At 67.3% G+C, this 54,614-nt stretch carries 56 protein-coding genes and 1 pseudogene (1 of these 57 running past the window's edge); 38 read left to right on the top strand and 19 right to left on the bottom strand.

Annotation, left to right across the window (positions count from 1 at the left end; translation table 11 throughout):
* The 8 genes from rplB to AVMA1855_RS22220 all read left to right on the top strand — a co-directional run.
* Positions 1-496: the 3' portion of a 50S ribosomal protein L2 gene (rplB, locus tag AVMA1855_RS22255; protein ID WP_092745109.1), read on the top strand. It extends 329 nt beyond the left edge of the window; only the last 496 of its 825 coding nucleotides appear in the window; its start codon lies off the left edge, out of view; it ends in the stop codon at positions 494-496.
* Between the two features lie 10 nt (positions 497-506).
* Positions 507-785 carry a 30S ribosomal protein S19 gene (gene rpsS, locus AVMA1855_RS22250; protein WP_272565826.1) on the top strand — a complete coding sequence of 93 codons (279 nt, stop codon included), beginning with the start codon at positions 507-509 and terminating at the stop codon, positions 783-785.
* Between the two features lie 9 nt (positions 786-794).
* On the top strand, positions 795-1,127 hold the full coding sequence (rplV, locus tag AVMA1855_RS22245; RefSeq protein WP_005796970.1) for a 50S ribosomal protein L22: 333 nt from the start codon (positions 795-797) through the stop codon (positions 1,125-1,127).
* Between the two features lie 16 nt (positions 1,128-1,143).
* Positions 1,144-2,028 carry a 30S ribosomal protein S3 gene (gene rpsC, locus AVMA1855_RS22240; protein WP_272565825.1) on the top strand — a complete coding sequence of 295 codons (885 nt, stop codon included), beginning with the start codon at positions 1,144-1,146 and terminating at the stop codon, positions 2,026-2,028.
* Positions 2,029-2,030: 2 nt separating this feature from the next.
* A complete protein-coding gene (rplP, locus tag AVMA1855_RS22235) occupies positions 2,031-2,447 on the top strand; it encodes a 50S ribosomal protein L16 (RefSeq protein WP_056662458.1) in 417 nt (138 codons plus the stop codon).
* Positions 2,448-2,463: 16 nt separating this feature from the next.
* Positions 2,464-2,661 carry a 50S ribosomal protein L29 gene (gene rpmC / locus AVMA1855_RS22230; RefSeq protein WP_272549639.1) on the top strand — a complete coding sequence of 66 codons (198 nt, stop codon included), beginning with the start codon at positions 2,464-2,466 and terminating at the stop codon, positions 2,659-2,661.
* 9 nt (positions 2,662-2,670) lie between these two features.
* Positions 2,671-2,940, top strand: a complete 270-nt coding sequence (gene rpsQ, locus AVMA1855_RS22225) for a 30S ribosomal protein S17 (RefSeq protein WP_092745113.1) — start codon at positions 2,671-2,673, stop codon at positions 2,938-2,940.
* Positions 2,941-3,071: 131 nt separating this feature from the next.
* The gene (locus AVMA1855_RS22220; RefSeq protein WP_272565822.1) at positions 3,072-3,578 is read left to right on the top strand and encodes a peroxiredoxin; all 507 of its coding nucleotides are present in this window, start codon (positions 3,072-3,074) and stop codon (positions 3,576-3,578) included.
* Between the two features lie 209 nt (positions 3,579-3,787).
* On the opposite strand, the gene AVMA1855_RS22215 is transcribed toward AVMA1855_RS22220, so the two are convergent.
* Complete coding sequence (locus AVMA1855_RS22215) at positions 3,788-4,279, bottom strand: GNAT family N-acetyltransferase (RefSeq protein WP_284427340.1); 492 nt, start codon at positions 4,277-4,279, stop codon at positions 3,788-3,790.
* A gap of 93 nt (positions 4,280-4,372) precedes the next feature.
* Positions 4,373-4,876: a TlpA disulfide reductase family protein gene (locus tag AVMA1855_RS22210; protein ID WP_272565820.1), complete on the bottom strand. Its 504-nt coding sequence runs from the start codon at positions 4,874-4,876 to the stop codon at positions 4,373-4,375.
* Between the two features lie 249 nt (positions 4,877-5,125).
* Between AVMA1855_RS22210 and AVMA1855_RS22205 the strand changes: the two genes are divergently transcribed.
* The 4 genes from AVMA1855_RS22205 to ptsP all read left to right on the top strand — a co-directional run bounded on the left by AVMA1855_RS22205 (position 5,126) and on the right by ptsP (position 8,295).
* Positions 5,126-5,671, top strand: coding sequence for a hypothetical protein (locus AVMA1855_RS22205; RefSeq protein ID WP_284427339.1), 546 nt, complete (start codon positions 5,126-5,128; stop codon positions 5,669-5,671).
* Positions 5,672-5,768: 97 nt separating this feature from the next.
* Positions 5,769-6,224: a PTS sugar transporter subunit IIA gene (locus AVMA1855_RS22200; RefSeq protein ID WP_272565817.1), complete on the top strand. Its 456-nt coding sequence runs from the start codon at positions 5,769-5,771 to the stop codon at positions 6,222-6,224.
* Positions 6,193-6,462, top strand: coding sequence for an HPr family phosphocarrier protein (locus tag AVMA1855_RS22195; protein ID WP_272549631.1), 270 nt, complete (start codon positions 6,193-6,195; stop codon positions 6,460-6,462). The genes AVMA1855_RS22200 and AVMA1855_RS22195 overlap by 32 nt, the downstream gene beginning before the upstream one ends.
* Positions 6,463-6,540: 78 nt before the next feature.
* Positions 6,541-8,295 (top strand): phosphoenolpyruvate--protein phosphotransferase, encoded by a 1,755-nt coding sequence (gene ptsP / locus AVMA1855_RS22190; protein WP_284427338.1) that lies wholly within the window; start codon positions 6,541-6,543, stop codon positions 8,293-8,295.
* A gap of 98 nt (positions 8,296-8,393) precedes the next feature.
* Here ptsP and AVMA1855_RS22185 read toward each other — a convergent pair whose 3' ends face one another.
* The gene (locus AVMA1855_RS22185; protein WP_284427337.1) at positions 8,394-9,203 is read right to left on the bottom strand and encodes a TorF family putative porin; all 810 of its coding nucleotides are present in this window, start codon (positions 9,201-9,203) and stop codon (positions 8,394-8,396) included.
* A 312-nt stretch (positions 9,204-9,515) separates the two neighbouring features.
* Here AVMA1855_RS22185 and kdpF point away from each other — a divergent pair, with 312 nt between their 5' ends.
* The 7 genes from kdpF to AVMA1855_RS22150 all read left to right on the top strand — a co-directional run bounded on the left by kdpF (position 9,516) and on the right by AVMA1855_RS22150 (position 18,975).
* A complete protein-coding gene (kdpF, locus tag AVMA1855_RS22180; RefSeq protein ID WP_272565812.1) occupies positions 9,516-9,614 on the top strand; it encodes a K(+)-transporting ATPase subunit F in 99 nt (32 codons plus the stop codon).
* Between the two features lies 1 nt (position 9,615).
* Complete coding sequence (gene kdpA, locus AVMA1855_RS22175; RefSeq protein WP_284427336.1) at positions 9,616-11,430, top strand: potassium-transporting ATPase subunit KdpA; 1,815 nt, start codon at positions 9,616-9,618, stop codon at positions 11,428-11,430.
* Between the two features lies 1 nt (position 11,431).
* Positions 11,432-13,528, top strand: a complete 2,097-nt coding sequence (gene kdpB, locus AVMA1855_RS22170; RefSeq protein WP_284427335.1) for a potassium-transporting ATPase subunit KdpB — start codon at positions 11,432-11,434, stop codon at positions 13,526-13,528.
* Positions 13,529-13,549: 21 nt separating this feature from the next.
* A complete protein-coding gene (kdpC, locus tag AVMA1855_RS22165) occupies positions 13,550-14,122 on the top strand; it encodes a potassium-transporting ATPase subunit KdpC (RefSeq protein ID WP_272565807.1) in 573 nt (190 codons plus the stop codon).
* 68 nt (positions 14,123-14,190) lie between these two features.
* Complete coding sequence (locus tag AVMA1855_RS22160; protein WP_284427334.1) at positions 14,191-16,953, top strand: DUF4118 domain-containing protein; 2,763 nt, start codon at positions 14,191-14,193, stop codon at positions 16,951-16,953.
* Entirely contained in the window at positions 16,950-17,660 is a 711-nt protein-coding gene (gene kdpE / locus AVMA1855_RS22155) for a two-component system response regulator KdpE (RefSeq protein WP_284413283.1), read from the top strand. The genes AVMA1855_RS22160 and kdpE overlap by 4 nt, the downstream gene beginning before the upstream one ends.
* A gap of 163 nt (positions 17,661-17,823) precedes the next feature.
* Positions 17,824-18,975, top strand: a complete 1,152-nt coding sequence (locus tag AVMA1855_RS22150) for a pectate lyase family protein (protein WP_284427333.1) — start codon at positions 17,824-17,826, stop codon at positions 18,973-18,975.
* A gap of 49 nt (positions 18,976-19,024) precedes the next feature.
* Here the strand turns inward: AVMA1855_RS22150 and AVMA1855_RS22145 are convergent, their stop codons facing one another.
* From AVMA1855_RS22145 to AVMA1855_RS22125, 5 genes are all read right to left on the bottom strand, one after another.
* On the bottom strand, positions 19,025-22,198 hold the full coding sequence (locus AVMA1855_RS22145) for a CusA/CzcA family heavy metal efflux RND transporter (protein ID WP_284427332.1): 3,174 nt from the start codon (positions 22,196-22,198) through the stop codon (positions 19,025-19,027).
* A gap of 9 nt (positions 22,199-22,207) precedes the next feature.
* Positions 22,208-23,782, bottom strand: coding sequence for an efflux RND transporter periplasmic adaptor subunit (locus AVMA1855_RS22140; protein ID WP_284427331.1), 1,575 nt, complete (start codon positions 23,780-23,782; stop codon positions 22,208-22,210).
* A gap of 9 nt (positions 23,783-23,791) precedes the next feature.
* Positions 23,792-25,093, bottom strand: coding sequence for a TolC family protein (locus AVMA1855_RS22135; protein WP_284427330.1), 1,302 nt, complete (start codon positions 25,091-25,093; stop codon positions 23,792-23,794).
* 105 nt (positions 25,094-25,198) lie between these two features.
* Entirely contained in the window at positions 25,199-25,564 is a 366-nt protein-coding gene (czcI, locus tag AVMA1855_RS22130) for a cation efflux protein, CzcI family (RefSeq protein WP_284413292.1), read from the bottom strand.
* A gap of 114 nt (positions 25,565-25,678) precedes the next feature.
* Complete coding sequence (locus AVMA1855_RS22125; protein WP_284406685.1) at positions 25,679-26,008, bottom strand: DUF4148 domain-containing protein; 330 nt, start codon at positions 26,006-26,008, stop codon at positions 25,679-25,681.
* 165 nt (positions 26,009-26,173) lie between these two features.
* On the opposite strand from AVMA1855_RS22125, the gene AVMA1855_RS22120 reads away from it, so the two are divergent.
* Positions 26,174-26,851 carry a heavy metal response regulator transcription factor gene (locus AVMA1855_RS22120; protein ID WP_284406684.1) on the top strand — a complete coding sequence of 226 codons (678 nt, stop codon included), beginning with the start codon at positions 26,174-26,176 and terminating at the stop codon, positions 26,849-26,851.
* Positions 26,848-28,185 carry a heavy metal sensor histidine kinase gene (locus AVMA1855_RS22115; protein ID WP_284427328.1) on the top strand — a complete coding sequence of 446 codons (1,338 nt, stop codon included), beginning with the start codon at positions 26,848-26,850 and terminating at the stop codon, positions 28,183-28,185. The genes AVMA1855_RS22120 and AVMA1855_RS22115 overlap by 4 nt, the downstream gene beginning before the upstream one ends.
* Before the next feature lie 45 nt (positions 28,186-28,230).
* Here the strand turns inward: AVMA1855_RS22115 and lipA are convergent, their stop codons facing one another.
* Genes lipA through AVMA1855_RS22100 form a run of 3 tightly spaced genes read right to left on the bottom strand, consistent with a single transcriptional unit; the run spans position 28,231 to position 30,246 of the window.
* The gene (gene lipA / locus AVMA1855_RS22110; RefSeq protein ID WP_284427327.1) at positions 28,231-29,211 is read right to left on the bottom strand and encodes a lipoyl synthase; all 981 of its coding nucleotides are present in this window, start codon (positions 29,209-29,211) and stop codon (positions 28,231-28,233) included.
* Between the two features lie 13 nt (positions 29,212-29,224).
* Complete coding sequence (gene lipB / locus AVMA1855_RS22105) at positions 29,225-29,926, bottom strand: lipoyl(octanoyl) transferase LipB (protein WP_284394471.1); 702 nt, start codon at positions 29,924-29,926, stop codon at positions 29,225-29,227.
* 5 nt (positions 29,927-29,931) lie between these two features.
* Positions 29,932-30,246 carry a YbeD family protein gene (locus AVMA1855_RS22100; protein ID WP_284427326.1) on the bottom strand — a complete coding sequence of 105 codons (315 nt, stop codon included), beginning with the start codon at positions 30,244-30,246 and terminating at the stop codon, positions 29,932-29,934.
* 236 nt (positions 30,247-30,482) lie between these two features.
* On the opposite strand from AVMA1855_RS22100, the gene AVMA1855_RS22095 reads away from it, so the two are divergent.
* From AVMA1855_RS22095 to pdeM, 14 genes and pseudogenes are all read left to right on the top strand, one after another.
* On the top strand, positions 30,483-30,950 hold the full coding sequence (locus AVMA1855_RS22095; protein WP_272565781.1) for an ATP synthase subunit I: 468 nt from the start codon (positions 30,483-30,485) through the stop codon (positions 30,948-30,950).
* A 21-nt stretch (positions 30,951-30,971) separates the two neighbouring features.
* The gene (gene atpB / locus AVMA1855_RS22090) at positions 30,972-31,850 is read left to right on the top strand and encodes a F0F1 ATP synthase subunit A (RefSeq protein ID WP_092745138.1); all 879 of its coding nucleotides are present in this window, start codon (positions 30,972-30,974) and stop codon (positions 31,848-31,850) included.
* Between the two features lie 51 nt (positions 31,851-31,901).
* Complete coding sequence (atpE, locus tag AVMA1855_RS22085; RefSeq protein WP_092745139.1) at positions 31,902-32,150, top strand: F0F1 ATP synthase subunit C; 249 nt, start codon at positions 31,902-31,904, stop codon at positions 32,148-32,150.
* A 34-nt stretch (positions 32,151-32,184) separates the two neighbouring features.
* Complete coding sequence (locus AVMA1855_RS22080) at positions 32,185-32,655, top strand: F0F1 ATP synthase subunit B (protein ID WP_272565779.1); 471 nt, start codon at positions 32,185-32,187, stop codon at positions 32,653-32,655.
* A gap of 11 nt (positions 32,656-32,666) precedes the next feature.
* Positions 32,667-33,209, top strand: a complete 543-nt coding sequence (locus AVMA1855_RS22075; protein WP_272565778.1) for a F0F1 ATP synthase subunit delta — start codon at positions 32,667-32,669, stop codon at positions 33,207-33,209.
* Positions 33,210-33,252: 43 nt separating this feature from the next.
* On the top strand, positions 33,253-34,806 hold the full coding sequence (gene atpA, locus AVMA1855_RS22070; RefSeq protein ID WP_272565775.1) for a F0F1 ATP synthase subunit alpha: 1,554 nt from the start codon (positions 33,253-33,255) through the stop codon (positions 34,804-34,806).
* Between the two features lie 18 nt (positions 34,807-34,824).
* On the top strand, positions 34,825-35,691 hold the full coding sequence (atpG, locus tag AVMA1855_RS22065) for a F0F1 ATP synthase subunit gamma (protein WP_272549600.1): 867 nt from the start codon (positions 34,825-34,827) through the stop codon (positions 35,689-35,691).
* Between the two features lie 36 nt (positions 35,692-35,727).
* On the top strand, positions 35,728-37,134 hold the full coding sequence (gene atpD, locus AVMA1855_RS22060) for a F0F1 ATP synthase subunit beta (RefSeq protein ID WP_272565773.1): 1,407 nt from the start codon (positions 35,728-35,730) through the stop codon (positions 37,132-37,134).
* Positions 37,135-37,255: 121 nt separating this feature from the next.
* Positions 37,256-37,672 (top strand): F0F1 ATP synthase subunit epsilon, encoded by a 417-nt coding sequence (locus AVMA1855_RS22055; protein WP_092745245.1) that lies wholly within the window; start codon positions 37,256-37,258, stop codon positions 37,670-37,672.
* Positions 37,673-37,977: 305 nt separating this feature from the next.
* A pseudogene (locus AVMA1855_RS22050) lies at positions 37,978-39,021 on the top strand (ligase-associated DNA damage response exonuclease); the annotation flags it as partial.
* 377 nt (positions 39,022-39,398) lie between these two features.
* On the top strand, positions 39,399-41,108 hold the full coding sequence (locus tag AVMA1855_RS22045; protein WP_284427325.1) for an ATP-dependent DNA ligase: 1,710 nt from the start codon (positions 39,399-39,401) through the stop codon (positions 41,106-41,108).
* A 17-nt stretch (positions 41,109-41,125) separates the two neighbouring features.
* Entirely contained in the window at positions 41,126-41,512 is a 387-nt protein-coding gene (locus tag AVMA1855_RS22040; RefSeq protein WP_284427324.1) for a hypothetical protein, read from the top strand.
* Positions 41,509-44,544: a ligase-associated DNA damage response DEXH box helicase gene (locus tag AVMA1855_RS22035; protein WP_284427323.1), complete on the top strand. Its 3,036-nt coding sequence runs from the start codon at positions 41,509-41,511 to the stop codon at positions 44,542-44,544. Before AVMA1855_RS22040 ends, AVMA1855_RS22035 begins: the two co-directional genes overlap by 4 nt.
* A gap of 14 nt (positions 44,545-44,558) precedes the next feature.
* A complete protein-coding gene (pdeM, locus tag AVMA1855_RS22030) occupies positions 44,559-45,263 on the top strand; it encodes a ligase-associated DNA damage response endonuclease PdeM (RefSeq protein ID WP_284427322.1) in 705 nt (234 codons plus the stop codon).
* 28 nt (positions 45,264-45,291) lie between these two features.
* Here the strand turns inward: pdeM and AVMA1855_RS22025 are convergent, their stop codons facing one another.
* From AVMA1855_RS22025 to AVMA1855_RS22000, 6 genes are all read right to left on the bottom strand, one after another.
* Complete coding sequence (locus AVMA1855_RS22025; protein WP_284427321.1) at positions 45,292-46,569, bottom strand: NEL-type E3 ubiquitin ligase domain-containing protein; 1,278 nt, start codon at positions 46,567-46,569, stop codon at positions 45,292-45,294.
* Between the two features lie 507 nt (positions 46,570-47,076).
* Positions 47,077-48,750, bottom strand: a complete 1,674-nt coding sequence (locus AVMA1855_RS22020) for an NEL-type E3 ubiquitin ligase domain-containing protein (protein ID WP_284427320.1) — start codon at positions 48,748-48,750, stop codon at positions 47,077-47,079.
* Positions 48,751-48,856: 106 nt separating this feature from the next.
* Positions 48,857-49,069, bottom strand: a complete 213-nt coding sequence (locus AVMA1855_RS22015) for a hypothetical protein (RefSeq protein WP_284427319.1) — start codon at positions 49,067-49,069, stop codon at positions 48,857-48,859.
* A 209-nt stretch (positions 49,070-49,278) separates the two neighbouring features.
* The gene (locus AVMA1855_RS22010) at positions 49,279-49,860 is read right to left on the bottom strand and encodes a TPM domain-containing protein (RefSeq protein ID WP_284413312.1); all 582 of its coding nucleotides are present in this window, start codon (positions 49,858-49,860) and stop codon (positions 49,279-49,281) included.
* 2 nt (positions 49,861-49,862) lie between these two features.
* A complete protein-coding gene (locus AVMA1855_RS22005; RefSeq protein ID WP_284394441.1) occupies positions 49,863-50,810 on the bottom strand; it encodes a TPM domain-containing protein in 948 nt (315 codons plus the stop codon).
* A gap of 22 nt (positions 50,811-50,832) precedes the next feature.
* Complete coding sequence (locus AVMA1855_RS22000; protein ID WP_272565758.1) at positions 50,833-51,432, bottom strand: LemA family protein; 600 nt, start codon at positions 51,430-51,432, stop codon at positions 50,833-50,835.
* Positions 51,433-51,625: 193 nt separating this feature from the next.
* Here AVMA1855_RS22000 and AVMA1855_RS21995 point away from each other — a divergent pair, with 193 nt between their 5' ends.
* From AVMA1855_RS21995 to AVMA1855_RS21985, 3 genes are all read left to right on the top strand, one after another.
* Complete coding sequence (locus tag AVMA1855_RS21995) at positions 51,626-52,075, top strand: YybH family protein (RefSeq protein ID WP_272565757.1); 450 nt, start codon at positions 51,626-51,628, stop codon at positions 52,073-52,075.
* An 80-nt stretch (positions 52,076-52,155) separates the two neighbouring features.
* Positions 52,156-53,232 carry a YheT family hydrolase gene (locus AVMA1855_RS21990; RefSeq protein WP_284427318.1) on the top strand — a complete coding sequence of 359 codons (1,077 nt, stop codon included), beginning with the start codon at positions 52,156-52,158 and terminating at the stop codon, positions 53,230-53,232.
* Positions 53,225-53,749, top strand: coding sequence for a DUF2946 family protein (locus tag AVMA1855_RS21985; protein ID WP_284406672.1), 525 nt, complete (start codon positions 53,225-53,227; stop codon positions 53,747-53,749). Before AVMA1855_RS21990 ends, AVMA1855_RS21985 begins: the two co-directional genes overlap by 8 nt.
* A 151-nt stretch (positions 53,750-53,900) precedes the next feature.
* Here AVMA1855_RS21985 and AVMA1855_RS21980 read toward each other — a convergent pair whose 3' ends face one another.
* Both AVMA1855_RS21980 and AVMA1855_RS21975 read right to left on the bottom strand, forming a co-directional pair.
* Positions 53,901-54,263 carry a hypothetical protein gene (locus AVMA1855_RS21980; protein ID WP_284427317.1) on the bottom strand — a complete coding sequence of 121 codons (363 nt, stop codon included), beginning with the start codon at positions 54,261-54,263 and terminating at the stop codon, positions 53,901-53,903.
* 4 nt (positions 54,264-54,267) lie between these two features.
* Positions 54,268-54,614, bottom strand: a 347-nt coding sequence (locus AVMA1855_RS21975) for a DUF6402 family protein (protein ID WP_284427316.1), incomplete at its 5' end; no start/stop codon positions are given.

Below are 54,614 nucleotides of genomic sequence, written 5' to 3'. Positions count from 1 at the left end.
GGAAGTCGGCAGCACGCTCCTGAGCGGCTCCGAAGCCCCGATCCGCGCAGGCAACACGCTGCCGATCCGTAACATCCCCGTGGGTTCGACCATCCACTGCATCGAGCTCAAGCCCGGTGCCGGTGCACAGATCGCACGCTCGGCAGGTGCTTCCGCAACGCTGCTGGCCCGTGAAGGTACGTACGCCCAGGTGCGCATGCGCTCTGGCGAAGTGCGCAAGATCCACATCGAGTGCCGTGCAACCATCGGCGAAGTCGCCAACGAAGAGCACAGCCTGCGCCAACTCGGCAAGGCCGGTGTGAAGCGCTGGATGGGTATTCGCCCAACGGTTCGTGGCGTGGCCATGAACCCGGTGGATCACCCTCACGGTGGTGGCGAAGGCCGCACCGGCGAAGGCCGCCATGCAGTCGATCCTTGGGGCAATCTGACCAAGGGTTATCGCACCCGCAACAACAAGCGCACACAAGTGATGATTGTGTCGCGTCGCAAGAAGTAAGGGATAACAAATGACTCGCTCTCTCAAAAAGGGTCCGTTTGTTGACCACCACTTGATGGCAAAGGTCGAAAAGGCCATTGCGACCAAGGACAAGAAACCAGTCAAGACCTGGTCGCGTCGCTCCATGGTTCTGCCCGATTTCATCGGTCTGACCATTGCCGTGCACAACGGCAAGCAGCACGTACCGGTGTATGTCACCGACCAGATGGTGGGCCACAAGCTGGGCGAATTCGCCCTGACGCGCACCTTCAAGGGTCACCCCGCGGACAAGAAAGTCCAGAAGAAGTAAGGAACGACCATGTCTGAAACACGTGCAGTCCTCCGGGGCGTCCGTCTGTCGGTCGACAAGGGCCGTCTGGTCGCTGATCTGATCCGCGGCAAGAAGGTCGACCAGGCTCTGAACATCCTGACGTTCACGCAGAAAAAAGCTGCAGGAATCGTCAAGAAGGTGCTGGAGTCCGCCATCGCCAACGCTGAGCACAACGACGGCGCCGACATCGACGAACTGAAGGTCAAGACCATCTACGTCGAACAAGGCACCACGCTCAAGCGTTTCACCGCGCGCGCCAAAGGCCGCGGCAATCGCATCAGCAAGCCCACGTGCCATGTGTACGTGACGGTTGGCAACTGAAGGCCCGAGGAAGACTATGGGACAGAAAATCCATCCTACCGGCTTCCGCCTGGCGGTCAGCCGCAACTGGGCCAGCCGTTGGTACGCGAGCAACCGTGACTTCGCCGGCATGCTGGCCGAAGACATCAAGGTGCGCGAATACCTGAAGGCCAAGCTGAAGAACGCTGCCGTCTCGCGCATCCTGATCGAGCGCCCCGCCAAGAATGCCCGCATCACCATCTACTCGGCACGTCCGGGCGTGGTGATCGGCAAGAAGGGCGAAGACATCGAGAACCTGAAGAAGGAACTCGCTACGCGTCTGGGCGTGCCGGTCGCAGTGAACATCGAAGAAGTGCGCAAGCCCGAAATCGATGCCAAGCTGATCGCCGACAGCATCACGCAACAGCTGGAAAAGCGGATCATGTTCCGCCGCGCCATGAAGCGCGCCATGCAAAACGCCATGCGTCTGGGTGCCCAGGGCATCAAGATCATGTCGTCCGGCCGTCTGAACGGGATTGAAATCGCCCGTTGCGAGTGGTACCGCGAAGGTCGCGTGCCGCTTCACACCCTGCGCGCCGACATCGACTACGGCACGTCCGAAGCCAAGACCACCTACGGCGTCATCGGCGTCAAGGTCTGGGTTTACAAGGGCGATACGCTGGGCCGCAACGATCTGCCCGCAGTGGAAACACCGCGTCCAGAAGAAGAGCGTCGTCCCCGTGGCCCGCGTCGCGATGGCCGCCCAGGTGGCGATCGTCCGGGTGCAGGCCGTGGTGGTCCACGCCGTCCAGCCGGTGCCAATGCGGCACCTGCAGACGGTAGCGACAAGCCCGCCGGTGCCGGTGGCGCCGATAACACCGCCGTTAAGCGCGTTCGCAAGGTTGACGCGCCCGCTACAGCAGCGGACGGCAAAGGAGAATAAAGATGCTGCAACCCGCTCGCCGCAAGTACCGCAAAGAGCAGAAGGGCCGTAACACCGGCGTTGCCACCCGTGGCAATTCGGTGGCCTTCGGTGACTTCGGCCTGAAGTGCACGGACCGTGGCCGTCTGACGGCCCGCCAGATCGAGGCCGCACGCCGTGCGATCTCCCGTCACGTGAAACGTGGCGGCCGTATCTGGATCCGCGTGTTCCCCGACAAGCCGATCTCTACCAAGCCCGCCGAAGTTCGGATGGGTAACGGTAAGGGCAACCCCGAGTATTACGTGGCTGAAATTCAGCCCGGCAAGGTGGTGTTCGAGATCGTCGGTGTGCCCGAAGAACTGGCCCGTGAAGCGTTCCGCCTGGCTGCTGCCAAGCTGCCGCTGCGCACCACGTTCGTGGCCCGTCAAATTGGCGCTTAAATTCAGGAGAATCGAAATGACGAAAGCTGCTGAACTGCGCCAAAAAGACGTCGCTGGCATCGAAACCGAAATCAAGTCCTTGCAAAAGGCCCACTTCGGTCTGCGCATGCAGAAGGCCACGCAACAACTGGCAAACACCAATACGCTGCGTATCACCCGTCGGGATATCGCTCGTGCCAAGACCATTCTTGCTGAAAAGCAAGCCGCCAAGTAAGGAGCCCACATGACGGAAGCTAAAAAATCCCTCAAGCGCACCTTGATTGGCAAGGTGGTCAGCGACAAGCGTACGAAGACCGTGACCGTGCTGGTCGAGCGCCGTGTGAAGCACGAGCTCTACGGCAAGATCGTGGCGAAATCCAGCAAGTACCACGCCCATGACGAAAAGGGCGAGTACAAGTTGGGTGACACCATCGAGATCACGGAAAGCCGTCCGATCTCCAAGACCAAGAACTGGGTTGCCACCCGTCTGGTCCAGAAGGCCGCACTGGTCTGATTGGCAGATCCTTACAAGCCTACGGGCTTGTTGGCTGCAAAGCCGCTCAAAACGACCCACAATGCTGGGTCGTTTTGTTTTTTGGGGCCCGCGTTCTGCAGGTCCCTCATTCCACACCCTAGGAGCCCAGCATGATCAAAGTCGGTGAAACCCTGCCTGCCATCACCTTGATGGAATATTCCGAAGTCGAAGGCGACGGTTGCAGCCTCGGTCCCAACCCTGTCGCAGTGGACCAGGCCACCACCGGCAAGACCATCGCGCTGTTTGCCGTGCCAGGTGCCTTCACGCCAACCTGTTCCGCCAAGCATGTTCCCGGGTATGTGGAGCAGGCCGAGGCCTTCAAGGCCGCGGGTGTGGACGAGATCTGGTGCCTGAGCGTGAATGACGCGTTCGTGATGGGCGCCTGGGCGCGCGATCAGAAGACCCAGGGCAAGGTGCGCATGCTGGCCGACGGCGATGCCGCTTTTGCCAAGGCCACGGGCCTGACGCTGGATCTGAACGGCAAGGGACTGGGCCTGCGCAGCAATCGGTATTCGATGCTGGTGAAAGATGGCAAGGTGGCATCGCTGAACATCGAGGCGCCCGGCAAGTTCGAAGTGAGCGACGCGGCAACGCTGTTGGCACAGGCCAAGGGCTGAACACAAAAGGTGCCGTTGGTTCGGGGACGGGAGAGGAAATTGCCCGTTCCGTGTCCAGCGCGATGCGGTTTGTTCGGTGAACTCATCGCATGGCGCTGGTGATGGCAGGACGGTCCCCGGAGTCGATACGGACCGTTGTTCCAAGCACCACGTTCGGCATGGCGGCGAAGGTGCCGGGATGCTCCGCCCCTTCACGCGCTCGCTGTGCCTTAATCGATATCCGCCTTGAGGTAGTGCGACCCTGCAATGGGGTTGTGATAGTAGGGCGGGATTTCTTCGAAGCCCAGGTCGGCATACAGCGCACGAGCCGATTCCATGCCATCGAGCGTGTCGAGCAGCACGCAGGCATATCCCGCTTGCCGCGCCGCATCGAGAATGGCCTCTGCCAGTTGCCGGCCGAGGCCGAAGCTGCGGAATGCCTTGCGTACATACAGGCGCTTCATTTCGCTGGCGTTGGGGTAATCGGCGTTGTCCATGGGGCGCAGCGCACAGCAGCCCGCGATGGCACCGTCCACTTCAGCCAGCAGGATCTGGCCGCGCGGCGGTGCATAGTCCGCCGGCAGGGTGGCCAGTTCGGCCTCGAAGTTCTGGAAATACAGGTCGATGCCCAAGCTGTCGGCATATTCCCGGAAGATGTCGCGCACAGCGTCCATCTCGGCAGGAAGGGTCGGCGTCAGCAGGGCCACGGAAGGCTGGTCCACAGGCGGTTGCTAGGAACGAAGGAGTTGCCAGTGTAGCGGGCTCTGTCCGGCCCATTCAACCGGCGGTTGGCCGCCCAAGCCGTGGAACGGGGGTCAGGTCTCTGCCAGCAGGCGCTCGATGAGCCGATGGAGTTCTGGGAAGTCGGGAGCCCCGACATAGGTCTTGACGATCTCGCCGCGCTTGTTGACGATGAAGGTGGACGGGGTGAGCTTGACGTCACCCCAGGCCTGGGCCACCGCGCCAGTGTTGTCGATGGCAACCTTGAACGGCAGTTGGCGGGTTTCGGCGAAATTCACCACATAGCTCGGTGGGTCGTAGCTCATGGCGACGGCCAAGGTGTCGAAGCCCTGTGCCCGGTACTTCTGGTAGGTTGCCACGACCTCGGGCATCTCGGCCACGCAGGTGACGCAACTGGTGGCCCAGAAGTTGACCAGGGTGACTTGGCCGTGCAAATCGGCGGTGGTCTTCTTGGAGCCATCCAGCAGAACGAAGGTCGACTGCGGTGCCTGGGACGTGCCGGCGCCCAGGAACACGAAGGCGCCGATGCCTGCGAATGCCGCCACTGCCGCGGCGCCCAACCAATGCTTGATGCCCATTGCGCTCTTTCCACCTGTGCCTGCACGGTGCGTGCAGTTGTCTGTCGACATTTTGCCGGACGGCCCGGATCTTCGGGGTGATGGAGCGCAAGGCCCTGCAAAAGTTCGCTGATCCTGCGAAGCCAAAGCCCCGGTGCAACTTGGAGGGGTCACCGCCCCGCCCACGGCAGGGGGCTGCCGAGCGCTCGGATTTCCAAAGGCACGAACAAGCCACGACTGGCCCATGGCGGCTCTCCGGATAATGCACGGATGCATCGCTCCATCGCTATCGTCACCGCACTGACCCTGTGCTTGGCCGGCTGCAGCCCCGCGCTGAACTGGCGCAGCGTGCCACTCGAAAGCGCCGGCCTCACGGTGCTGCTGCCTTGCAAGCCGGATCACGCGACACGTTCGGTGGATCTGGGTGGGCGGCCTGCGGATCTGGCCATGGTGGGCTGCGAGGCCGATGGCGCGACGTTTGCCGTTTCGCACATGGTGGTCGAAGACCCCTCGCAGGCGGGCGCTGTCCTCGCGCAGTGGCGGGCGGCGGTGCTGGCACGCATGCAGGCGCCGGCGGCAGGGGATGCCGAGGCGGGTGCTGTTGCCTTCGTGCCGGCCGGTGCCTTGGCCCTGCCGCAGTCGGTGCGGCTGCAAGCCCAGGGGCGGCGCGGCGACGGCGATACAGTGACCGCGCAAACCGTCTGGTTTGCCCGCATGGAAGGGCGGCAGGCGCGCTTGTACCACGCGGTGGTCTATACGGCCGCCCCGCGCATGGCGGTCGCGGACACGTTCTTTGCCGGACTGGCGCTGCCATGATCGGGGTCGCCTCTCCTTACCCAGGCCTTGCGCGCGGGCTGCGAATGCCCATCGAGGGCTGCACGCGGCGCCATAATGCGGTTCACTCCATTGCCCCATGAGCAGCACGCGCATCCTCATCATCGCCCACTCTCCGCTGGCCCATGCGCTGCGCGAGTGCGCTCTCCATGTGTTTCCCGACTGTGGCGAGGAGGTGCTCGCGTTCGACGTGCATCCCCACACGCCGCCCGAAGAGACCCTGGCCACCGCACGCATCCTGCTGGCCTCGCACGAAGGCGATTCGCCCACGCTGGTGCTGACCGATGTGTTCGGCGCCACACCGTGCAATGTCGCGCAGCGCCTGGTGGATGGCGAGCATTCACGGCTGGTCACCGGCGTGAATCTGCCCATGCTGCTGCGCACCGTGAGCTACCGGCACGAACCGCTGGAGGCGCTCGTTTCTCGTGCGGTGGTCGGCGGTACCCAGGGCGTGATGCAGGTGGCGATCTCGGCCCCGCAGAACCAGATACGACGTTCCCACCATGATCAAGACGACCATCACCATCAGCAATAAGCTGGGCCTGCACGCCCGGGCGTCCGCCAAGCTCACGAAGCTGGCAGGCAGTTTTCCGTGCGATGTCTGGCTGGCCAAGGGCGAGCGGCGCATCAATGCCAAAAGCATCATGGGCGTCATGATGCTGGCCGCCGGGCTGGGCTCGACGGTCGAGTTGGAGACCAACGGCGCGCAGGAGCAGGAAGCCATGGATGCGCTTCGGGCCTTGATCGACGGCAAGTTCGGCGAAGGGGAGTGATGTGCGGGCCGCGCTGATCGCCTGCCGCGCCGCCTGCCAGCCTGCGCGCGCCGCGGGCAGGCCAGGAGCGCCAGCGCCATGACGTTCGCCGTCCACGGTCTGGCGGTCGCCCGCGGCATCGCCATCGGGCGCGCCGTGCTGGTGGCGTCGAGCCGCGTGGACGTGGCGCACTATTTCATCGACGCGGACCAGGTCGGCGCGGAGATCGTGCGCGTGCGCAACGGCCGCAACGCCGTGGTGGAGGAGCTGCAGCGCCTGCAGGCCGAGATGCCGCACGATGCGCCCCCCGAACTGGCGGCGCTGCTCGACGTGCACATGATGCTGCTGCAGGACGAGGCGCTGGTGAGCGGCGTCAAGCATTGGATCACCGACCGCCTCTACAACGCCGAATGGGCACTGACCACCCAGCTGGAGGTCATCGCGCGCCAGTTCGACGAGATGGAGGACGAGTACCTGCGCGAGCGCAAGGCCGATCTGGAGCAGGTGGTGGAACGCGTCCTGCGCCACATGAAAGGCGTGGCCAGTCCGGTGGCGCCGCCGCCCAGCAGCCCGCGCCGCAGCAACCAGCAGGACCTGCTGCTGGACGACACGGTGGACGTGCCCCTCGTGCTGGTGGCCCACGACCTGTCGCCGGCCGACATGCTGCAGTTCAAGAAGAGCGTGTTCGCCGGTTTCGTGACGGACGTGGGCGGCAAGACCTCGCACACGGCCATCGTGGCGCGCAGCATGGACATCCCCGCGGTGGTGGGCGCGCGCGCCGCCAGCCAGCTGGTGCGGCAGGACGACTGGGTCATCATCGACGGCGATGCCGGCGTGATGATCGTGGACCCGTCGCCCATCATCCTGGCCGAATACGGTTTCCGCCAGCGCCAGACCACGCTGGAGCGCGAGCGCCTGTCGCGCCTGCGCCATACGCCGGCCGTCACGCTGGATGGGCAGAAGATCGAGCTGCTGGCCAACATCGAGCAGCCTGCCGACGCGGCCGCTGCGCTGCGCGGCGGCGCTGCGGGCGTAGGCCTGTTCCGCAGCGAATTCATGTTCATGGGACGCAACGGCAACCTGCCGGGCGAGGAGGAGCAGTACCAGGCCTACCGCGAGGCGGTACAGGGCATGAACGGCATGCCCGTCACGCTGCGCACCATCGACGTGGGGGCAGACAAGCCGCTCGACAAAGGCTACAAGGACAGCTACCTGAACCCCGCGCTCGGCCTGCGTGCCATCCGCTGGAGCCTGGCCGATCCGGCCATGTTCCGCACGCAGCTGCGCGCCGTGCTGCGTGCGGCCGTGCATGGCCCGGTGAACCTGCTGTTCCCGATGCTCGCGCACGTGAGCGAGATCCAGCAGACCCTCGCCCAGGTGGAAATGGCCCGCGCCGAGCTGGAGGCGCGCGGCGTGCCGCATGGGCCGGTGCAACTGGGGGCGATGATCGAGGTGCCGGCCGCCGCGCTCATGGTGCGCAGCTTCCTGAAGTATTTCGACTTCCTGTCGATCGGCACCAACGACCTGATCCAGTACACCCTGGCCATCGACCGCGCCGACGAGGCCGTGGCCCACCTCTACGACCCCTTGCACCCCGCCGTGCTGCAGCTGGTGGCCCAGGTGATTGCCGAGGGCGAGCGCCAGGGCAAGAGCGTGTGCGTGTGCGGCGAGACGGCGGGTGACGTCTCCATGACGCGGCTGCTGCTGGGCCTGGGCCTGCGCAGCTTTTCCATGCACCCGGCGCAGATCCTCGCGGTCAAGCAGGAGGTGCTGCGCGCCGACACCCGCAAGCTCGGGCCGTGGGCGCAGGGCGTGCTTGCCTCGGACGACCCGGCCGCGCTGCTGGCCGAATAATTTGCTATAAATTTAATAGCTAAAGAGGCAATGAATCTCCTGGCGTCGGGCCTGTTTGACCAGATGCCGCTGCGCCAGCCTTGCCGGCGGCGCTTCCGTCAGAAAACCTGGGCCAGCGTGACGATGAGGCGCCCTTTGTTGGGCGAGTAGCGCGCGGCATCCGCTGCCGGGCCAGTAGCGGCCGCATAGGCGGCCTGCCGGTTGGCCCCCTGCAATGCCCCAGTGAGCGAGAGCCCGCCGCCGAAGTCGTAGGCCGCACCGACCTGGTAATCGACGTAGCTGGGCCATCCCAGGCGGCGGATGTCTCCGGCCATTCGCGTATAGCCGATGGCGGCCTTCAAGCTGAGCTGCGGGCCCAGTGCGCGGCTGTACGCCAGGTTCACATAGCCCGTGTTGCGCCCCGACAGGCCCGAGCCCGCCCGGGCGCCCGCATAGCCGAAATAGTCGTCCGACACCGTGTGCGAGTACTTGAGCGTGAACGTGCCGAAGGCTTCGTCGGCATGGGTGGCGCTGGCATACAGCTCGGTGGTGTTGCCGCTGCGGTTGCCGGGGTAGAGGTAGGCAAGGGCGCCCACGTCGAGATCGGTGGCACCGGTCTTCCATTTGTAGCCGCCGTAGAGGTCGCTCTCCAGGTGGTTGCCGCGCAGCCAGTTCACGCTGGCGTTCCAGTTGCCGATGTACCAGCCACTGTCGCCGAAGGCGTAGTCGACGCCGCCCTGCACCGCCGGCTTGAAGGCGCCGGTCTTGGCGAACTGGTTCGAACGGAGCATGTCCTGGTCCTGCCCGCGGAACTTGTAGTTCGAGGTGAGGGCGAGGTTGCCTGTGAACTGGGCGTGGGCCAGCAGCGGCAGGGCCGCGCACAGGGCAGCGGCCAGGGGAAGGGCTCTGAAAACGGGGAAAGGGGTCATGGCTTCACGCGGTCGTTGGAAAAGCGCAAAGCGTAGGCAGGCACCCGTAAAAACGGTGTCAAAAGCATGGCACCGCCCATCAAGAATCGGTAACGGCACCCCGCCGCCGTGCATTTTTACGGCACGTTTACGCCCCATGCCCCAGTCTGTGCACCCTTTTTACGGGCACCTTCCGAGAATCGATTCCATCGTTTTGATGCAGGAGTCAGAGATGGACATCGTGTGGATTGCAGCGCTCGTGGCGCTGTGGGTGGCCATGGCGGAGGCCGTGGTGCTGCTGGGCCGGTTCGACGGCCCCAAGGGGGCATCGCGGTGATCGCGCTCGACGTGCTCTACGGCTTCGGCGCCATCGTGGCCGTCGTCCTGTTCGCGTACCTGGTGTTCGCGCTCATCTGCGCCGAGGAGTTCTGACATGGACGCGTCCGCCTGGGGCCTGCTGGCCCTGTTCCTCCTCGTGCTCCTCGTGCTGGCCTGGCCCCTGGGCCGATGGCTGGCCGCGATCTGCGATGGCCGGCTGCCGCAGTGGATGCACCGCGCCGAGTCACCGCTGTACCGCGTGGCCGGCGTGCGGCCCGAAGAGAGCATGCACTGGCGCCACTACGCGCTGGCCTTGCTGGCGTTCAATGCCATCGGTGCCGTGGTCGTGTACGGCCTGCAGCGCCTGCAGGCCTGGCTGCCGCTCAACCCGCAGGGCATGGCCGCCGTGTCGCCCGACTCGGCTTTCAACACCGCGGTGAGCTTCGTCTCCAACACCAACTGGCAGGGCTATGCGGGCGAGGGCACCATGGGCTATCTGACGCAGATGCTGGGGCTGTCGGTACAGAACTTCCTGTCGGCGGCCACGGGCATCGCCGTGGCGTTCGCATTGGCCCGGGGCTTTGCCGCGCGCCGCACCGACGGCCAGGGGCTGGTGGGCAACTTCTGGGCCGACATGGTGCGTATCAACGCCTGGGTGCTGGTGCCGGTGTCTCTGGTGATCGCCGTGTTTCTGGTGGGGCAGGGCGTGATCCAGAACTTCTCGCCGTCCCGGGATGTCGCCACGCTGGAGGCCACGGCCTACCAGAACCCGAAGCTGACGGCCGACGGGCAGCCCGTGAAAGACGCGGCCGGCAACCCGGTGACGGAGAGCGCGAGCACCGCCACGCAAACGCTGGCCATGGGGCCGGTGGCGTCGCAGGAGGCCATCAAGATGCTGGGCACCAATGGCGGGGGCTTCTTCAATGCCAATTCGGCCCATCCGTACGAGAACCCCACGCCGCTGGCCAACTTCGTGCAGATGCTCGCGATCTTCCTGATCCCCGCCGCGTTGTGCTTCACGTTCGGCCGGGTGGTGGGCGATCCGCGCCAGGGCCTGGCGATCCTGGCGGCCATGACGTTGATGTTCGCCGTGGCGGTGGCCGTGGTCATTCCCGCCGAGCAGGCCGGCAACCCGCGCATCGCCGCGCTGGGGGTGGACCAGGCGGTGACTGCACTGCAGTCCGGCGGCAACATGGAGGGCAAGGAGGTGCGCTTCGGCATCACCGCATCGGCACTCTTCGCCGCCGTGACGACGGCCGCCTCGTGCGGCGCGGTGAACGCGATGCACGACTCGTTCACCCCGCTGGGTGGGCTGGTGCCGATGGTGCTGATGCAGCTGGGCGAAGTGGTCTTCGGCGGCGTGGGCACGGGCCTGTACGGCATGCTGGTGTTCGCCATCCTCGCAGTGTTCATGGCGGGGCTGATGATCGGCCGCACGCCGGAGTACCTGGGCAAGAAGATCGAAGTGCGCGAGATGAAGCTCACCTCGGTGGCCATCCTGGTCACGCCCATCCTGGTGCTGGTGGGTGCAGCGGTGGCGGTGATAGCAGAGTCCGGCAAGGCGGGCATCGCCAATCCGGGTGCGCATGGTTTCTCCGAAATCCTCTATGCCCTCACCTCGGCGGGCAACAACAACGGCAGCGCCTTCGCGGGCCTGTCGGCCAACACGCCGTTCTACAACGTGCTGCTGGGGCTGGCCATGTGGTTCGGGCGCTTCGGCGTGATCGTGCCGGTGCTGGCCATCGCGGGCTCGCTCGCGGCCAAGAAGCGGCTGCCCGCCACCGCCGGCACGCTGCCCACGCACGGGCCGCTGTTCGTGGCCCTGCTGATCGCCACCGTGCTGCTGGTGGGCTTGCTCAATTACGTTCCGTCCCTGGCGCTGGGCCCCGTCGTGGAACACCTGATGCTGTGGACCCCAGTGAGGCCCTGACATGACAACCCCCAAGACATCCCTTTCCCTTTCGCTGTTTGATGCGGCGCTGGTCAAGCCCGCGCTGTGGCAGTCGTTCGCCAAGCTCGATCCCCGCGTGCAGTGGCGCAATCCGGTGATGTTCATCGTGTTCATCGGCAGCCTGTTCACCACGCTGCTCTGGCTGCATGCACTCACGGTGCCCCAGGACACGGGCATGCGCCCGGCCTTCGTGCTGGCGATCGCCGTCTGGCTGTGGTTCACCGTGCTGTTCGCCAACTTCGCTGAGGCGCTGGCGGAGGGCCGCAGCAAGGCGCAGGCCGCATCGCTGCGCGGCCTGCGCAAGGACACCTGGGCCAAGAAGCTCGCCGAGCCGCGCCATGGCGCGACCTTCCTGCCCGAGCAGGCCACCAACCTGCGCCGCGGCGACGTGGTGCAGGTGGATGCGGGCGACGTGATTCCGCTGGACGGCGAAGTGATCGAAGGCGTCGCATCGGTGGACGAGAGCGCCATCACCGGCGAATCCGCGCCGGTGGTGCGCGAGTCGGGCGGGGACTTCTCGGCCGTCACGGGCGGCACCCGGGTGCTGTCGGACTGGCTGGTGGTGCGCGTGACGGTGAACCCGGGCGAATCGTTCCTGGACCGCATGATCGGCATGGTCGAGGCCGCCAAGCGCCAGAAGACGCCCAACGAGGTGGCGCTGACCATCCTGCTGGTGGCGCTCACCATCGTGTTCCTCGTGGTCACCGTGACACTGCTGCCGTTCTCGATCTTCAGCGTGGGTGCATCGGGGGCGGGCACGGTCGTGTCGCTCACCGCGCTGGTGGCGCTGCTCGTGTGCCTGATTCCCACCACCATCGGCGGCCTGCTGTCGGCCGTGGGCGTGGCGGGCATGAGTCGCATGATGCAGGCCAACGTGATCGCCACCTCCGGACGCGCGGTGGAGGCCGCGGGCGACGTGGATGTGCTGCTGCTGGACAAGACCGGCACCATCACGCACGGCAACCGGCAGGCGAGTGCTTTCCTGCCGGCGCCCGGCGTGGCCAAGGAGCGCCTTGCGCGCGCCGCCATGCTCGCGTCCCTGGCCGATGAGACACCCGAGGGCCGCAGCATCGTCGAGCTGGCGCGCCGCGGCGGCCTGCCGGAAGAAGCCGCTGCGCCTGGCGTGCGCCTGGTGCCTTTCACGGCGCAGACGCGCATGAGCGGCGTGGACCTGCCCGCCACGGCCGGCGCGCCCGAGGTGGCGTTGCGCAAGGGCGCGGTGCAGGCCATGGTGCGCCACATCCAGGCGCTGGGCGGCAGCGTGCCGGCCGAAGTGGTGCGCGCGGCCGACGACGTGGCGCGGCGCGGCAGCACGCCCCTGGCGGTGGCCGAGGGCGCCCAGGTGCTGGGCATCGTCGAGCTCAAGGACATCGTCAAGACCGGCATCAAGGAGCGCTTCGCCGAACTGCGGCGCATGGGCATCAAGACGGTAATGATCACGGGCGACAACAAGCTGACCGCCGCTGCCATCGCCGCTGAGGCCGGGGTGGACGACTTCCTGGCCGAGGCCACGCCCGAGGACAAGCTGGCGCTGATCCGCCAGTACCAGGCCGAGGGCCGCCTGGTGGCCATGACCGGCGACGGCACCAACGATGCACCGGCACTGGCCCAGGCCGACGTGGCCGTGGCCATGGGCAGTGGTACGCAGGCCGCCAAGGAGGCCGGCAACATGGTGGACCTGGACTCCAACCCCACCAAGCTGCTGGAGGTGGTGGAGACCGGCAAGGCCCTGCTGATGACGCGCGGCTCGCTCACCACGTTCTCCATCGCCAACGACGTGGCCAAGTATTTCGCCATCATTCCGGCGATCTTCGTGTCCACCTATCCGCAGCTGGCCGCGCTCAACGTGATGCGGCTGGCGAGCCCCTCCTCGGCCATTTTGTCGGCGGTGGTGTTCAACGCGCTGGTGATCGTGTTCCTGATCCCGCTGGCGCTCAAGGGCGTGCGCTATCGCCCGGTGGGCGCCGCCGCGCTGCTGCGCCGCAACCTGGCGATCTATGGCCTGGGCGGGCTGGTGGTGCCGTTCATCGGCATCAAGCTCATCGACTGGGCGTTGGTGGCCGTGGGCCTCGTTTGAACTGTGCAAGGAAGCATCGACATGACCAAAATCCTCCGTCCCGCGCTGACCCTTTTCGTGCTGCTGAGCGTGATCACGGGCGTTGTCTATCCGCTCATCGTCACGGGTGTGGCGCAAGCCGCGTTTCCGCAGCAGGCCGCAGGCAGCCTGGTGCTGCGCGGCGGGCAGGCCGTGGGCTCGTCCCTGATCGGGCAGAACTTCACCGACCCGAAGCACTTCTGGGGCCGCCCCTCGGCCACCGCGCCCATGCCCTACAACGCCAGCGCGTCGGGCGGCTCCAACCTGGGCCCGCTGAACCCCGCCCTCACGGAAGCCGTCACCGCGCGCGTCCAGGCGCTGCGCGAGGCCGATCCTGGCAATGCCGCGCCCGTGCCGGTGGACCTGGTCACGGCCTCCGCCAGCGGGCTCGACCCGCACATCAGCCCCGCCGCCGCGCGCTACCAGGCCAGTCGCGTGGCCAAGGCGCGGGGCTGGCCGGTGGAGCGCGTGCAGGCCCTGATCGACGCGCACACCGATGCCCCGTTCCTGGGGCTCCTCGGCGATCCGGGCGTGAACGTGCTCGCCCTGAATCTCGCGCTCGATGCCGAGCGGTGAGACCCATGGCGCTTGCGCCGATCCCGGCGCAACGCCCGCCACAATAGGGCCCGCACGTTCCTTCGCCCATGCCTGACATCGCCCGCCCGGACCCCGACGCGCTCATCGCCCAGATGCGCGCGGAGGAAGAGCGCACCCAGCGCGGCAAGCTGCGCATCTACTTCGGTGCCAACGCGGGCGTGGGCAAGACCTGGTCGATGCTGAGTGCGGCGCAGCGCGAGCGCAAGGCGGGGCGCGACGTGCTCATCGGGGTGGTCGAGACCCATGGCCGCAGCGAGACCGCCGCGCTGGTCGAGGGCCTGCCCGTGCTGCCGCTGCGCAGCCTGGACTACCGGGGCCGCCAGCGCACCGAGTTCGACCTCGACGGTGCGCTGGCGCGCCAGCCGGCCGTGCTGCTCGTGGACGAACTGGCGCACTCCAATGCGCCCGGGTCCCGGCATGCCAAGCGGTGGCAGGACGTGCAGGAGCTGCTCGCCGCCGGGATCGAGGTGTGGACCGCGCTCAACGTTCAGCACCTGGAAAGCCTGAACGGCACTGTGGGCGCCATCACCGGCGTGCGCGTGCACGAGACCGTACCCGACACGGTGCTGGACGAGGCCGACGAGGTGGTGCTGGTCGATGCCACACCGGACGAACTGGCCGCGCGCCTGGCCGCCGGCAAGGTCTACCTGCCGCAGCAGGCCGAGCGGGCGGCGCAGAACTTCTTTCGCAAGGGCAACCTGATCGCGCTGCGCGAGATCGCGCTGCGGCGCACGGCCGAGCATGTCGAGGACGACGTGCGCGGCTGGCGCGTGGAGCAGTCCGGCGCGGGCGGCGACCGCGTGCCACCGGCCTGGAACACCTCCGGCGCCTTGCTGGCCTGCGTGGGGCCCGGCGAGGATGCCGCCCAGACGGTGCGCACCGCGGCGCGGCTGGCCGGCCAGCTCAATGTGCGCTGGCACGCCGCCTATGTGGAAACGCCGCGGCTGCAGCGGCTCGATGCCCGGCGCCGGGACCGCGTGCTGGCCGTCCTCCAGCTGGCGGAGGGCCTGGGCGCGGAAACCGCGGTGCTGACCGGTGGTGAGGTCGCTCCGGTGCTGGCGGAGCATGCGCACCGGCTCAACTGCGCCACGCTCGTTGTCGGTCGCCCGGCCCAGGCCGCCGGCTGGCGGCGCTGGTGGCCCGCACGGCCCGTGGCGCAGGTCCTGGCCGCTGCGGCCCCGGCCCTCGACATCGTGGAGGCCGGGCGCGCCGGCAGTTCGCGGCGCCTGGCGCAGGCGGACTGGGGGCGGGCCGGCACCGAAGCGCTCGACAGCGAGGAGCGCCAGCCGGCCCGCTGGCCGGGCTTCGTGTGGTCACTGGCCGTGAGCGTGGCCGTCACCCTGCTCACCCACCTGCTGTCCGGGGTGTTCGAGCTGGCCAACATCGTCATGCTGTACCTGCTCGGGGTGGTGGGCGTGGCCATGCGGTTCGGCCGGGCGCCGGCGGCCCTCGCGGCGCTGGTCAACGTGCTGGCGTTCGATTTCTTCTTCGTCTCGCCGCGCATGTCGTTCGCCGTGAGCGACGTGCAGTACCTCGTCACCTTCGGGGTCATGCTCATGGTGGGGCTGCTGGTGGGGCAGCTCACCGCGGGGCTGCGCTTCGCGGCGGGCGTGTCGGCGAGCCGCGAGCGGCGCGCGCAGTCGTTGTTCGACCTCACGCGCGAACTGTCCGCAGCGCTGCAGGTGGAGCAGATCACCGCCATCGGTGCTGCCGCGGTGCAAAAGCATTTCGGCGGGCGCGCGGCGGTGCTCGCGCTGGACGAGAGCGACCGCCTGGCCATGCCCGAGGGGCTGCCACCCGGATTCGACGCGAACGTGGCCGACTGGACGCTGCGCCAGGGCCAGAGCGCCGGCCTGGCCACGGCCACGCTGGCCGCACAGACCTGGCGCTATGTGCCGCTCAAGGCGCCCATGCGCGTGCGGGGCGTGCTGGCGCTGGAGCCTGCGCAGCCGCGCTGGCTGCTGATCCCCGAGCAGGCGCAGCAGCTCGATACGCTGGCCCGGCAGATCGCCATCGCCCTGGAGCGGGTGCACTACGTGGACGTGGCGCAGCGCGCGGTGGTGGACATGGAGTCGGAGCGCCTGCGCAATGCCCTGCTGGGCGCCATTTCGCACGACGTGCGCACCCCACTCACGGCGCTGATCGCGCTGGCGGAATCGCTGCCCGCGCAGTCGGCCGAAGGCCAGGCCGAGGCCGGCCGCGCCATCGTGGCGCAGGCCCATCAGCTGCACGCGCTGGTGAGCAACCTGCTCGACATGGCACGGCTGGAGAGCGGCATTGCCGGCGGCAGCGTGAACCTGCGGCGCGACTGGCAGTCGGTCGAGGAGGTGGTGGGCACCGCGATCCGGGCGGCACGCCCTGCGCTGGGGCGCTTGCCGGTGGTCACGCACCTGCCGGCGGACCTCCCTTTGGTGGAATTCGATGCCGTGCTCATCGAGCGGGTGCTGGTCAACCTGTTGGAAAACGCCGCCAAATACGGCGCCCCGCCCATCGAGGTGTCCGCCAGCACCACGCCCAGCACGCTGCGGCTGACCGTGCGCGACCATGGGCCGGGCCTGCCGGTCGCGCTGCGGGGGCAGGAGCACACGCTGTTCGAGAAATTCACCCGTGGCCAGTCGGAGTCGGCCACGCCCGGCGTGGGCCTGGGGCTGGCCATCTGCAAGGCGGTGGTGCAGGCGCACGGCGGCGACATCTCCGCCGCCAGCGCCGAGCGCGGCGGGGCGGAGTTCACCGTGACCCTGCCGCGGCGCGACGAGCCCCCGCTTCCCCTGGACGAACCCTTGGAGCCCGGTGCGCCGGAAACGCCATGACCCTGGCCTTGCGAACGGTGATCGTGATCGAGGACGAGCCGCAGATCCGCCGCTTCGTGCGCAGTGCGCTCGAAGCCGAGGGTTGGCTGGTGCATGAGGCGGCGACGCTGCGAGAGGGGCTGTCGGCCGCCGGCACGCGGCAGCCGGACCTGCTGGTGCTCGATCTGGGGCTGCCCGATGGCGATGGCGTGGGGCTGATCCGCGACGTGCGCAGCTGGTCGGCGGTGCCCATCATCGTGCTGTCGGCCCGCACCGACGAGGCCGACAAGATCGCGGCCCTGGATGCGGGCGCCGACGACTACCTCACCAAGCCGTTCGGCACCGGCGAGCTGCTGGCGCGTGTGCGCGCCAACCTGCGCCGCCCGCGCGCCGCCAGCGGCAACGGCCTTACCCCGGTGGCCGAGGAGCCCGTGTTCCGCTTCGGCGACATCGAGGTGGACCGGAACGCTCGGGTGGTGCGGCGCGGCCATGCCGAGGTGCACCTCACGCCCACCGAGTACCGCATGCTGTCCGTGCTGGTGGCCAATGCCGGCCGCGTGATCACGCAGCGGCAGCTGCTGCGCGAGGTGTGGGGCCCCATGCGTTCGGACCAGAACCACTACCTGCGCATCTACATGGGCCACCTGCGCCAGAAATTGGAGGCGGACCCGGCCCAGCCGCGCCATCTGCTGACCGAGACCGGTGTGGGGTATCGGCTCGCCGTGTGAGCCCCGCATCCACGGGCCGAGTTCGCCTGTCCGGCAGGTGCTTCGGGTGGGTGCGACGAAGACAGGGCTGCGCGTTGCCACAGTCACGGGGTGAATGGCCGTCCCCGCGCCAGAGGGGCCGGGGTTCGTGGCGCTCTGTTCTTCCGATCCAAAGGACTCCATCGTGATTCAACGCTCTCTCGCTGCACTCTTGATCGCCGCGCTGTCCGGCGCGGCGCATGCCGACAACACCACCGACACGGCACCGCCCGACGGCTGGGCCAGCCAGGGCGGCGGCACCACGGGCGGCGCGGGCGCCACGGCGAAGTACCTGAGCAAGGTCAGTTCGCCATCCCAGTTGAATGCCGCGCTCAGCGCGGGCGGTGCCCAACCGAAAATCATCGTGGTGTACGGCACCATCGACATGGCCGCCGCGGACAACGGAGGGCCTTTCACCAGCCGGGCCGATCAGGCTGCGCGCAACCTCATCACGATTCCGAGCAACACCACGTTGATCGGGGCCGGAAGCGATGCCCGGATCGTCAACGCCTCGATCCTGATGAAGCGGGTTTCCAACGTCATCCTGCGCAATCTGACCATCGTCGCTCCCTGCGATCTGTCGCCGGTCTGGAGCAGCAGCGAGGGGCGGTGGAACTCCGACTTCGATGCGGTCACGATCTACAGTTCGCAACGCATCTGGGTGGACCACAATCGGTTCACCGACGCGCCCGTCACCGACGATCAGGCACCCATCGAAAAGGGCCAGCCCCAGCAATGCCACGACGGTGCGCTGGACGTGATCCACGCGAGCGACTACGTGACGGTGTCCAACAACGTGTTCGACCGGCACGACAAAACCCACCTGGTGGGCGCCTCGGACAGCAGCACCGACGAGGAGGGCCATCTCACGGTGACCTTCCACCACAACCTCTACAGCCAGGTCGTGGAGCGCGCGCCCCGCGTGCGTTACGGCAGGGTCCACGTGTACAACAACTACTACACCGGCAGCAAATCGGACGCACCCTACAAGCACAACTACAGCCTGGGAGTGGGCTACAAGGCGCAGATCCTCTCGGAAAACAACGTGTCCGAGGTGCCCGGCGCGGCCACCTGCGCCGATGTGGTGAAGAACCCCGGTGCGGCTTCCAGGACGGGCACCATCCGCGATACCGGGTCGCTGCTCAACGGCGTTGCGCTCGGTCTCGCAGCCCAATGCGGCTTTGCTGCAGCGGGCTGGACGATTCCTTATGCGGGCGGATACACCCTGGACGCCGCCTCGAGCGTCAAGGCGAAAGTGCTGTCCAACGCAGGCCCCGGCAAGCTGACGGTGAACTGAGCGAGGCCCGCCGGCCCGCCCGCCCGCAGAGGCCGGCAGGCGGGCGTGCTCAGGCCGTAGACGGCAAGTGGGCGGCGGCTTGGGCATCCTCTTCTTCGCTGCGCCGGTGCACGATCCGGTACAGCAGCGGCAGCACCAGCAGCGTGAGCGCGGTCGAGGACAGGATGCCGCCGATGACCACCGTCGCCAGCGGCCGCTGCACCTCTGCTCCGGTGCCGGTGGCAATGGCCATGGGAACGAAGCCCAGCGAGGCCACCAGCGCCGTCATGAGCACGGGCCGCAATCGGGTGAGCGCCCCCTCACGGATGGCGGCGTCCAGCGGCATGCCGCCTTCGCGCAGGCCGCGGATGAAGGAGATCATCACCAGCCCGTTCAGCACGGCGACGCCCGACAGCGCGATGAATCCGACCGCGGCCGAGATCGAGATCGGGATGTCGCGCAGCCACAGCGCCACGATGCCGCCGGTGAGGGCGAACGGGATGCCGGTGAACACGACCAGCCCGTCCTTCACATTGCCGAACATGGCGAACAGCAGGGTGAAGACCAGCAGCAACGCGACCGGCACGACCACCTGAAGGCGCTGGGTGGCCGACTGCAGGTTTTCGTACTGGCCGCCCCAGGCGGTCCAGTAGCCCGCCGGGATCTGGACGGCTTGCATGGCCTGCTCCGCCTCGGCCACGAAGGAGCCCAGGTCCCGGCCCCGCACGTTGGCACTCACGACGATGCGGCGTTTTCCGTCCTCCCGGCTGACCTGGTTGGGGCCCGGTGCCAACTGCAGCGTGGCCACTTCGCTCAGCGGGATGAAGCGGACGCGGGCGTCCGCGGCGTCGCCGCCGCGAGGCAGTGCGACCGGCAGGCGCTGGATGGCCTCCAGGTCGGTCCGGATGTGCTCCGGCAGCCGCACGAGGATGCCGAAGCGCCGATCGCCTTCGAAAAGGGTGCCGGCCTCGCGCCCGCCCACGGCAATCGACACGGCCTCCTGGACATCGCCCACATTCAGTCCGTAGCGGGCGGTCTTGGCGCGGTCGATGTTCACCGTCAGCACCGGCAGGCCGCTCGTCTGCTCCACCTTGACCTCAGTGGCGCCATCGATGCGGTTGAGCACTTCTGCGACCTTCTGGGCGGTCTGGTCGAGCACGGCCATATCATCTCCGAAGATCTTCACCGCCACATCGCTGCGCACGCCGGAGATGAGTTCATTGAACCGCAACTGGATGGGCTGTGAGAACTCGTAGTTGTTGCCCGGCAGTTGCTCCACCTCGGCCTGGATGGCCGCAAGGAGCTGTTCGCGCGACCGGGCCGGTGCAGGCCAGGTGTCCTGCGGCTTGAGCATGATGTAGGCGTCCGAGATGTTGGGCGGCATCGGGTCCGACGCTATCTCGGCCGTTCCGGTGCGGGCAAAAACCCGCTCGATCTCGGGAAACTTCGCCTTCAGCGTGCTCTCCAGATGCTGCTGCATCGCCACCGACTGCGACAGGCTGGTGCCGGGAATGCGCAACGCCTGCATGGCGAAATCGCCCTCGCCCAGGCTGGGCGCGAACTCGGTGCCCAGGCGCGTTGCCAGCAGGCCGGACAGCAGCACGGCCGCGAGTGCCAGTGCGATGACCACGGGCTTGGCGCCCATGGCGCTGTCCAGCAGCGGCGCGTAGGCGCGGCGGGCCCAGCCCATGAGCCGGTTTTCCTTCTCGCCCACCGTCTTGCCGATGAACAGCGCCACGGCGGCAGGAATGAAGGTGACCGACAGCACCATCGCACCGACCAGCGCGATGACCACCGTGAACGCCATCGGATGGAACAGCTTTCCCTCCACCCCGGTGAGCGCGAAGATCGGCAGGTACACGATCATGATGATGAGCTGGCCGAACAGCAGCGGCCGCCGTGCTTCCTGCGACGCCGCGAATACTTCGTGAAAACGCTCCGCCCGCGTCAGCGGCCGGCCCTTGTGCTGCTGTGCGTGGGCCAGGCGCCGCACACAGTTCTCAACGATCACCACCGCGCCGTCGATGATGATGCCGAAGTCCAGCGCACCCAGGCTCATCAGGTTGGCACTGACCTTCTGGTTCACCATGCCGGTGAAGGTGAACAGCATCGACAGCGGTATGACCATGGCCGTGATCAACGCCGCGCGGATGTTCCCCAGGAAGAGGAACAGGATCACGATCACCAGCACCGCGCCCTCGAAGAGGTTCTTCTTCACGGTGGCGATGGCCTTGTCCACGAGCACCGTGCGGTCGTACACCGTCACCGCATGCACGCCGGCGGGCAGGGTCCGGTTGATCTCCTTCATCTTGCGGTCCACGGCCTGGGAGACCGTGCGGCTGTTCTCGCCGATGAGCATGAACACCGTGCCCAGAACGACCTCTCGGCCGTTGTCGGTGGCGGCGCCGGTGCGCAGTTCCTTGCCCAGCCCGACCTCGGCCACATCCCTGACGCGCAGCGGCACGCCGCCCGCGTTGCCGAGGATGACGTTGCGCAGGTCGTCCATCGACTGCACCTGCCCGGGAGCGCGGATCAGGTATTGCTCTCCGCGGCGCTCGATGTACCCGGCTCCCACGTTCGCGTTGTTGCGTTCGAGCGCGGTGACCAGGTCCCCCATCGTGAGGCCATGCGCCAGCAGCTTGTCGGGGCTGGGGGCGATCTGGTACTCCTTGGCATACCCGCCGATCGAGTTGATCTCGGTCACGCCGGGCACGTTGCGCAGCTGCGGCTTGATGATCCAGTCCTGGATCTCGCGCAGGTCCGTGGAGGTGTAGGGTTGCCCATCCGGCTTGCGGGCTCCGTCCTGGGCTTCCACCGTCCAGAGGTAGATTTCCCCCAGGCCTGTCGATATGGGGCCGATGACCGGGTGAACGCCCTCCGGCATCTGGCCGCGGGCCGACTGGATGCGCTCGTTCACGAGTTGCCGTGCGAAGTAGATGTCGGTGCCGTCCTGGAAGATCACGGTCACCTGCGACAGCCCGTAGCGCGACAGCGAGCGGGTCTGCTGCAGCCCGGGCAGCCCTGCCATGACGGTCTCCACGGGAAAGCTCACGCGCTGCTCCACTTCCAGGGGGGAGTAGCCGGGCGCCGCGGTGTTGATCTGCACCTGGACGTTGGTGATGTCCGGCACGGCATCGATGGGCAGCTTCTGGTAACTGTAGAGGCCCAGGGCCGCCATGCCGAGCACGGCCAGCATCACGAGCCAGCGTTGCGCGATGGAAAACTGAATGACACGTTCAAACATGGGCCACCTTCAGTGCGAGTGCGACGCCGAGCTCTTGCCCTGCTGGGATTTCACGACGAAGCTGCCTGCCGCGGCATAGGCCGTGCCGGCCGCCAACCCTTTGACGACCTCGACCCGCTGGCCATCCGTGCGACCCAGTTGAACCGCCTGGGCAATGAAGCCGCCCTCGGCCCGGACGAAGACCACGGTTTTGTCATCGACGGTCTGCACCGCATCGGTCCGCACGGTGACCGGCGGTGTTGCTTCGGACGACACCAGCTCGACCTCCACGAACAGTCCGGGCCGCCAGACCTTCTGCGGATTCGCCACCGCCACGCGGGCCGTGGCCATGCGCGTCTGCGCGCCGATCAGGGCGCCGACATAGGAGACCTCGCCCTCCGCCTTCGCATCGAACGCGGTGGAGCGCACGGTCACCCGCTCGCCCACCCGCACCAACGGCAAGTGTTGCGCGGCCACGCTGATTTCGGCCCACACGGTGGACAGGTCGGAGAGGGTGAAGACATTCGCGTCCTCCTTCACGGACTCGCCCAGCGACAGGTGCTTTTCGACCACCATGCCGTCGAAAGGTGCGCGCAGTTCATAGCGGCCCAGGGCCGATGCGGCAGGCGTGGCACCGATGGCAGAGAGCTTCTGCTGTGCATTGGCGACCGCGATCTGCGCTTCGCGCAGGGACTGCTGCGCCTGCAGGTAGTCCTGCTCCGGCGCGATTTTTTCCTCCCACAGCTTCTTCTCGCGCTCGTACGTGGTCCGGGCCAGTTCGGCCCGGCGCTGTGCGGTCTGCAGCTCGCTGCGCTGCTCTGACAGCGCCGGGCTCGACAGCACGGCCAGTACCTGCCCCTTGCGGACCTGTTGGCCGAGCTGGGCCGAGACGCTTTCCACCACGCCCGCCAGCCGCGGCACCACGTGGGCGGTGCGGTCCTCGTTGAATTTGATTTCACCCGGCAACTGCAGCGTGGCGCGGATGCGCGCGGGGCCCGCGGTGTCGATCGCAATGCCGGCGGCCTTGGCCTGCGCTTCTGTCAGGGGAATTTTTCCTTCTTCCTGGTGCAGCGTGAAGGTGTGTGCACGGCCGTCCTTCTGAACGGAGAGGGCGATCTCGAACACATGCGGCTCCTCGATGGCCTGCTCGCTCTTCAATCCCTCGCCATCGGCGGTGAACGACAGCGTTTCCCGTTCCCCTCCCGGTCGCGTCAGCGTGGCGGACAACTGGGCGGCATCCGCTTTCACCGGCTTGCCTTGCTCGGAAAGCCAGACTGCGAGATGCGGGGTGCCGCCGTCTTCCAACACTTTCGCCTCGAGGCTGAAGCCGTCTTCCGTGAATCGCTGGCCGCCATGCGGGCCCTTGGCCGCTTCCTCCTCTGCATGGGTGTCCCGGCTGGCGCTTTTCTCACCGGGGGAGCCATGGGACGCTTCCTCCGCGTGGGGCGCATGGCCATCTGCTTCGGCGTGGCTACCCTGGGAGGAGGCGGGGCTGCCCCGCAGGATCAGGGCGCCGGCGATCAGCGTGACCACCAGAATGGCGGCCACCACCCACCATTGGCGCTTGCCGGCTTTGCCGGTCGATGGGTTCAGTCGTTTGTTCATGGCGGACTTTCAGCGGGCAAATGAAATGGGGGAGGGCAGGTCGTCGCCGGCATGCCCCAGCAGCCGGTCCAGGTCGCTGGCGGCGCGGTGCGCGGCGGCCAGGGCGCGCAGCGTCTGCGTGCGCACCTGCAGCAGCGTGCGCTGTGCATCAAGGGCTTCCAGAAAACTGAACTTGCCCAGTTCGAACCCTTTGGTCGCGGCCTGGTAGGCGCTCTCTGCGCCGGGAAGGGCGTCGCGCTGCAGTGTTTCGGCCTCGAGACGCGATGCGTGGAGGGTCTCCAATGCCGCTGCCGCTTCGGAGGCCGTGCGCAGTTCGGTGGACAGCAGTTCGTCGCGCGCCTGCTCCTCGCGGTTCAACGCTTCGGCCAGGTTGCCCTGGTTGGTGTCGAAAATGGGCAGGGGAATGGACACGCCCACCACCCACTGGTTTCCGCCCACGTCGGGGCTTCGCTTGCTGCCCAGCGTCACTGCGATGTCAGGCACCCGCTTGGCCTGCTCCAGGGCCGTGAGCGCGCTGCGCCGATCGACTTCCAGCCGTGCCTGAACCAACGCGGGTGCACCATGCATCCGCTGCTCGATCTCCAGGCTGGACGGTGGGGTGGGCAAGGCATCGAGCTGTCCCACGGCATGGGCGAAGGCGGGCTTCGGATTGCCCCACAGCGTGGCCAATTGCTGCCTTGCCGTCCGCAGTGCACCCTCGGCCTGCAGGCGCTCCACCTGCACGCCGGACTCGGCCACCTTGGCCTTCGTTTCTTCCAGGGGCGAGACCTTGCCGGCCGCCACCCGGTTGGCCGCGGCATGCACCGCCCGCTGTGCCAGCGTGACTGAGTCCTGGGCCATGCGGACGCGCTCCTGCGCGGCCAGGACTTCGAAGAAGGCGGTGATCACGCCCGCGCGAAGCTCCGATCTGCGCGCCATGGCCGCGGCGGCGGCCTGGTCCCGCGCCCGCTCGGCGGCTGTGATGCGGGCGGCTCGCTTGCCGCCCAGCTCGATCGGCTGGCTGATCTGCACGGTCGTCGTGCGGCGCTCCTGCCGCAGGTCTTCCACCGTGGTCTCCAGCACGGGATTGGGCCGTGCGCCCGCCTGACGGATGGCAGCATCCGCCGCGTCGCGCGCACGCGCCACGGCGGACAGGTCGGGGTTGTTCTGCCATGCCAGTGTCACCGCGGTGGCAAGGCTCAAGGGCTCGGACGATTCCACGGTGCGTGGCTGCACTGTGGACGGGGGAGGAAACGGGGTGGTCTGGCTGTGCGAAAAGACCGGAAATGCCGCGAAAGCCATGGCGGCCAGCGACACGAAATGCCTGTGCATCGAATTCTCCTGGGTTGCAACAACAACGGGCGGACGAATTCGGCGAGAGTTCTCAGCGAAGGGCTGTGATCAAAGAGGGAAGGCCGTGCCGTGTCTCTCGCCGAATCAGGCGAGCGCGGGCCAGGCAGGGCGCGTGGGAATGCCTCCCACGTGGGAGCGATAGGACTCGGTGAAGGACGGGGGCCGGGCGGCGGGCCCGGTCGTGGCCGCTACGTTGGCGGTATGGGCCAGGGGCTGCACCGTGCAGGTGTGGCAGGTCAGGCAATCATTGTCCGGACCTCCCGGCAAGGGGTCCGAGGGCGTATCGGTGTCTTGTGCCGACGCACTGGTGGCCGCGACGTGGTGGTGTTCGTGGTGCCCGAAATGCGAGGCGCTGGCATTGCTTTCGTGCTGGCAATAGCCTGCGGCGGCCGCCCAGCTCAGCTGGAACGGCATCGCGAAAAGCAAAAGAATCATCAGCCAGCGGCGCATCGGGCGGCAGTATATCGGTGGGCCGCAAGGGCCTGACACGGGGCTGGGCATTGCCCGAAGCCTCCGGGTGGTCAGGCGCCCTGCATTGGCATTTGCATGGGTGCGGAGGCGGGCTCAATGGTCGCCATAGCGCAGCAGGTTGCCCTTGGCGGCGCGCTCGGCCTCCAGGCGCACTTGCTCGCGTGTCAGCGCGCTCGGGGCATTGGCCTCCTTGCGAGGCACCTCCAGGCCCCACTGCATGGCCACCAGGGTGCCGTCGGTGCGGGCAGTGGCCAGCTCCGACAGGACCTGCGCCCGCGACTTTGCCTGGGCGGCATGCTGCGGATGCACGGTGTAGCCGGCTTCGGTGGGCGCGCTGTGCAAGGTGCTGGCCGCCGAAGCGCTCAAGGGCACCCATGCAGCCGACATGGCGGCGAACAGAAAAACGGCGGGGGAACGGGTCATGGTCAATCTCCTGGGTTGGGCATCCGGCCCGAACCGCCGGACCGGGATGCAGCCGAACGTTGTGCCGGCGTGAAGTCACTGTAAAAACCCAGTCGGCCGATTCACCGACGGCAAGATGACGAATTCGTCATCTTCCAATCGGTCCCCGGGCGATACGATGGCCCGATGCGCATACTGGTCATCGAAGACGAGCCCAAGCTGGGCGATTACGTCAAAAAAGGCTTGGAAGAAAACGGCTACGTAGTCGACATTGCCAGGGACGGCATCCAGGGTCGGTACCTCGCCACGCAGGGCGATTACTCGGTCATCCTGCTCGACGTGATGCTGCCCGGGGTGGATGGTTTCGGCGTGCTGGCCGCCATTCGGCAGGGCAAGGACGTGCCCGTATTGATGGTCACGGCCCGCGATCAGGTCGAGGATCGCGTCAGGGGTCTGCAGCAGGGCGCTGACGACTATCTGGTCAAGCCCTTCGCGTTCTCCGAACTGCTGGCGCGGGTGCAGGCCCTGCAGCGCAGGGGGCCGCTGCAGGAGCACACCGTCTTGAAACTGGCCGACCTGGAGCTTGATCTGGTTGCACGCAAATGCCACCGTGAAGGCGTGCGGATCGACCTGACCGCCAAGGAGTTCGCCTTGCTCGCCTTGCTGATGCGCCGCCAGGGGCGCGTGCTCTCTCGAACGACGCTCGCCGAACAAGTGTGGGACATGCACTTCGACAGCGAAACCAATGTGGTGGAGGTGGCCGTGCGACGCCTGCGCAGCAAGCTGGACGATCCGTTTGCGCGACGGCTCTTGCACACGGTGCGCGGAATGGGTTACGTCTTGGAGGATCGGGGACCGCCATGAGTCCTTTCCCGTCATCGATACAGCGTCGGTTGTCCGTTTGGCTGGCCCTGCAGACGCTGATTGGCCTCAGCGTGCTCTGCGTCTCCGTCTATGTCGTCACGGCGTGGAATTTTCGACAGAAGGCGCAGGAAGAGCTGGACCAGCAGGCGCGACTGGTATCCCATCTGCTGAACGAGCGCAGCCAAGGGGGCGGCGCGCTGTCCTTGCAGCACAAGCTGGAAGATTACTTTTCCTCCCATGGCAACGTGAGCGTGTCCATCGGCCGCGATGGCGCGCAGTTGTTCAGTTCTACCCCGGCCACTTCGGGCGAATGGGTCTGGGCCGATCACCGGGTGGCACCGCACGACAGCGGCTCCTCCTTCAACGTGCGCATCGGCATCGACACCACGCAGGACGCGCGCCTTCTGCGCCGGCTGGGCGGGACGTTGGCCTTGGCCGTGGTGCTGGGCACGCTGCTGGTCTCGCTGACGGGGGCGCTGCTCGTGCGCCATGGCCTTCGGCCGCTGCGCAAGTTGGCGGAGCGAACCGCCCGCATCACGCCGGACGCTGCCAGTGTGCCCATTGATCCTCTTGAATTCGCCCAGGAGCTTCGTCCCTGGATCGTGCAATTCAATGCGCTCATGGCCCGGGTCGAACAGGCTTATTCGCAGTCCAAGGCCTTCAATGCCGATGTGGCCCACGAGTTGCGCACGCCCCTGGCGAACCTCATTGCCTCGGCGGAGGTCGAGCTGGCCCGCCCTCGCTCCGCCCAGGACATGCAGTTGCTGCTGGTGTCGAACCTGGAAGAGATCCGGCGGCTCTCAGGCATCGTGGCCGACATGTTATTTCTGTCGCGGGCCGATCGCGGAGAGTTCTTGCGCTCACGGCAGCCGGCCCGCCTTGCAGAGCAGGCCTGCGCCGTGCTGGAGTTCCATGAAGCCTTGATGGAGGAGGCTGGATTACGGGGCACGGTCGTGGGGGATGCCACCGCAGCGGTGGACGTGCCGCTGGTGCGCCGGGCCTTGTCCAACCTGTTGGGCAATGCCATCCGCTATGCAGCGAAGGACTCCACCATCGTCGTGGCCATCCGCCCGTGGGGCGACGGCGCGGAGATCACCGTTGAAAATGAGGGCCCCCGCATCGCACCGGAGGCGCTCGACAGGCTGTTCGAGCGCTTTTACCGGGCGACATCGGCCCGCGATGGTTCGGACCAGCACCACGGCCTCGGCTTGGCCATCGTGGACGCCATCGCGCGAATGCATGGCGGAAAAACCTTTGCCAGCAGCACGGCGCAGGTCACGCGCATCGGCTTCACCGTCAGTGCATCGCCCGCAGAACCGCCCGCGACGTCCTGAGTTGCGGGCTTCAACCGGAGGCCTTCCGTTGCTCCGATCCGGGTGTTACACGCCGGCCGCGTGCGCCTGCTGGTCTGCATGGTAGCTGGAGCGAACCATCGCACCCACCGCCGCGTGGCTGAAGCCCATTTCGTAGGCTTTTTCCTCGAACATCTTGAAGGTGTCCGGGTGCACGTATCGGCGCACCGGCAAATGGCTGTTGGAGGGCGAGAGGTACTGGCCGATGGTCAGCATGTCGATGTCATGCGCGCGCATGTCGGACATGACCTGGAGGATCTCCTCGTCCGTCTCGCCCAGGCCCACCATGATGCCGCTCTTGGTCGGCACGCCAGGATGCAATGCCTTGAATTTCTTGAGCAGGTTCAGGCTGAACTGGTAGTCGCTGCCGGGCCGGGCTTCCTTGTACAGGCGTGGTGCCGTCTCCAGATTGTGGTTCATCACGTCGGGCGGCGCGGCCTTGAGGATCTCCAGCGCGCGGTCATCCCGTCCGCGGAAGTCCGGCACGAGGATCTCGATCTGGGTGGAGGGGGAGAGAGTGCGGATGTGCTGGATGCACTCCACGAAGTGCCCGCTGCCGCCATCGCGCAGATCATCGCGGTCCACGCTGGTGATCACCACGTACCTCAGCCGCAACTGAGCGATGGTCTTGGCCAGATTCAGTGGCTCGTCCTTGTCCAGTGGGTCGGGCCGGCCATGCCCCACGTCGCAGAACGGGCAGCGGCGCGTGCACTTGTCGCCCATGATCATGAACGTGGCCGTTCCCTTGCCGAAGCATTCGCCGATGTTGGGGCAACTGGCTTCCTCGCACACCGTGTGCAGCTTGTTCTCGCGCAGGATGTCCTTGATCTCGTAGAAGCGCGTGGTGGGACTGCCCGCCTTCACCCGGATCCACTCGGGCTTCTTGAGCACTTCGCCTTGCTCGACCTTGATCGGAATGCGCGACAGCTTGGCGGCTGCCTTCTGCTTGGCCAGCGGGTTGTAGGCAGCGGTGGTTTGCGCTTCGCGCACGACTTCAGGAGTGCTCATGGCAGGGTAGTGGTCAGGGGGCCAGGCGAATGGCGAGCTGCTGGCTCAGCACTTCGGCGGCTTCTTCCCAGGTGGTGTGGACCCCGATTGTAGAAAGGTCCACCGTTTGCAACCCTGCGTAGCCACAAGGGTTGATGCGCGAGAAGGGTTCCAGGTCCATGTCCACGTTGAGTGCCACGCCGTGGTAGGTGCAGTGGCGCGACACCTTGATGCCCAGTGCGGCGATCTTGCCCAGCCCGGTGAAGTCAGGGGCGTCATGGGCTTGCGTGGCTGGCAGACCCTCGGCCTTGCGTGGCCGCTGCGGCAGCTGGGCATGGCCTGCCGGGTTGTCCAGGCGCACGTAGATGCCCGGGGCCCCGCCCACGCGGTGCCCGGTGACGCCGAAATGGGCCAGCGTCCGGATCACCGATTCTTCGATGCGGTAGACGTATTCCTTGACGAAATAACCTGCGCGCTGCAAATCCAGCAACGGATAGGCCACGACCTGCCCCGGGCCATGGAAAGTCACCTGCCCGCCCCGGTTGGTGGCGACGATGGGAATGTCGCCAGGGACCAGCACATGGTCGGCCTTGCCGGCCAGCCCCTGCGTGTAGAGCGGCGGGTGCTGGCAGATCCACAGCGCATCGGGAGTCTGGGTCGTGCGCTCCTGCGTGAACGCCTGCATGCCCTGCAGCGTCTCCCGATAGTCCACGAGGCCCAGGTGGCGAATCTCCATGGGACTTAGAGCACCACCTTGACCATCGGGTGCGAGGACAGAGCCCGGTACAGGTCGTCAAGTTGTTCGCGGCTGGTGGCTGTGATCGTGATGGTGACGCCCAGGTAGTTGCCGGCGCGGCTGTCGCGCAGTTCGATGGTCGACGCGTCGAAGGTCGGGTCGAAGCGGTGCGCCAGCTCCGTCACCGCGTGGACGAATCCATCCACTTTCTGCCCCATGACCTTGATGGGGAACGACGAGGGGTACTCGACGAGCGAATCTTTGCGGGGATCGGTCGCGGACGGGGCGTCTGATGGGAGCGTGGAAGGGGGCTGTGTCATGGCGATGGTCTATAAACGGCGGGCTTCGTGCCATTTTGAACGGGTTCGGGGCGGCAATCTTTCGGCCGAAGTCTGCACCGCGATAGGGCGGTTCACGTTGGCCGGTCACCACAACGGAGCGCGTGCGCGCACACTTTCATACCGGCCTGAGAGGTCATTGCCGGATGAAAGTGGTTTTTACTTATAATCAGGGGCTTTGTGAAAGTTTCGGTCTGTAAAGTGGGCGTCATTCCTCAATGAAAACAAACGCTCCCGACCACGAAACTGAGGCTGAAGATTCCGACTTCAAGCCCCTGTCAGCCGAAGAGGCTGCGCAGTGGCGCCTCCGGCATCCGCGGATCTCCGTGTGGCGAATCGTCTGGGGGCAGGCATTCGTCGGAGCACTGGCTGCCCTGGTGGCATGGCTGGTTTCCGGCAGGCCCTCTGTGGCTTGGTCCACGGGATATGGCGCACTGGCGGTGGTGATTCCTGCGGCCTTGTTCGCGCGAGGCATGGCCCGGCATCAAACTTCCGCGGGAGGTGCGATGGCTGGCCTGTTCGGTTGGGAGTTGGTCAAGATTGCAATGACCGTTGCCATGCTGGCGGCGGCGCCCCGGCTGGTTCCGGGGCTGAGTTGGCTGGCATTGCTGGCCGGCATGGTAGTGACTATGAAAACGTACTGGATCGCCCTCATGGTGCGGCCCGGTGTCCGAAAAACCGATTGATATTGATAGAAGAGTTGTCCGATGGCCGCAGAAGCGCATGCACCGACTGCCAGTGAATACATCGTTCACCACTTGCAGCATCTCCAGAACATCAAGCAGAAGTCCATTGTCGATTTCTCCGTGGTGAACTTCGATTCCGTGATCGTGGGTTTGGTTCTCGGTTTCATCGCACTTTTTGTCTTCTGGCGTGCCGCCCGCACGGCCACCTCCGGTGTGCCGGGCCGTTTCCAGGCCGCGGTGGAGATCCTGGTCGAGATGGTGGACAACCAGGCCAAGGCCAACATCCACAACGCTGAAAGCCGCAAGTTCATCGCTCCCCTGGCGCTGACCGTGTTCGTCTGGATCTTCCTGATGAATGCCATGGACATGCTGCCGGTCGATCTGCTGCCCGCCATCTGGGCCCAGATCTACGGTGCCGCCGGCCATGATCCGCACCATGCCTATCTGCGCGTGGTGCCCACTGCCGATCTGTCCACCACCCTCGGTCTGTCGTTCGCCGTGCTGGTGCTTTGCCTGTACTACAGCGTGAAGATCAAGGGCCTGGGCGGCTGGGCGCATGAACTGGTCACCGCACCGTTCGGCACCAGCAAGAATCCCGTCTTCGCCCTGATCCTGGGCGTGGTCAATCTGCTCATGCAGATCATTGAATACATTGCCAAGACCGTGTCGCATGGCATGCGGCTGTTCGGCAACATGTACGCTGGTGAGTTGGTGTTCATGCTGATTGCCCTGATGGGCGGTGCTGCTGCCATGTCGCTTTCCGGTGTGTTGCTCCCTCTGGGGCACATCATTGCAGGCTCGATCTGGGCGATCTTCCACATCCTGGTGATCACCCTGCAGGCCTTCATTTTCATGATGCTTGCGCTGATCTATCTCGGCCAGGCGCATGAAGCTCACTGATCCTTTCCCTTTCTTTTTCAACCTTCCTTTCTTTTCATCCTAGGAGTCATCATGGAAAACGTTCTCGGTCTCGTCGCTCTGGCTTGTGGTCTGATCGTGGGTCTCGGCGCTATCGGCGCTTCGATCGGCATCGCACTGATGGGTGGCAAGTACCTCGAAGCGTCCGCTCGCCAGCCTGAGCTGATCAACGAACTGCAAACCAAGATGTTCATCTTGGCCGGTCTGATCGACGCCGCCTTCCTGATCGGCGTGGCCATTGCTCTGCTGTTCGCTTTCGCCAACCCCTTCGTCCTGGCCTAAGCTCCGTTCAACGCCCAACTAGAAAGGTGTTGCCGTGAGTATCAACGCGACCCTGTTCGTTCAGGCCATCGTCTTTCTGATCCTGGTGCTGTTCACGATGAAGTTCGTGTGGCCCCCGATCGCGAAAGCACTGGACGAGCGAGCCCAGAAAATCGCCGATGGCCTCGCTGCCGCCGACCGTGCCAAATCCGAATTGACCGCTGTGAACCAGCGCGTCGAGAAGGAACTGGCCCAGACGCGCAACGAAACGGCATCGCGTATTGCGGACGCCGAGCGCCGCGCTCAGGCCATCATCGACGAGGCCAAGGCCCGTGCGACCGAGGAAGGCAACAAGATCGTCGCCGCTGCCCGTGCCGATGCCGAGCAGCAGTCGATCCAGGCCCGTGAAGCCCTGCGCGAGCAGGTCGCTGCGCTGGCCGTCAAGGGCGCCGAGCAGATTCTCCGCAAGGAAGTCAATGCTGGCGTCCACGCCGACCTGCTGAACCGCCTGAAGACCGAGCTGTAAGGAGCGCGCACATGGCAGAACTCGCCACCATTGCCCGCCCTTACGCGGAAGCCCTGTTCAAGGCCAGCACGTCCCAGCCGGGTGCCGACCTGAACGGCACCGTGGCCTGGGTGGAAGAAGTGGCGGCGATTGCCGCCAATCCCCAACTGCGCCAGCTGGCGGACAACCCCAAGGTGACCTCCGAACAGGTGTTCGACGTCATCACGGGCGTGGTTCGTGGCGCGCTGCCCGAGGCAGCCCGCAACTTCCTGCGCGTCATCATCGAGAACGGCCGTGTGGACGCGCTTCCCGAGGTGGCGGCCCAGTTCCGCGCGCTGGTGAATCGGCGCAACGGCTCTTCCGATGCCGTGGTGTTCAGCGCTTTCGCGCTGGATGCCGCCGCGTTGGCCGGCCTGGACGCGGTGCTCGAAAAGCGCTTCGGCCGCAAGCTGAATGTCTCGGTACAGGTGGACGAATCCCTGATCGGCGGCGTTCGCGTAGTCGTGGGAGACGAGGTGCTCGACACCTCCGTCAAAGCCCGTCTGGAACAAATGAAAGCGGCCCTCACTGCGTAAGCGGCTTGAGGTCTCGGCTAACCAAAGAAAGAAGGAAAGAGTCATGCAACTCAATCCCGCAGAAATTTCTGAACTGATCAAGAGCCGCATCGAAGGTCTGGCAGCCAGCAGCGATATCCGCAATCAGGGCACCGTGGTGTCCGTGTCCGACGGTATCGTGCGCGTGCACGGCCTGTCCGACGTGATGCAGGGCGAAATGCTGGAGTTCCCCGCCAACAAGGACGGTGCGCCTTCCTACGGCCTGGCACTGAACCTCGAGCGCGACTCCGTCGGCGCCGTGATTCTGGGCGAGTACGAGCACATCTCCGAAGGCGACACCGTCAAGTGCACGGGCCGCATTCTGGAAGTGCCCGTGGGCCCCGAACTCGTGGGCCGCGTGGTGAACGCGCTGGGCCAGCCGATCGACGGCAAAGGTCCCATCAACGCCAAGCTCACCGACGTGATCGAAAAGGTCGCTCCGGGCGTGATCGCCCGTAAATCGGTGGACCAGCCCCTGCAGACCGGCCTGAAGTCCATCGACTCCATGGTGCCCGTGGGCCGTGGCCAGCGCGAGCTGATCATCGGTGACCGCCAGACCGGCAAGACGGCCGTCGCCATCGACGCCATCATTGCCCAGAAGGGCCAGGGCGTGACGTGTATCTACGTCGCCATCGGTCAGAAGGCATCGTCCATCAAGAACGTCGTGCGCTCGCTGGAGCAAGCCGGCGCGATGGAGTACACGATCGTGGTGGCCGCTTCGGCTTCCGAGTCCGCCGCCATGCAATACGTGTCGGCCTACTCCGGCTGCACGATGGGCGAGTACTTCCGCGACCGCGGCGAAGACGCGCTGATCGTCTATGACGACCTGTCCAAGCAAGCCGTGGCCTACCGCCAGGTTTCGCTGCTGCTGCGCCGCCCGCCAGGCCGTGAAGCCTATCCCGGCGACGTGTTCTATCTCCACAGCCGCCTGCTGGAGCGTGCCGCCCGCGTGAACGCCGACTACGTCGAGGCCTTCACCAAGGGTGAAGTCAAGGGCAAGACCGGTTCGCTGACCGCACTGCCGATCATCGAAACGCAAGCCGGCGACGTGTCCGCCTTCGTTCCGACTAACGTGATCTCGATCACGGACGGCCAGATCTTCCTGGAAACCAGCCTGTTCAACGCCGGTATCCGCCCCGCCATCAACGCCGGTATTTCCGTGTCGCGCGTCGGTGGTGCGGCCCAGACCAAGATCATCAAGAGCCTGTCCGGCGGTATCCGTACCGACCTGGCCCAGTACCGGGAACTGGCTGCGTTCGCGCAGTTCGCTTCCGACCTGGACGAAGCCACCCGCAAGCAGCTGGACCGCGGTGCCCGCGTGACCGAACTGCTCAAGCAAGCCCAGTACAGCCCGCTGCCCATCTCGTTGATGGGTGCGACGCTGTTCGCAGTGAACAAGGGCTTCATGGACGACATCGAAGTCAAGAAGGTGCTCGAGTTCGAACACGGCCTGCACCAGTTCCTGAAGTCCAGCCACGGCCCTCTGCTGGCCAAGCTGGAACAGGCGAAGGCCATGGACAAGGACGCTGAAGCCGAATTGACCGCCGCCATCGGCGCGTTCAAGAAGTCGTTCGCCTAAACCGAACGAGGAATCATCATGGCAGCAGGCAAGGAAATACGCGGCAAGATCAAATCGGTGGAAAACACCAAGAAGATCACCAAGGCCATGGAAATGGTGGCCGCGTCCAAGATGCGCAAGGCGCAAGAGCGGATGCGCTCGGCCCGTCCTTACAGCGAGAAGATCCGCAACATCGCCGCCAACCTCGGCAAGGCCAATCCGGAGTACGTTCATCCTTTCATGAAGGAAAACGATGCCAAGGTGGCCGGTGTCATCGTGGTGACGACCGACAAGGGCCTGTGTGGCGGCATGAACACCAACGTGTTGCGTGCCGTGACCACCAAGCTGCGCGAGTTGCAGTCTGCTGGCGTGTCCACCGAGGCCGTGGCCATTGGCAACAAGGGCCTGGGTTTCCTGAACCGCGTCGGTGCCAAGGTGGTTTCGCATGTCACCGGTCTGGGCGACACCCCGCATCTGGACAAGCTGATCGGCCCCGTGAAAGTGCTGCTCGACGCTTATGCCGAAGGCAAGATCAACGCGGTGTACCTGGGGTACACCAAGTTCATCAACACCATGCGGCAGGAGTCGGTGGTGGAGCGTCTGCTTCCCCTGTCGTCCTCGCAGATGGAAGCGGAGAAGACGGAGCACGGCTGGGACTACATCTATGAGCCCGATGCGCAGAGCGTCATCGACGAGCTGCTGCTGCGCTATGTCGAATCCCTGATCTACCAGGCCGTGGCAGAAAACATGGCCTCCGAGCAGTCCGCGCGCATGGTGGCCATGAAGGCTGCCACCGACAACGCAGGCAGCGTCATCGGCGAGTTGAAGCTGGTCTACAACAAAACGCGCCAGGCAGCGATCACGAAAGAGCTTTCGGAAATCGTGTCCGGCGCTGCTGCTGTGTAAACAGACAGCTCAACCCACATTTATTTGGAGCAAAAAATGGCTCAAGTGCAAGGCAAGATTGTTCAATGTATCGGCGCCGTGGTGGACGTGGAGTTCCCGCGCGACCAGATGCCCAAGATTTACGACGCCCTGAAGCTCGACGGTTCCACCCTGACGCTGGAAGTGCAGCAGCAGCTGGGTGACGGTATTGTGCGCACCATCGCCCTGGGCTCGTCCGACGGCCTGCGCCGCGGCATCGTGGTGACCAACACCGGCAACCCCATCACCGTGCCCGTGGGCAAGGCGACCCTGGGCCGCATCATGGACGTGCTGGGCGCGCCCATCGACGAGCGCGGTCCGGTCAGTCAGGACCTCACGGCCTCCATCCACCGCAAGGCCCCTGCGTACGACGAACTGTCGCCTTCGCAGGAGCTGCTGGAAACCGGCATCAAGGTGATCGACCTGGTGTGCCCGTTCGCCAAGGGCGGCAAGGTGGGCCTGTTCGGCGGCGCCGGCGTGGGCAAGACCGTGAACATGATGGAACTCATCAACAACATCGCCAAGGCCCACAGCGGTCTGTCGGTGTTTGCAGGGGTGGGCGAGCGGACCCGTGAAGGGAACGACTTCTATCACGAGATGGCCGATTCCGGCGTGGTGAATCTCGAGAAGCTGGAAGAGTCCAAGGTGGCCATGGTCTACGGCCAGATGAACGAGCCCCCAGGCAACCGCCTGCGTGTCGCGCTGACCGGCCTGACGATCGCCGAGTCGTTCCGCGACGAAGGCCGCGACGTGCTGTTCTTCGTGGACAACATCTACCGCTACACGCTGGCCGGTACCGAAGTGTCCGCACTGCTGGGCCGCATGCCTTCCGCCGTGGGCTACCAGCCCACGCTGGCCGAAGAAATGGGCCGCCTGCAAGAGCGCATCACTTCCACCAAGGTGGGCTCGATCACCTCCATCCAGGCCGTGTATGTGCCAGCGGATGACTTGACCGACCCATCGCCCGCCACGACGTTCGCCCACTTGGACTCCACCGTGGTGCTGTCGCGTGACATCGCTTCCCTGGGGATCTACCCTGCCGTGGACCCGCTGGACTCCACCAGCCGCCAACTCGACCCGCAAGTCGTGGGCGAAGAGCACTACGCGGTGGCCCGCGGTGTGCAAGGCACGCTGCAGCGCTACAAGGAACTGCGCGACATCATCGCCATTCTGGGCATGGACGAACTGGCTCCCGAGGACAAGCTGGCCGTGGCCCGCGCCCGGAAGATCCAGCGTTTCCTGTCGCAGCCGTTCCACGTGGCCGAAGTGTTCACGGGCTCGCCCGGCAAGTATGTGCCCCTGTCCGAAACCATCCGTGGTTTCAAGATGATCGTGGCCGGCGAGTGCGATCACCTGCCCGAGCAGGCGTTCTACATGGTCGGCACGATCGACGAAGCCTTCGAAAAGGCCAAGAAGGTCGCGTAAGGCGGCGCGATCGGCGGCCTGCCATGGGTGAGCGTGCCATGCGGGTGCTTCCAGGCACCTGCGGCGCGCCGACCGGACAGACTGCCGATTTCCAGCTTTCCCGACTTTTGGAAGGAACCCCATGAACACCATTCACGTCGATGTCGTCAGCGCCGAAGAGTCCATCTTCTCCGGCGAAGCGCGGTTCGTCGCTCTGCCCGGCGAAGCCGGTGAACTGGGCATCTACCCCCGCCACACCCCGCTGATCACGCGCATCAAGCCCGGCTCGGTGCGCATCGAGATGGCCGATGGCGGCGAAGAGTTCGTCTTCGTGGCCGGTGGCATTCTGGAAGTGCAGCCCCACCGCGTGACGGTGCTGTCCGATACCGCGGTGCGCGGCAAGGACCTGGATGACGAGAAGGCCAACCAGGCCAAGGCCGCGGCCGAAGAAGCCGTCAAGAACGCCAAGAGCGAACTCGACCTGGCCAAGGCGCAATCGGAACTGGCCGTGATGGCCGCGCAGATCGCTGCGCTGCGCAAGTTCCGCCAAAAGCGCTGACCGGACGAACGGCCTGCCTGCCGTCCGCGACAAAGCCGCCTTTGGGCGGCTTTTTTCATGGCCGTGATGAATGAGCCAAAAGGGCGGTGCAGGCGGGCTCGGGCCGGGCGGCCGGGGCACCACCAGCACGGTAGGCGTCGGCTGACACGGGCATGCGGCGTTCCGCACCCGGGCGAAAGAGGGGTGGGCGATAGCATTCGGCATGCAAGCGCACACAGCACTTCCTTCTACGCACGGCGCATTGGGCGACGGGGTCAGACAGGTCGCCCGTAGGCGCTTCTCCCCTTTCGCGAAAGACACCGGACATGGCGCGCGGTGACGTCGATCTGATCGTCGCTCGCCCCGAAGGCCTGTACTGCACCGCGGGCGATTTCTACATCGACCCCTGGCGGCCGGTGGATCGGGCGGTCATCACGCACGGCCATTCGGACCATGCGCGCATGGGCCACGCCCATTACCTCGCCCATACCGACAGCGAGGGCGTCCTGCGGGCCCGGCTGGGTGCCGATATCGCCTTGCAGACACTGGCCTATGGCGAAGCCATCGAACACCACGGCGTGCGCCTGTCGCTGCACCCCGCCGGCCATGTGCTGGGGTCCGCCCAGGTGCGGCTGGAGCACGGCGGGCGGGTGTGGGTCGCATCGGGCGACTACAAGACCGAGGCCGACGGCACCTGCACCCCGTTCGAGCCGGTGCGCTGCGACACCTTCATCACCGAATCCACTTTCGGCCTGCCCATCTACCGCTGGCCCACGCAGCCGGTGCTGTTCGCCGACATCAATGCCTGGTGGCGCGCCAATGCCGCGCAGGGCCGGCCTTCGGTGCTGCTGTGCTATGCCTTCGGCAAGGCGCAGCGCATCCTGCACGGCGTGGACCGCAGCATCGGTCCGATCGTGGTGCATGGGGCCGTGGAGCCGCTCAATGCGGTGTACCGCGCGGCCGGCGTGGATCTGCCGCCCACCTTTCGCGTGACCGACCCGGGGGTGGATGCGCAAATGCTCAAGACCGCGCTGGTCCTGGCCCCGCCGTCCGCCCAGGGCACGCCCTGGATGCGCCGCTTCGCCCGCCATGCCGATGCGTTCGCCAGCGGCTGGATGCAGCTGCGCGGCACGCGCCGCCGCCGGGGCGTGGACCGCGGGTTCGTGATGTCGGACCACGCGGACTGGCCCGGCCTGCAGCGGGCGATCGGGGCCACCGGGGCCGAACGCGTTTTCGTGACCCATGGCAGCGTGGCGGTGCTGGTGCGCTGGCTGTGCGAACAGGGGCTGGATGCGCAGTCGTTCCACACGGAATACGGCGATGAGGATGACCAGGAGGCCGCTCCGGCATCGGCCGTGCCGGTGCCCGCGCAAGCCGATGAGGCGGTGGACGCGGCCCGTGCCGCGCAGGCGTCTAAGCCCGCGATCGCCCAGCCCGGTGGAGACGCATCCCCGGTGATCAACGGTGCGCCGTCTGCCCTGCCACCGTCCGATGCCAGCGCCCCCGCTGCGCAGGCCGGAGAAGGCTCGGGCGATGTGGCCGCAGCCGCCCAGGCCGCAGCGCTGGACGGCGTGTCCGGTGCTCCGAGGCCCCGCCCCAGGGGCCGATCGAAACGCACCGCTGCGGCCATCGATCCCGATCAAGGCGCCCTCACGGAGCCGGCCGCTGGGAAGGGCGCGGCCCCTTCCGAGGCCGAGTCATCCTCCCTGTCCTCCGCTCCACCCCGCCGACCCCCTTCGTCTGCGCCATGAAGGACTTCGCCGCGCTCTACCGCGCGCTCGACGCCAGCACCTCCAGCCTGGCCAAGCAGGCCGCGCTGCAGGCCTACCTGCGCGCCGCGGCGCCGGCGGATGCGGCGTGGGCGGTGTATTTCCTGGCCGGCGGCAAGCCACGCCAGCTGGTGCCGACCAAGCTGCTGCGCACCCTGGCGCGCGATGCGGCCCGGTTGCCCGAATGGCTGTTCGACGAGAGCTACGAGGCCGTGGGCGACCTGGCCGAGACCATCTCGCTGCTGCTGCCCGCGCCCACCGCCGTGCAGGCGCTGGGCCTGGCGGAGTGGATGGAGCACCACCTGCTGCCCCTGCGCGGCATGCCGCCCGAGGCGCTGGAGACCACGCTGCGGGCCCAGTGGGCAGGCCTCGCGCCCGAAGAGCGGCTGGTGTATTTCAAGCTCATCACGGGGGCGTTCCGCGTGGGGGTGTCGCGCCTGCAGGTCACGCAGGCACTGGCGGCGGTGAGCGGCGTGGATGCCAAGCGTGTCGCGCAGCGGCTCATGGGCTACACGCACATCGGGGCGCGTCCGGGTGAGGGCGACTACCTGCGCCTGGTCGCAGCCGAGGGCGAAGGCGGCGATGACGCGGCGCAGGGCGAAGCCCGGGGCCATCCCTATCCCTTCTTCCTGGCGCACCCGCTGCAACTGCCGGTGTCCCAGTTCGACACGGTGCTCGGCCCGCCCGCGCAGTGGATCGTGGAGTGGAAGTGGGACGGCATCCGCGCCCAGATCGTGCGGCGCAGCACCCGCGCCGAGGGCGCCAGCGAAGGCGCCGGCACCTGGGTCTGGTCGCGCGGCGAGGAGCTGGTGAGCGACCGCTTCCCAGAGCTGCAGGCGTTCGGGGAAGCGCTGCCCGACGGCACGGTGCTCGATGGCGAGATCGTCGTCTGGCGCGCTGCCGAGGGCGATGCCGCGGCCCACGTGCGCCCGTTCGCCGACTTGCAAAAGCGCATCGGCCGCAAGACCCTCACACCGAAGCTGCTGCGCGAGCTGCCCGTGGTGCTGCTCGCCTACGACCTGCTGGAGGAGGGCGGCCAGGACCTGCGCCAGCGACCCCAGCACGAACGGCGGGCGCGGCTCGATGCGCTGCTGGCGCGCGTGGCGCACCCGGCGCTGGTGGCCAGCCCGGTGCTGCAGGGCGACCGCTGGCAGGATCTGGCGGTCCAGCGCGAGCAGGCCCGCTCGCTGGGCGTGGAAGGCATGATGCTCAAGGCCCGCGATGCCGAATACGGCGTGGGCCGCACCAAGGACGTGGGCACGTGGTGGAAGTGGAAGATCGACCCCTTGAGCATCGATGCGGTGCTGATCTATGCCCAGCGCGGCCATGGCCGGCGCGCCAGCCTCTACAGCGACTACACCTTCGCGGTGTGGGACGGTCCGCCAGGCACCGAAGGGCGCGCGCTGGTGCCGTTCGCCAAGGCCTATTCCGGCCTGACCGATGCGGAGATGGCGCGGGTGGATGCGGTCATCCGCAAGACCACCGTCGAGACCTTCGGCCCGGTGCGCAGCGTGCGGCCCACGCTGGTGTTCGAACTGGGGTTCGAGGGCATCGCCCGCAGCAGCCGCCACAAGAGCGGGATCGCCGTGCGCTTTCCGCGCATGCTGCGCTGGCGCGAGGACAAGCCGGTGGACGAAGCGGATTCGGTGGACACCCTGGCGGCGCTGTTGCCGAGGTCGGATGCGTGATCGCCGGAGGGCCATCCATGCCGCGCATTGACGACGGCCATGAGCGCGCGGCGTTCCTGGGCCGGGCGGTGGGCCGGCGGCCCGCGCACCCTGCGGTGACGCACCCCAAGAAGACGCTCCGGGCCAAGGCGGCGCACCCGGCTTGCCTGCGCTTTTCGGCGGGCTGCCTGCGGTGCGCGCGGCGAGCGGGCACCGTGCCTGCGCGCTCCGCGGCGGCGCGCCCGGGAGGGGGGCGGTCGTTCCGTCCGGTGCGGCCGTTTGTGCGCCAGCCGCTGCGCAGCGCAGCGCAAGCGGAGCGGGGGGCGCAAGCCATGGCGCTTCCCTTGTCACGCCGCTGGGTACGGGCCGGCGAGGCGCGCACGTCGTTGCGGCGCCGTTCGCCACGGCAGGGGGGCTGGCAGTGACCCGGTCCACGGTCCAGCGCGCGGTGGCCGACTGGTTCGCGCAGCGGGGCTGGAAGCCGTTCCCGTTCCAGAAGCAGGTGTGGAAGGCCATGGCGGAGGGCCGCTCGGGGCTGCTGCATGCGACGACCGGGGCGGGCAAGACCTATGCGGTGTGGCTCGGCGCCCTGCAGGCGCTGGCCGGCGATCCAGACGGATCTGAGCCGAATCGGGCTCCAGCGCAAAGAGTACTAGGGCATGATGCTATAAAAAAAGTAGCAATTCCTTTGCGGGGGCGCCAGAGCACCGCCGCACCGCTCACCGTCCTGTGGCTCACGCCCATGCGGGCGCTGGCGGCCGACACGCTCAAGGCGCTGCAGGCGCCGATCGATGCGCTGGCGCCGGTGCATGGCGGCGTGGCGCGCTGGACGGCCGGCGCGCGCACGGGCGATACCGCCAGCGGCGAGCGCAGCGCGCAGTCGCGGCGCCTGCCCACGGTGCTGGTGACCACGCCCGAGAGCCTGTCGCTGCTGCTGGCGCGGGGCGATGCGCGCGAGGTGCTGTCGTCCGTGCAGCTGGTGGTGGCCGACGAATGGCACGAGTTGCTGGGCAACAAGCGCGGGGTGCAGGTGCAGCTGGCCATCGCCCGGCTGCAGGGCTGGAACCCCGCGCTGCGCGTGTGGGGCATGTCGGCCACGCTCGGCAACCTGGAGGAAGCCATGCACACGCTGCTGGGCCAGGCACCGGGCCGGCAGGAAGGCGGCTCTGGCGAGGGCGTGCTGGTGCAGGGCCGGGTGGACAAGCGCCTGGTGGTGGACACGCTGCTGCCCGACCACCCCGAGCGCTTTTCGTGGGCCGGCCACCTGGGCCTGTCGATGCTGCCCGCCGTGGTGCGCGAGCTGGCCGGCACGCGCACCACGCTGGTCTTCGTCAACGTGCGCTCGCAGGCCGAGGTCTGGTACAAGGCCATTCTCGATGCGCGGCCCGACTGGGCGGGCGAGCTGGCCATCCACCACGGCTCGCTGGACCGCGGCGTGCGCGAATGGGTCGAGGCGGGGCTCAAGGCCGGGCGGCTGCGGGCGGTGGTGTGCACCTCCAGCCTGGACCTGGGCGTGGACTTTTTGCCCGTGGAGCGCGTGCTGCAGATCGGATCGGCCAAGGGCATCGCGCGGCTGCTGCAGCGCGCGGGGCGATCGGGCCACGCGCCCGGGCGGCCGTCGCGCATCACGCTCGTGCCCACCCACAGCCTGGAGCTGGTCGAGGCCGCCGCCGCCCGCGCCGCGGTGCAGGCGGGCCAGGTGGAGATGCGCGCCAGCCCGCGCCGCCCCGTGGACGTGCTGGTGCAGCACCTGGTCACCGTCGCCCTGGGTGGCGGCTTCGAGCCCGAGGCGCTCTATGCCGAGGTGCGCCGCACGGCGGCCTATGCCGACCTGCCGCGCGCCGTGTGGCAGTGGTGCCTGGACTTCGTGCACCGGGGCGGGCCGTCGCTGGCCGTCTACCCGGACTACCAGCGCGTGGTGCCCGATGAGGGCGGCGTGTGGCGCATGCCCGATGCGCGCTTGGCGCGGCGCCACCGCGCCAACATCGGCACCATCGTGAGCGATGCCAGCATGGTGGTGCAGGTGCTGCACGGCGCGCGCCTGGGCACCATGGAAGAGAGCTTTCTGTCGCGCCTGTCGGCCGGCGACTGCTTCGTGTTCGCGGGTCAGGTGCTGGAGATGGTCCGCATCGAGGACATGACCGCCTACGTGCGCCGCGCCGCGCGCGGTCGGCCCACCGTGCCGCGCTGGGCGGGATCGCGCATGCCGCTGTCCACCGTGCTGGCCGACTTCGTGGTGCGCCAGCTCGCGCTGGCGGCGGACGGCGACTACCGCTCGCCCGAACTGAAAAGCGTGCGCCCGCTGCTGGAGGTGCAGCAGCGCTGGTCGGCCCTGCCCACGCCCGGCACGCTGCTGGCCGAAACCCTGCGCACGCGCGAAGGCTGGCACCTGTTTCTCTACCCCTTCGCCGGGCGGCATGCGCACACCGGCCTGGCCAGCCTGTTCGCCTGGCGCGCGGCGCAGGGCGAGGCGGGCACCTTCTCGATCGCGGTCAACGACTACGGCCTGGAGCTGCTCAGCGCCACCGAGCGCGACTGGGCGGCCCTGCTGCCCGAGCTGCTGAGCACGCAGGCCCGCCCCGCGCCCGGTGCCCTCGCCGCGCCTACGACGGACCCGGCCCCCGGCGCGATCGCTTCCGACCTGCGCGTGCCCGCCAGCGAAGCCCTGGCCATCCGCAACACGGCCAATGCCGCCCGGGCCGAAGCCGACGATGCCGCCGGCCACCCCCTGCCCGAGGCGCCGCACGGCGACCCCGAGCGCCAGGCCCTGCTGCACGAAGTGCTGGCCAGCCTGAACGCCACCGAAATGGCGCGGCGGCGCTTTCGCGAGATCGCGCGCGTGTCGGGGCTGATCTTCCAGAGCCACCCCGGCGAGCGCCGCAGTGCCCGCCAGCTGCAGGCGTCGTCGCAGCTGTTCTTCGAGGTCTTTCGCAAATACGACACCACCAACATGCTGCTGCGCCAGGCCGACGAAGAGGTGCTGAGTCAGGAGCTGGACGTGGCCCAGTTGCTGGCCGCATTGCGCCGCATGCAGGGCCAGCAACGGGTGGTGCGGGCGCTGCTGCGGCCGAGCCCGTTCGCCTTTCCGCTCATGGTGGAGCGCTTTCGCGAAAAGCTCACCAACGAGCACCTGGCCGACCGCATCGCGCGCATGCTCGCGCAACTGGACAGTGCCGCCGATGCCCGCGGCCCGGCGGCCGAGGCCGCGCCGCGCATGCAGGACGTGGTGCCGCCCGACCCGCCGCTGCGCGCGCGGCGGCTTCCGAAGGCCGCGGCCAGCGAACCGCCGGCCGTCGACGAGGCCCCGGTGGCACTGCACGACCCCCTGCAGTCCGCGGCGGCCGAGGTGCGCCGCACGCTCGACTTCTCGCTGACCGCCGCCGACGAATCCGCACCGGGCGGCGGCGCGAAGCGGCGCCGCGAGCGCAAGCCCTCGCGGCCCTTGCCCCGGCTGTGAAGAACCATCAAGGCATGAGCGCAACGGACACCCATCCCACGGCCGAGGGCGCCGCCATCTGCCACCTGGCTGGCACCGAAGTCCACCTGCTGCCCGACCGCTCCCTGTGGTGGCCGGCCGGCCGCACGCTGTTCGTGGCCGACGTGCACCTGGGCAAGTCCGATACCTTCCGCGCGCGCGGGCTGCCCGTGCCCTCGGGTACCACGCGCGACAACCTCGATCGGCTGTCGGCCCTGATCGCCCGGCAAGGCGCGCAGCGGCTGGTGGTGCTGGGCGACTTCCTGCACGCGGCCGAAGCGCAGTCGCCTGCCGTGCTGGCCGCCCTGTCGGCATGGCGCGCCGCGCATGCGGCGCTGGAGGTGGTGCTGGTGCGCGGCAACCACGACAGCCACGCCGGCGATCCGCCGGCCGGCCTGGGGTTCGCCATCGTGGACGAGCCCTGGCCGATCGGGCCCTTCGCGTGCTGCCACTACCCGCAGGCGCACGGCACGCTGCACGTGCTCGCCGGCCACGTCCATCCCGCCGTGGTGCTGCGGGGGCGGGGGCGCGACGCCCTGCGCCTGCCGTGCTTCGCGGTGGAGCCGCAACTCACCGTGCTGCCGGCGTTCGGCGAGTTCACCGGCGGCCAGACGATGACCACCGGCCCGGAGCGCCGCTTTTTCGCCACCGGCGGCGGGCGGGTGTGGGCGGTGCCGGGCATGGGGGCCGCGTCGGAGTGACCTGGCCCGTGGGTGAAAGTCCTGGCGGTTATCCAGGGCCGGTTCTGCGCGACGGCCCGGCCTCGGGCGGTCTCGGATGGTTCGGCGGCATCGCTCCGCCCGCCTGAGCCGCCAAGGGCTGAAGGTGCGTATTCACCGAGGCCTCCCACTCGCTGTAGATCTCACGGGCTTGTCGCGAGTATTCGAAAGCGGCGGGGCTTTCATGATCTTCCGGCCAGGGCAATTGAAGGAACGGATGGTTGTCCCGAGCGTCCTTCAATGGCTGGAACGTCGCCTGGTGCAGCTCCTGTATGCCCACACGCCAGGTCTCGTGGTGCATCAGAAACGCTGGGTAGGCCTGCGGGTCGGCCGCCTGCGCCAAAACCTCGGAATGCAGGGCTGCGATGTCTTTCGAGTCCAGCGCGCTGAAGTCGAGGTTGGTGAGGTCTTGCGCCGTGTCCTGCGGCAGTTGAAGGGGCCTTTTCAGCGCCGCCTTGGCGTGCGCCAGGGTTTCCAGCGGATCTGCCTGCAGCCATTTCGCTTTCCATGGCGGTAAATCGGTGCGCTGCTTCATCTGGTCTATCAACAGGTTCGTGGCGGTCTCCAGCAGCGACAGCCGGAACTGCTGGCCCATCAGGCCGTTCAACTGCGCTTCGTTGATCTTGCCCGCTCGCACGTCCAGCACCATCTGCCGGTTGCGCACGGCCAGCATCACCTTGGAAAAGCCATCGAGCAGGTTGTCCCTGCAATCGCCGAGGGCGGTCTGCGAGATCAGGTACACCTCGCTGCGCAGATCGGGATCGCGCGCGATCGCCAGGATGGTCGTGCGCACCTGGCTGGCCAGTTGCTGTTGTGCCGCAGGCGAAAAACCCGGGTAAGCCTCGTCGTGCAGGCGCTCCAGCACCCGGGCGAAGGCAGGTGCCTGGGGCTCGTCGTCGAAGGCATGGGGGTCTGCGGTGGCGGCCTGCGCCATGCCGCTGCTCATCCATGTCCGGATCTGGTGACCCAGTGGCGCTTTCAGGCGTTCGAGGTCGCCTTCGACATCGCCCTCGTCGAGTTCTTCGTCGTGCTGTGTCTCGAGGTAGGCTTCGAGGTCCGATGCGTCATCGCCCTCCTCCAGTGAGGGGGCGGTGGTCACGAACGTGCCCACCGGGTTCATGACGAGTTCGATCACGCGCGCCGCGGCGGGGTGGCTGTGGCGGTGCTGTTGCCATAACGCTTCCAGCCCCGTTTTGATTTCGGCCCGAACGCCCTGGAGTGTCGAAAGGGCCGCCGCCATTTGCTGGATATGTTTTTCCAGATCAGGGCGCTGCACGGTCAGCGCCACCAGATCGAAGAGCTGCGAAGAGGCCAGCGGGCCATGGATGCCCAGTTCCCCCAAAGCGTGCTGCAGGTGCTCGGGCGTTTCGAGGTCCAGCGCGCCATCATCGGACTGTGGCGATCCAGGGGCTGACGGCACCTCCCCGCGCGGGCTGGCCACGGCGGTGGCGGGCAGCGGCGGGCGCAGCGGCATGGCCGAGCGTGGCGGCAAGGAGGGGCCTGCCGTGGGCGCGCTGGCAGAAGTGCGGCGTGGCGACAGGGGCAGGGCTGCATCTGCGGCTGGACCGGTCGTTCGGGCGCGAACGGGCCGGGTGGGCGCTGCGCCGCTGGCCTCGGGGCTGTGTTCTCGTGGCCGGATGCGGCCGGAATGTCGTAGGGGGTCCATGGTCGCCTTTCCCGCCGCATTCGAGCGGGGCGGTACCGGCGATGTTCGTGCGGGAACGCGGTGGCGTCCTGCCCCGTGCGCACGGGTGCATCGTTTTGCGAAGCCGGCGCAACACCGGCCCAATGCGGCTTACGCCATGTCCGGTTCGGGTTTCATGGACGGGTCAGGCGCCCCGATTTTCCCCAAATGCCTCAGCAGCAGATTTTCCTCGTGCCGCCATTTCGCCTCGACCGCCCGGCTGCGGATGGCGTACTCGACCTCCGCTTCCAGGCCCTGCGGCAGGTCTTCATCGAAGAACGGATCGTCGTCGCGTGCCGTGGTGAGCTGGCCGAATTCGCGCGGGTGCAGCGCTTTCATTCCTTCACGCCATGTCGGGTGGTTAAAGCGAAATTCGCCATAAGCGGTAGGATCGCTCGCCTGTTGCTCCACGGCGCGGGCCAGATCGGCCACGTTGTTTTGGCGAAGCACGCTCAATTGCAAGGCCTGTACGCCGGTGACGGTGCCCTCCGGCAGATCCAGTCGGTCCCGCAGCGCCTGCTTGGCGTGCATCAGCGTTTCCAGCGGCTCCCGCGTGAGTTGTCGCTTGGGCCAGGGGCCAAGGTCCGGGCGCTGCAGTTCCTGATGAATGAACCGGGTGACCTCGCTTTCCAGCAAAGCCAGCCGGAACTGCTGCCTTGCCCAGCGCTGGAACTGCGTGGCGTCCACCCGGCCGCTGCGGATGTCCGCCACCATCTGGTGGTTGCGCACCGCCAACAGCGCTTTGGAAAAACCTTCGAGCACGTTGTCCTGGCAACTGCCCAAAGCCGTTTGCGCTATCAGATAGACCTGCGCGCGCAGATCGGGATCGCCTGCTACCGCATGGATGACGGCCGCGACCTGCTCGCCCCGTTGCGCTGCTACCGTCGAGGAGCCGCCCTCCGGGCCCTCGCGGCCGGCATCGCGCAGTCGGGCGAGCAGGCGGGCAAAAGCGGGCGCCTGTGGCTCGTCATCGAAAGCGCTCAATGCAGCGGCTTCGGGATGGTCCGGGCCCAGCCATTGGGCGGCTTCCCAGCCGAGAGGCCTCGTTTGGCGCTTCAGGTCCCGGGCGAGTTCGTCTTGCTCGTTCTCCTCCCCTTCGTCCTCCGACTCGACATCTTCGTTTTCAAAGTCGATCAGGATGCCCATCAACTGCCGGATGGCCTCGGTCGTGACGGGGTGCAAGGTGCTGTCCCGGGCCCGCGCTTCCAACCCGTCGCGCAGTTCCGGCAGGGCGCCGAGTTCCACGAGCAGGTCGGCTGATACGCGCAGCACCTCGGGCGCCAACTCCGGCTGGGCATTCAACTGGTCCAGCAACGCAAAGACCTGGGACGAATGGGGCCCCAATGCGGCATGGTTCGCAAACGGAAGCGTGAGCGGGGCCGGCGCCGCTTCGTTCTCGCTTTGCCAGCTTTCTTCTTCCGAGTCCGAGGTCTCTGACCACGCGTCTGGTGATGGCGGTGGCGTGTTGTTCAAATCGAGTGGATGAGGCTGTGCAGCGTACTCCTCTGACGATGCGGGCAGTGCGGCGTTCAGGTCCGGCAGGTTCGGCGGTTGGGGCAGTGCGGTGTTCAGGTCCGGCAGGTCCGGCAGGTCCGGCGGTTGGGGCAGTGCGGTGTTCAGGTCCGGCAGGTTCGGCGGTTGGGTCAGTGCGGCGTTCAGATCCGGCAGGTTCGGCGGTTGGGTCAGTGCGGTGTTCAGGTCTGGCAGAGGCAAGTGGGCGCGCGGCGCTCGAAGGTAGGCAGCGGCTTCGGCGGCGTTTCCCGACAATGGATTGCGCGCAGCCAAAGGGCCGGCAGGGTGCGCTGGACTGGTTCTGCGTGCGCGGACCTGGCGGTCTGCGACGGACGGTGACCCAACACTTTGCTCACGCGGCCTCACGGTACCAATGCGTTCAATGCCTGACATGGGTGATTTTCCAGTTGGGGGCTGTGAATGGGTGGCTGCCGCGCTGCGGGTTGAGCGGGCAGACGATGGACCGGTGCCCGAGGCCGAACGGCAGACGGTAAAGCGCGCCATGAATGACCGGTGCCGCCAGCCCGGAAGCAGGCAATTGCGGCTTTGACGAAGCTTGGCTCCGCCGAGGCGTACCGATGTGGCTGGCCATCTCTGGGCGGTGCTCGCGCAGTCGGGTGCGGCTCGGAGGCCGAAGGGGGTCCATTTGGGGCGCCTTTCCTGCCGCGCTCATGCGCTGGCGGTACCGGCGATCGTCTGTGCGTCAGCGAAAACGTTCCATGTTCCGCGCGCAGGGATGCCCGGTTTTGCGAAGCCTTGAGCCAAGCCTCGCAGGGCACGCTTGCGCGCCAAGGGCCGGGGCTATTCTTTCAGCAGCGCATCGCCCGCCAGCACCGGCGCATCGGGCAGTTCGTTGCGCCCGCTCGCCACCGCCCCCTCTTCGCCCATTCCTGTGGGGAAGTGCTCGGCCAGCAGGGCGGACACCTCCGCCAGCGCCTGCGTCAAACCGTCCTCGTAACGCTCGGCGCGAAAGGCCTCGCCCATGTGAGCGACCAGGGTGCGCCAGGTCTCGGGCGGCACGGCGCGGGCCAGGCCCCGGTCGGCCACGATCTCGATGGCCTGCTCGGCCACCAGCAGGTAGATGAGCACGCCGTTGTTGTGCTCGGTGTCCCACACGCGCAGCTTGCCGAACAGCGTGACGGCCCGCTCGCGTGCGCTGGCGCCGCGCCATAGGTAGCTAGTGGGCAGGCCGCCTTCGGCGCAGATGCGGATCTGCCCGGTGTGGCGGCGCTCGCTGGCGGCCACGCGGCGCGTGATGCGCTCCAGCACGTCGGGCGGCAGGGCCTGGTGCAGGCGGCCTTCCACCCACCGGTGCCGCACGAGCCGCGCGATGCGCGACAGGGCCGAAGGGGGGGCCGCGTGGGCCAGCGAGGTCTTTGCCATGGTCACCAGTCTCCCGAGGCGCCGCCGCCGCCAAAATCGCCGCCGCCGCCCGAACTGAAGCCGCCGCCATCGCTGCTGCTGCCGCCGCCACTGCCACCGCTCCAGCCGCCGAAGCCCCCGGTGGATGTGCCGATCCCGCCGCCCCCGGCCGGCCCGAAACCGCCGCCGCGCCGCCCGCCCAGGGACAGGCCGGTGCCGCTGAAAAGCCAGGTGTAGAGCAGCGCGATCAGCCCGGCGCCGCCGGCCAGCAGCACGCTGGTGGTGAACAGAAACGCCAGCCCGCCCACGCCGCCGCCCAGCAGCAGCCCGCCCAGGCGGTTGCCGAAAATGCCGCGCGCCACCGGGCCGCCCACCATCACGCCGAAGAACAGGAAGATGGCGAGGTCGGTCCAGTCCACGCCCGGCGCGGACCGGGCCGCGCGTTCGCTGGTGTCACTGGGCAGGGGCAGCGATTCGCCGGCGATGCGCGCGCCGATCTGGTTCACCGCGGCGGACAGGCCGCCTGCGTAGTCACCCTCGCGAAAGCGCGGCTTCATGGCGCCGTCGATGATGCGCGCGGCGGCGATGTCGGGGATGGCCCCTTCCAGCGCCTTGGCCACCTCGATGCGCATCTTGCGGTCGTCCTTGGCCACCAGCACCAGCACGCCGTCGCCCACGTCCTTGCGGCCGACCTTCCAGGCGTTGCCGACCCGGTTGGCGAACGCGGCCAGTTCCTCGGGCGCGGTGGTGGGCACCATCAGCACCACGACCTGCGAGCCGTGGGATTTTTCGATGGCGGCCAGGCGCGTGTCCAGCGCCTGCCGGTCGGCCGCGCTGAGCGTGCCGGTCTGGTCGATAACGCGCGCGCTCAGTGCCGGCACGGCGCGCTGCGCCTGCGCTGGCGTGCCGAAACAGCCGATGGCCATCAAAAAGAGAGCTGTCAGCGCGAGGCGGACGTGCGCCAGGGCCATGTCGGGCACTCCGGTGGTGGTGTCAGGGCTTGGACGCCGGCTTGGAGAAGTCCACCGCCGGCGGGGTGGAGATCTGCGCCTCGTTCTGCACGGTGAAGCTGGGCTTCGGGTCGTAGCTGAACACCTTGGCCGTGACGTTGGTGGGGAAACTGCGCGCCAGCACGTTGTATTCCTGCACCGTCTGGATATAGCGGTTGCGCGCCACGGTGATGCGGTTTTCGGTGCCCTCCAGCGTCACGCGCAAGTCGCGGAACGCCTGGTTGGCCTGCAGTTGGGGGTAGCGCTCGGCCACCACCATCAGGCGCGAGAGGGCGCCGGACAGCTCGCCCTGCGCGGCCTGGAATTTGTTGAACGCCTCGGGGTTGTTCAGCGTCTCGGGCGTCACCTGGATGGAGGTGGCCTTGGCGCGGGCCTCGACCACCTTGGTCAGCGTGTCCTGCTCGAAGGCGGCCTCGCCCTTGACGGTGGCGACGATGTTGGGCACCAGGTCGGCGCGGCGCTGGTACTGGTTGAGCACCTCGCTCCACGCGGCCTTGGACTGCTCGTCCAGGCGCTGGAAGTCGTTGTAGCCGCAGCCTGAGAGGGCCAGGACGGCGGCCAGGGTGGCAAGAAGACGTTTCATGGCACGTGCGCTGGGCCGGGTGCAGGCGACAGTGCCGAAAGGCTGGCAGCGCCCGCGCATTCTGCCCCAGCCCGATCGGGCACCGCGTAGTCCGCCGGGCCGACCGCCCGGCCGGTCCGGCGACCGCGGGCCGGGCGTTGCGGCCCGCCAGCCCTGACAATAGCGCCACCGCATGACAGCCCACCGAAGCGCCATGACCCGATCCCCCTACCGTGCCGCCACCCTGGGCGGCTCCGCCGACGAGACCGAAGCCGCCTTCTACGAAGCCCTGCAGACGGGCAACCTGGAACGCCTGATGGCGTGCTGGGCCGAGGAGGACGACATCGTCTGCGTCAACCCCGGCGGCCCGCGCCTGCTGGGCGCTGCGGCCATCCGCGCCGCCTTCAGCGCCATGTTCGAGCACGGCACCCTGCGCGCCCGGCCGGCCCAGGTGCACCGGGTGCAGGCCATGGCCAGCGCGGTGCACAGCGTGGTCGAGCACGTCGAGGTGGTGCTGGACGGCGGGGTGCGCGAGGCCATCGTGCAGTCCACCAACGTCTACCACAAGACCCCGCAGGGCTGGCGCCTGGTGGCCCACCACGCCAGCCCGGGCACCGTGCACGAAGCCCAGGCGCCGGGCCACCCGCCGCCGGTGCTGCATTGAGGCGCTGCCCGCCATGTTGTCGGCCCACGGGCTTCAAGCCTTTTAGCCCTCCAGCACAATAAGTACTAGGGCATTTTGCTATGAAATATGTAGCGCCTCGCTGGTTGCCCGGCGGCCACCTGCAGACCATCTGGCCGGCGCTGGCCTCGCGCCGGGTGCTGGCCGCGCCACCGGCCTATCGGCGCGAGCGCTGGACGGCGCCGGACGGCGATTTCGTGGACGTGGACTTCCTGGAGCCGGCCGCAGGGGCCGGGACGCAGGCCGATCCTGGCAGGCCGCTGCTGGTGCTGTTCCACGGGCTGGAGGGGTCGTCGCGCAGTCACTATGCCGAGGCCTTCGCCGATGTAGCGCGCGAGCGCGGCTGGGCCTACGCCGTGCCGCATTTCCGGGGCTGCAGCGGCGAGCTCAACCTGGCCCCGCGCGCCTACCACTCGGGCGACCACGAGGAGATCGCCTGGATCCTGGCACGGCTGGCGCAGCGGCAGGCCGACGGCGCCCTCGGGGCCGACGGCACGCCCGGTCCGCGCGCGCCGCTGCTGGCGGTGGGTGTGTCGCTCGGCGGCAATGCGTTGCTGCGCTGGGCCGCCGAGGCCGGCGCCAGCGCCTCGCGCAGCGCCGATGCGGTGGCGGCTGTGTGCTCGCCGCTCGACCTGGCCGCGGGCGGGGCGGCCATCGGCCGGGGCTTCAACCGGCAGGTATACACGCGCATGTTCCTGCGCACCATGGTGCCCAAGGCGCTGGCCAAGCTGCGCCAGCACCCGGGCCTGTTCGACCGGCAGGCCCTGCTGGCCGCGCGCGACCTGTACGACTTCGACAACGTGTTCACCGCGCCGCTGCACGGCTTTCGCGACACCGACGACTACTGGCGCCGCGCCTCGGCCCAACCGCTGCTGGGGCGCATCCGCATTCCGGCGCTGGCCGTCAATGCGCGCAACGATCCGTTCGTGCCGGCGTCCAGCCTGCCGCGCGCGGGGCAGGCCGGGCCCCACGTCACGCTGTGGCAGCCCGCGCACGGCGGGCACGTCGGCTTCGCCCAGGGGCGCCTGCCGGGCCACGTGCGCGCCATGCCGGCCGAGGTGGCTGCCTGGCTGGCGGCCCACGGGGCACCGGACTACGCGGCCGGCGGAACCCCCTCGATACCATCGCGCCATGGATGACATCGTCAAACAGGCCATCGCCAAGTGGCCCAACGTTCCCGACTGTTACGGCTGGCTGGGGCTCGACGCGCGGGGCCGCTGGTACATGCGCGACGACGCCACCCAGGCCCAGGGGCCTTTCCCGCAGGCCAAAGGCTCGCTGCTGGCGCACGGCAAGCTCATCGACTTCATCCAGCGCAACTACGAGGCCGACGCCCAGGGGCGCTGGTTCTTCCAGAACGGCCCGCAGCGCGTGTACGTGGAGCTGGAGATCACCCCGGTGGTCTGGCGCATCGAGCCGGATTTCACCCTGGTCGCCCACACCGGCCGCGCCGCCACCGCCCGCGAATGCCTGCTGGACGAGGCCGGGCGCCTGTACCTGTTCGACGGCACCGTGCTGGGGCTGGCGCACACGCTGGACATGGAAACCGCCGCGCAGGCGGTCGAGGCCGGGCAGTGGGACCCGCAGCCAGTGCAGGCAGCCGATCTGCCGGTGCGCTATGGCTACGTGCTGCAGCCGTCGGTGTTCCGGGTCTGAGCTGCCCCCGCGCCCTGGGCGGTTCTGCACGGTGGGGCAGTGCCGGCCCACGCACTTTCTCAAAACTTCATGCGCTGGCGTTGTCCTGAGCGGCCGGGCGCTTCATTTCGGATTTGACCTCGTCTTCACCGAAGATGCCCGTGAAAGTTAGTCACGACCCGGGAAGCGCCCATTCGGCGATCAGCTTGATCTCCACGCTCCGTGGTTCCCAGTGGACCTGATCTACCAGTTGCACGGCTTCGATGTTCTGCTCTTGCAAGACGGTGCCGTCCTGGGTCTGGAGCTGCACAAAGCCAGGGGCGTCTGCGGAAGAGCCGGGCGACATTCGCCACGGCCAGCCGATCCGGAACACGGCTACTTGAAAGCGTTGGTCCGGACTGGGGAAGGTTTTGTACACGCTGGAACAACACAGCTTGCGTCCGCTGGGCGTGAACGACAGCCAGCCATAGACCCCCAGCGCCACGGCGACGAGCAAGGCCAAGAATTTGGAGCGCGATGCGCTTGGATGGGCCATGGTTCTAAGGCTTGAACAAGAACGTATTGTTCGTGGTCTGCTTGAGCACCCGCATATCGGAATAGATCAGAAAATCACCGCCTTTCCGATTGGTCGAGCGCCATTTCCTGAAATCAGAATTGCGGACGTTGAAGCCGCCATTCAAACCGGTTCGCCCAACGCTATTGGATTCGAAGTTCCAGTTTCCAAGATCCTGGTCCTCGCCCGCTGCATCATTGAAGTCATAGGGGAACCTCTCAAAACCCATCCGGTCCCTTGTTGATCGAGAACGCGTGCTCCATCCTTTGCCATGATCACTCCCCGTAGCGCCCTGAAGTTCGACCTGTTCGCTGAGGCCTCGCGCCAACACAA

Source organism: Acidovorax sp. SUPP1855 (assembly GCF_030158955.1).
Classification (GTDB): domain Bacteria; phylum Pseudomonadota; class Gammaproteobacteria; order Burkholderiales; family Burkholderiaceae_C; genus Paracidovorax.
This window is presented reverse-complemented; position numbering and strand designations above follow the sequence as displayed.

What these genes read in the sequence shown, in the direction of transcription:
- rpsS (WP_272565826.1), top strand. Translation starts at nt 507, where the DNA reads ATGACTCGCTCTCTCAAAAAGGGTCCGTTTGTTGACCACCACTTGATG.
- rplV (WP_005796970.1), top strand. Translation starts at nt 795, where the DNA reads ATGTCTGAAACACGTGCAGTCCTCCGGGGCGTCCGTCTGTCGGTCGAC.
- rpsC (WP_272565825.1), top strand. Translation starts at nt 1,144, where the DNA reads ATGGGACAGAAAATCCATCCTACCGGCTTCCGCCTGGCGGTCAGCCGC.
- rplP (WP_056662458.1), top strand. Translation starts at nt 2,031, where the DNA reads ATGCTGCAACCCGCTCGCCGCAAGTACCGCAAAGAGCAGAAGGGCCGT.
- rpmC (WP_272549639.1), top strand. Translation starts at nt 2,464, where the DNA reads ATGACGAAAGCTGCTGAACTGCGCCAAAAAGACGTCGCTGGCATCGAA.
- rpsQ (WP_092745113.1), top strand. Translation starts at nt 2,671, where the DNA reads ATGACGGAAGCTAAAAAATCCCTCAAGCGCACCTTGATTGGCAAGGTG.
- AVMA1855_RS22220 (WP_272565822.1), top strand. Translation starts at nt 3,072, where the DNA reads ATGATCAAAGTCGGTGAAACCCTGCCTGCCATCACCTTGATGGAATAT.
- AVMA1855_RS22210 (WP_272565820.1), bottom strand. Translation starts at nt 4,876, where the DNA reads ATGGGCATCAAGCATTGGTTGGGCGCCGCGGCAGTGGCGGCATTCGCA.
- AVMA1855_RS22205 (WP_284427339.1), top strand. Translation starts at nt 5,126, where the DNA reads ATGCATCGCTCCATCGCTATCGTCACCGCACTGACCCTGTGCTTGGCC.
- AVMA1855_RS22200 (WP_272565817.1), top strand. Translation starts at nt 5,769, where the DNA reads ATGAGCAGCACGCGCATCCTCATCATCGCCCACTCTCCGCTGGCCCAT.
- AVMA1855_RS22195 (WP_272549631.1), top strand. Translation starts at nt 6,193, where the DNA reads ATGATCAAGACGACCATCACCATCAGCAATAAGCTGGGCCTGCACGCC.
- ptsP (WP_284427338.1), top strand. Translation starts at nt 6,541, where the DNA reads ATGACGTTCGCCGTCCACGGTCTGGCGGTCGCCCGCGGCATCGCCATC.
- AVMA1855_RS22185 (WP_284427337.1), bottom strand. Translation starts at nt 9,203, where the DNA reads ATGACCCCTTTCCCCGTTTTCAGAGCCCTTCCCCTGGCCGCTGCCCTG.
- kdpA (WP_284427336.1), top strand. Translation starts at nt 9,616, where the DNA reads ATGGACGCGTCCGCCTGGGGCCTGCTGGCCCTGTTCCTCCTCGTGCTC.
- kdpB (WP_284427335.1), top strand. Translation starts at nt 11,432, where the DNA reads ATGACAACCCCCAAGACATCCCTTTCCCTTTCGCTGTTTGATGCGGCG.
- kdpC (WP_272565807.1), top strand. Translation starts at nt 13,550, where the DNA reads ATGACCAAAATCCTCCGTCCCGCGCTGACCCTTTTCGTGCTGCTGAGC.
- AVMA1855_RS22160 (WP_284427334.1), top strand. Translation starts at nt 14,191, where the DNA reads ATGCCTGACATCGCCCGCCCGGACCCCGACGCGCTCATCGCCCAGATG.
- kdpE (WP_284413283.1), top strand. Translation starts at nt 16,950, where the DNA reads ATGACCCTGGCCTTGCGAACGGTGATCGTGATCGAGGACGAGCCGCAG.
- AVMA1855_RS22145 (WP_284427332.1), bottom strand. Translation starts at nt 22,198, where the DNA reads ATGTTTGAACGTGTCATTCAGTTTTCCATCGCGCAACGCTGGCTCGTG.
- AVMA1855_RS22140 (WP_284427331.1), bottom strand. Translation starts at nt 23,782, where the DNA reads ATGAACAAACGACTGAACCCATCGACCGGCAAAGCCGGCAAGCGCCAA.
- AVMA1855_RS22135 (WP_284427330.1), bottom strand. Translation starts at nt 25,093, where the DNA reads ATGCACAGGCATTTCGTGTCGCTGGCCGCCATGGCTTTCGCGGCATTT.
- czcI (WP_284413292.1), bottom strand. Translation starts at nt 25,564, where the DNA reads ATGCGCCGCTGGCTGATGATTCTTTTGCTTTTCGCGATGCCGTTCCAG.
- AVMA1855_RS22125 (WP_284406685.1), bottom strand. Translation starts at nt 26,008, where the DNA reads ATGACCCGTTCCCCCGCCGTTTTTCTGTTCGCCGCCATGTCGGCTGCA.
- AVMA1855_RS22120 (WP_284406684.1), top strand. Translation starts at nt 26,174, where the DNA reads ATGCGCATACTGGTCATCGAAGACGAGCCCAAGCTGGGCGATTACGTC.
- AVMA1855_RS22115 (WP_284427328.1), top strand. Translation starts at nt 26,848, where the DNA reads ATGAGTCCTTTCCCGTCATCGATACAGCGTCGGTTGTCCGTTTGGCTG.
- lipA (WP_284427327.1), bottom strand. Translation starts at nt 29,211, where the DNA reads ATGAGCACTCCTGAAGTCGTGCGCGAAGCGCAAACCACCGCTGCCTAC.
- lipB (WP_284394471.1), bottom strand. Translation starts at nt 29,926, where the DNA reads ATGGAGATTCGCCACCTGGGCCTCGTGGACTATCGGGAGACGCTGCAG.
- AVMA1855_RS22100 (WP_284427326.1), bottom strand. Translation starts at nt 30,246, where the DNA reads ATGACACAGCCCCCTTCCACGCTCCCATCAGACGCCCCGTCCGCGACC.
- AVMA1855_RS22095 (WP_272565781.1), top strand. Translation starts at nt 30,483, where the DNA reads ATGAAAACAAACGCTCCCGACCACGAAACTGAGGCTGAAGATTCCGAC.
- atpB (WP_092745138.1), top strand. Translation starts at nt 30,972, where the DNA reads ATGGCCGCAGAAGCGCATGCACCGACTGCCAGTGAATACATCGTTCAC.
- atpE (WP_092745139.1), top strand. Translation starts at nt 31,902, where the DNA reads ATGGAAAACGTTCTCGGTCTCGTCGCTCTGGCTTGTGGTCTGATCGTG.
- AVMA1855_RS22075 (WP_272565778.1), top strand. Translation starts at nt 32,667, where the DNA reads ATGGCAGAACTCGCCACCATTGCCCGCCCTTACGCGGAAGCCCTGTTC.
- atpA (WP_272565775.1), top strand. Translation starts at nt 33,253, where the DNA reads ATGCAACTCAATCCCGCAGAAATTTCTGAACTGATCAAGAGCCGCATC.
- atpG (WP_272549600.1), top strand. Translation starts at nt 34,825, where the DNA reads ATGGCAGCAGGCAAGGAAATACGCGGCAAGATCAAATCGGTGGAAAAC.
- atpD (WP_272565773.1), top strand. Translation starts at nt 35,728, where the DNA reads ATGGCTCAAGTGCAAGGCAAGATTGTTCAATGTATCGGCGCCGTGGTG.
- AVMA1855_RS22055 (WP_092745245.1), top strand. Translation starts at nt 37,256, where the DNA reads ATGAACACCATTCACGTCGATGTCGTCAGCGCCGAAGAGTCCATCTTC.
- AVMA1855_RS22045 (WP_284427325.1), top strand. Translation starts at nt 39,399, where the DNA reads ATGAAGGACTTCGCCGCGCTCTACCGCGCGCTCGACGCCAGCACCTCC.
- AVMA1855_RS22040 (WP_284427324.1), top strand. Translation starts at nt 41,126, where the DNA reads ATGCCGCGCATTGACGACGGCCATGAGCGCGCGGCGTTCCTGGGCCGG.
- pdeM (WP_284427322.1), top strand. Translation starts at nt 44,559, where the DNA reads ATGAGCGCAACGGACACCCATCCCACGGCCGAGGGCGCCGCCATCTGC.
- AVMA1855_RS22015 (WP_284427319.1), bottom strand. Translation starts at nt 49,069, where the DNA reads ATGGCCAGCCACATCGGTACGCCTCGGCGGAGCCAAGCTTCGTCAAAG.
- AVMA1855_RS22010 (WP_284413312.1), bottom strand. Translation starts at nt 49,860, where the DNA reads ATGGCAAAGACCTCGCTGGCCCACGCGGCCCCCCCTTCGGCCCTGTCG.
- AVMA1855_RS22005 (WP_284394441.1), bottom strand. Translation starts at nt 50,810, where the DNA reads ATGGCCCTGGCGCACGTCCGCCTCGCGCTGACAGCTCTCTTTTTGATG.
- AVMA1855_RS22000 (WP_272565758.1), bottom strand. Translation starts at nt 51,432, where the DNA reads ATGAAACGTCTTCTTGCCACCCTGGCCGCCGTCCTGGCCCTCTCAGGC.
- AVMA1855_RS21995 (WP_272565757.1), top strand. Translation starts at nt 51,626, where the DNA reads ATGACCCGATCCCCCTACCGTGCCGCCACCCTGGGCGGCTCCGCCGAC.
- AVMA1855_RS21990 (WP_284427318.1), top strand. Translation starts at nt 52,156, where the DNA reads ATGAAATATGTAGCGCCTCGCTGGTTGCCCGGCGGCCACCTGCAGACC.
- AVMA1855_RS21985 (WP_284406672.1), top strand. Translation starts at nt 53,225, where the DNA reads ATGGATGACATCGTCAAACAGGCCATCGCCAAGTGGCCCAACGTTCCC.
- AVMA1855_RS21980 (WP_284427317.1), bottom strand. Translation starts at nt 54,263, where the DNA reads ATGGCCCATCCAAGCGCATCGCGCTCCAAATTCTTGGCCTTGCTCGTC.